Origin of the sequence: Streptomyces sp. CB02959 (assembly GCF_002803155.1) — a bacterium.
GTDB lineage: Bacteria > Actinomycetota > Actinomycetes > Streptomycetales > Streptomycetaceae > Streptomyces.
Genome location: NZ_NNBP01000020.1, coordinates 1 through 55,910 on the forward strand (window position 1 = coordinate 1; position 55,910 = coordinate 55,910).

Annotated in this window: 51 protein-coding genes; 20 read left to right on the forward strand and 31 right to left on the reverse strand. The window is 72.5% G+C overall.

Annotated elements, in window-relative coordinates:
- The first annotated feature begins 284 nt into the window (after window positions 1-284).
- Window positions 285-1,322, forward strand: coding sequence for a tryptophan--tRNA ligase (trpS, locus tag CG747_RS28565; protein ID WP_100604731.1), 1,038 nt, complete (start codon window positions 285-287; stop codon window positions 1,320-1,322).
- Between the two features lie 173 nt (window positions 1,323-1,495).
- On the opposite strand, the gene proC is transcribed toward trpS, so the two are convergent.
- Window positions 1,496-2,308 (reverse strand): pyrroline-5-carboxylate reductase, encoded by an 813-nt coding sequence (proC, locus tag CG747_RS28570; protein WP_100604732.1) that lies wholly within the window; start codon window positions 2,306-2,308, stop codon window positions 1,496-1,498.
- Between the two features lie 239 nt (window positions 2,309-2,547).
- On the opposite strand from proC, the gene CG747_RS28575 reads away from it, so the two are divergent.
- Window positions 2,548-3,966 (forward strand): M1 family metallopeptidase, encoded by a 1,419-nt coding sequence (locus CG747_RS28575; RefSeq protein WP_100604733.1) that lies wholly within the window; start codon window positions 2,548-2,550, stop codon window positions 3,964-3,966.
- A 36-nt stretch (window positions 3,967-4,002) separates the two neighbouring features.
- Here CG747_RS28575 and sigJ read toward each other — a convergent pair whose 3' ends face one another.
- Window positions 4,003-4,968 carry an RNA polymerase sigma factor SigJ gene (gene sigJ / locus CG747_RS28580; RefSeq protein ID WP_100604734.1) on the reverse strand — a complete coding sequence of 322 codons (966 nt, stop codon included), beginning with the start codon at window positions 4,966-4,968 and terminating at the stop codon, window positions 4,003-4,005.
- A 118-nt stretch (window positions 4,969-5,086) separates the two neighbouring features.
- The gene (locus tag CG747_RS28585) at window positions 5,087-5,872 is read right to left on the reverse strand and encodes a class I SAM-dependent methyltransferase (protein ID WP_100604735.1); all 786 of its coding nucleotides are present in this window, start codon (window positions 5,870-5,872) and stop codon (window positions 5,087-5,089) included.
- Between the two features lie 159 nt (window positions 5,873-6,031).
- Between CG747_RS28585 and CG747_RS28590 the strand changes: the two genes are divergently transcribed.
- Window positions 6,032-7,033, forward strand: a complete 1,002-nt coding sequence (locus CG747_RS28590; RefSeq protein WP_100604736.1) for a hypothetical protein — start codon at window positions 6,032-6,034, stop codon at window positions 7,031-7,033.
- Window positions 7,034-7,087: 54 nt separating this feature from the next.
- On the opposite strand, the gene CG747_RS28595 is transcribed toward CG747_RS28590, so the two are convergent.
- Window positions 7,088-7,657 (reverse strand): hypothetical protein, encoded by a 570-nt coding sequence (locus CG747_RS28595; RefSeq protein WP_100604737.1) that lies wholly within the window; start codon window positions 7,655-7,657, stop codon window positions 7,088-7,090.
- Between the two features lie 56 nt (window positions 7,658-7,713).
- Window positions 7,714-8,076: an SH3 domain-containing protein gene (locus CG747_RS28600; protein ID WP_100604738.1), complete on the reverse strand. Its 363-nt coding sequence runs from the start codon at window positions 8,074-8,076 to the stop codon at window positions 7,714-7,716.
- A 255-nt stretch (window positions 8,077-8,331) separates the two neighbouring features.
- Here CG747_RS28600 and CG747_RS28605 point away from each other — a divergent pair, with 255 nt between their 5' ends.
- Entirely contained in the window at window positions 8,332-10,638 is a 2,307-nt protein-coding gene (locus CG747_RS28605; RefSeq protein WP_100604739.1) for a PQQ-binding-like beta-propeller repeat protein, read from the forward strand.
- A gap of 203 nt (window positions 10,639-10,841) precedes the next feature.
- On the opposite strand, the gene ilvD is transcribed toward CG747_RS28605, so the two are convergent.
- From ilvD to CG747_RS28620, 3 genes are all read right to left on the reverse strand, one after another.
- Window positions 10,842-12,692: a dihydroxy-acid dehydratase gene (gene ilvD / locus CG747_RS28610; protein WP_100604918.1), complete on the reverse strand. Its 1,851-nt coding sequence runs from the start codon at window positions 12,690-12,692 to the stop codon at window positions 10,842-10,844.
- A gap of 229 nt (window positions 12,693-12,921) precedes the next feature.
- Window positions 12,922-13,746 (reverse strand): sugar phosphate isomerase/epimerase family protein, encoded by an 825-nt coding sequence (locus CG747_RS28615; protein ID WP_374701828.1) that lies wholly within the window; start codon window positions 13,744-13,746, stop codon window positions 12,922-12,924.
- 255 nt (window positions 13,747-14,001) lie between these two features.
- Window positions 14,002-14,952, reverse strand: a complete 951-nt coding sequence (locus CG747_RS28620; RefSeq protein ID WP_100604741.1) for a Ppx/GppA phosphatase family protein — start codon at window positions 14,950-14,952, stop codon at window positions 14,002-14,004.
- Between the two features lie 57 nt (window positions 14,953-15,009).
- Between CG747_RS28620 and CG747_RS28625 the strand changes: the two genes are divergently transcribed.
- On the forward strand, window positions 15,010-15,876 hold the full coding sequence (locus CG747_RS28625; protein ID WP_100604742.1) for a hypothetical protein: 867 nt from the start codon (window positions 15,010-15,012) through the stop codon (window positions 15,874-15,876).
- Between the two features lie 24 nt (window positions 15,877-15,900).
- Here the strand turns inward: CG747_RS28625 and CG747_RS28630 are convergent, their stop codons facing one another.
- Window positions 15,901-17,649: an RNA polymerase sigma factor gene (locus CG747_RS28630; protein WP_100604743.1), complete on the reverse strand. Its 1,749-nt coding sequence runs from the start codon at window positions 17,647-17,649 to the stop codon at window positions 15,901-15,903.
- A gap of 231 nt (window positions 17,650-17,880) precedes the next feature.
- Between CG747_RS28630 and radA the strand changes: the two genes are divergently transcribed.
- Window positions 17,881-19,293: a DNA repair protein RadA gene (gene radA, locus CG747_RS28635; RefSeq protein WP_100604744.1), complete on the forward strand. Its 1,413-nt coding sequence runs from the start codon at window positions 17,881-17,883 to the stop codon at window positions 19,291-19,293.
- Between the two features lie 132 nt (window positions 19,294-19,425).
- Window positions 19,426-20,550 carry a DNA integrity scanning diadenylate cyclase DisA gene (gene disA / locus CG747_RS28640; RefSeq protein ID WP_100604745.1) on the forward strand — a complete coding sequence of 375 codons (1,125 nt, stop codon included), beginning with the start codon at window positions 19,426-19,428 and terminating at the stop codon, window positions 20,548-20,550.
- A 315-nt stretch (window positions 20,551-20,865) separates the two neighbouring features.
- Here disA and CG747_RS28645 read toward each other — a convergent pair whose 3' ends face one another.
- The gene (locus CG747_RS28645; protein WP_100604746.1) at window positions 20,866-21,858 is read right to left on the reverse strand and encodes an NAD-dependent epimerase/dehydratase family protein; all 993 of its coding nucleotides are present in this window, start codon (window positions 21,856-21,858) and stop codon (window positions 20,866-20,868) included.
- A gap of 196 nt (window positions 21,859-22,054) precedes the next feature.
- Entirely contained in the window at window positions 22,055-22,882 is an 828-nt protein-coding gene (locus CG747_RS28650) for a hypothetical protein (protein ID WP_100604747.1), read from the reverse strand.
- A 196-nt stretch (window positions 22,883-23,078) separates the two neighbouring features.
- On the opposite strand from CG747_RS28650, the gene CG747_RS28655 reads away from it, so the two are divergent.
- Entirely contained in the window at window positions 23,079-23,663 is a 585-nt protein-coding gene (locus CG747_RS28655; protein WP_100604748.1) for a phosphatase PAP2 family protein, read from the forward strand.
- Window positions 23,664-23,741: 78 nt separating this feature from the next.
- On the opposite strand, the gene CG747_RS28660 is transcribed toward CG747_RS28655, so the two are convergent.
- Window positions 23,742-24,350, reverse strand: coding sequence for a pyridoxamine 5'-phosphate oxidase family protein (locus tag CG747_RS28660; protein WP_257980805.1), 609 nt, complete (start codon window positions 24,348-24,350; stop codon window positions 23,742-23,744).
- A 180-nt stretch (window positions 24,351-24,530) separates the two neighbouring features.
- Here CG747_RS28660 and CG747_RS28665 point away from each other — a divergent pair, with 180 nt between their 5' ends.
- Together CG747_RS28665 and CG747_RS28670 are read left to right on the forward strand one after the other, a co-directional pair.
- Window positions 24,531-25,490, forward strand: coding sequence for an A/G-specific adenine glycosylase (locus tag CG747_RS28665; RefSeq protein ID WP_100604750.1), 960 nt, complete (start codon window positions 24,531-24,533; stop codon window positions 25,488-25,490).
- A 616-nt stretch (window positions 25,491-26,106) separates the two neighbouring features.
- On the forward strand, window positions 26,107-26,658 hold the full coding sequence (locus CG747_RS28670) for a SigE family RNA polymerase sigma factor (RefSeq protein WP_018540435.1): 552 nt from the start codon (window positions 26,107-26,109) through the stop codon (window positions 26,656-26,658).
- Window positions 26,659-26,868: 210 nt separating this feature from the next.
- On the opposite strand, the gene CG747_RS48245 is transcribed toward CG747_RS28670, so the two are convergent.
- Window positions 26,869-27,033: a hypothetical protein gene (locus CG747_RS48245; RefSeq protein ID WP_180985753.1), complete on the reverse strand. Its 165-nt coding sequence runs from the start codon at window positions 27,031-27,033 to the stop codon at window positions 26,869-26,871.
- A gap of 106 nt (window positions 27,034-27,139) precedes the next feature.
- On the opposite strand from CG747_RS48245, the gene CG747_RS28675 reads away from it, so the two are divergent.
- Genes CG747_RS28675 through cseC form a run of 3 tightly spaced genes read left to right on the forward strand, consistent with a single transcriptional unit; the run spans window position 27,140 to window position 29,703 of the window.
- Window positions 27,140-27,667, forward strand: coding sequence for a hypothetical protein (locus CG747_RS28675; RefSeq protein WP_308303808.1), 528 nt, complete (start codon window positions 27,140-27,142; stop codon window positions 27,665-27,667).
- Window positions 27,668-27,676: 9 nt separating this feature from the next.
- Entirely contained in the window at window positions 27,677-28,390 is a 714-nt protein-coding gene (cseB, locus tag CG747_RS28680; protein ID WP_100604752.1) for a two-component system response regulator CseB, read from the forward strand.
- A gap of 8 nt (window positions 28,391-28,398) precedes the next feature.
- Window positions 28,399-29,703, forward strand: coding sequence for a two-component system sensor histidine kinase CseC (cseC, locus tag CG747_RS28685; protein ID WP_100604753.1), 1,305 nt, complete (start codon window positions 28,399-28,401; stop codon window positions 29,701-29,703).
- A 21-nt stretch (window positions 29,704-29,724) separates the two neighbouring features.
- Here cseC and CG747_RS28690 read toward each other — a convergent pair whose 3' ends face one another.
- Together CG747_RS28690 and CG747_RS48250 are read right to left on the reverse strand one after the other, a co-directional pair.
- Window positions 29,725-30,099: an ATP-binding protein gene (locus tag CG747_RS28690; RefSeq protein ID WP_180985734.1), complete on the reverse strand. Its 375-nt coding sequence runs from the start codon at window positions 30,097-30,099 to the stop codon at window positions 29,725-29,727.
- Window positions 30,099-30,293: a hypothetical protein gene (locus CG747_RS48250; RefSeq protein ID WP_180985735.1), complete on the reverse strand. Its 195-nt coding sequence runs from the start codon at window positions 30,291-30,293 to the stop codon at window positions 30,099-30,101. The genes CG747_RS28690 and CG747_RS48250 overlap by 1 nt, the downstream gene beginning before the upstream one ends.
- Window positions 30,294-30,411: 118 nt before the next feature.
- Between CG747_RS48250 and CG747_RS28695 the strand changes: the two genes are divergently transcribed.
- Both CG747_RS28695 and CG747_RS28700 read left to right on the forward strand, forming a co-directional pair.
- Complete coding sequence (locus CG747_RS28695) at window positions 30,412-31,269, forward strand: helix-turn-helix transcriptional regulator (protein ID WP_100604754.1); 858 nt, start codon at window positions 30,412-30,414, stop codon at window positions 31,267-31,269.
- Window positions 31,247-31,468 (forward strand): DUF397 domain-containing protein, encoded by a 222-nt coding sequence (locus CG747_RS28700; RefSeq protein ID WP_100604755.1) that lies wholly within the window; start codon window positions 31,247-31,249, stop codon window positions 31,466-31,468. The genes CG747_RS28695 and CG747_RS28700 overlap by 23 nt, the downstream gene beginning before the upstream one ends.
- 74 nt (window positions 31,469-31,542) lie before the next feature.
- Here CG747_RS28700 and CG747_RS28705 read toward each other — a convergent pair whose 3' ends face one another.
- Window positions 31,543-33,153, reverse strand: coding sequence for an MDR family MFS transporter (locus CG747_RS28705; protein WP_374701830.1), 1,611 nt, complete (start codon window positions 33,151-33,153; stop codon window positions 31,543-31,545).
- Between the two features lie 202 nt (window positions 33,154-33,355).
- Here CG747_RS28705 and CG747_RS28710 point away from each other — a divergent pair, with 202 nt between their 5' ends.
- Window positions 33,356-33,973 (forward strand): TetR/AcrR family transcriptional regulator, encoded by a 618-nt coding sequence (locus CG747_RS28710; RefSeq protein WP_100604757.1) that lies wholly within the window; start codon window positions 33,356-33,358, stop codon window positions 33,971-33,973.
- Here CG747_RS28710 and CG747_RS28715 read toward each other — a convergent pair.
- On the reverse strand, window positions 33,955-34,644 hold the full coding sequence (locus CG747_RS28715) for a M23 family metallopeptidase (RefSeq protein ID WP_100604758.1): 690 nt from the start codon (window positions 34,642-34,644) through the stop codon (window positions 33,955-33,957). The two genes, CG747_RS28710 and CG747_RS28715, sit on opposite strands and share 19 nt — an antisense overlap.
- 500 nt (window positions 34,645-35,144) lie before the next feature.
- On the opposite strand from CG747_RS28715, the gene CG747_RS28720 reads away from it, so the two are divergent.
- Window positions 35,145-38,354: an NACHT domain-containing NTPase gene (locus CG747_RS28720; RefSeq protein WP_100604759.1), complete on the forward strand. Its 3,210-nt coding sequence runs from the start codon at window positions 35,145-35,147 to the stop codon at window positions 38,352-38,354.
- Window positions 38,355-38,429: 75 nt separating this feature from the next.
- On the opposite strand, the gene CG747_RS28725 is transcribed toward CG747_RS28720, so the two are convergent.
- Window positions 38,430-40,955, reverse strand: coding sequence for an ATP-dependent Clp protease ATP-binding subunit (locus tag CG747_RS28725; RefSeq protein ID WP_100604760.1), 2,526 nt, complete (start codon window positions 40,953-40,955; stop codon window positions 38,430-38,432).
- A 497-nt stretch (window positions 40,956-41,452) separates the two neighbouring features.
- Here CG747_RS28725 and CG747_RS48855 point away from each other — a divergent pair, with 497 nt between their 5' ends.
- On the forward strand, window positions 41,453-42,133 hold the full coding sequence (locus tag CG747_RS48855; protein WP_100604761.1) for an SCO3374 family protein: 681 nt from the start codon (window positions 41,453-41,455) through the stop codon (window positions 42,131-42,133).
- On the opposite strand, the gene CG747_RS28740 is transcribed toward CG747_RS48855, so the two are convergent.
- The 10 genes from CG747_RS28740 to CG747_RS28785 form a co-directional block, all read right to left on the reverse strand.
- On the reverse strand, window positions 42,064-42,396 hold the full coding sequence (locus tag CG747_RS28740) for an Lsr2 family protein (protein ID WP_100604762.1): 333 nt from the start codon (window positions 42,394-42,396) through the stop codon (window positions 42,064-42,066). The genes CG747_RS48855 and CG747_RS28740 overlap by 70 nt on opposite strands.
- Window positions 42,397-42,554: 158 nt before the next feature.
- Complete coding sequence (locus CG747_RS28745) at window positions 42,555-43,073, reverse strand: amino-acid N-acetyltransferase (RefSeq protein ID WP_100604763.1); 519 nt, start codon at window positions 43,071-43,073, stop codon at window positions 42,555-42,557.
- A 9-nt stretch (window positions 43,074-43,082) separates the two neighbouring features.
- Entirely contained in the window at window positions 43,083-43,553 is a 471-nt protein-coding gene (locus tag CG747_RS28750; protein WP_374701834.1) for a BlaI/MecI/CopY family transcriptional regulator, read from the reverse strand.
- Window positions 43,554-43,722: 169 nt separating this feature from the next.
- Window positions 43,723-43,902, reverse strand: coding sequence for a hypothetical protein (locus CG747_RS28755; RefSeq protein ID WP_016576533.1), 180 nt, complete (start codon window positions 43,900-43,902; stop codon window positions 43,723-43,725).
- A 59-nt stretch (window positions 43,903-43,961) separates the two neighbouring features.
- On the reverse strand, window positions 43,962-44,663 hold the full coding sequence (locus CG747_RS28760) for a hypothetical protein (RefSeq protein ID WP_100604765.1): 702 nt from the start codon (window positions 44,661-44,663) through the stop codon (window positions 43,962-43,964).
- A gap of 157 nt (window positions 44,664-44,820) precedes the next feature.
- On the reverse strand, window positions 44,821-45,618 hold the full coding sequence (locus CG747_RS28765; RefSeq protein ID WP_018540416.1) for a type III pantothenate kinase: 798 nt from the start codon (window positions 45,616-45,618) through the stop codon (window positions 44,821-44,823).
- 5 nt (window positions 45,619-45,623) lie between these two features.
- Window positions 45,624-46,700 carry a carboxylating nicotinate-nucleotide diphosphorylase gene (gene nadC, locus CG747_RS28770; RefSeq protein WP_100604766.1) on the reverse strand — a complete coding sequence of 359 codons (1,077 nt, stop codon included), beginning with the start codon at window positions 46,698-46,700 and terminating at the stop codon, window positions 45,624-45,626.
- Window positions 46,697-48,460: an L-aspartate oxidase gene (locus CG747_RS28775; RefSeq protein WP_100604767.1), complete on the reverse strand. Its 1,764-nt coding sequence runs from the start codon at window positions 48,458-48,460 to the stop codon at window positions 46,697-46,699. The genes nadC and CG747_RS28775 overlap by 4 nt, the downstream gene beginning before the upstream one ends.
- Complete coding sequence (gene panC, locus CG747_RS28780; protein WP_100604768.1) at window positions 48,457-49,641, reverse strand: pantoate--beta-alanine ligase; 1,185 nt, start codon at window positions 49,639-49,641, stop codon at window positions 48,457-48,459. The genes CG747_RS28775 and panC overlap by 4 nt, the downstream gene beginning before the upstream one ends.
- A complete protein-coding gene (locus CG747_RS28785; RefSeq protein ID WP_100604769.1) occupies window positions 49,638-50,756 on the reverse strand; it encodes a Rossmann-like and DUF2520 domain-containing protein in 1,119 nt (372 codons plus the stop codon). The genes panC and CG747_RS28785 overlap by 4 nt, the downstream gene beginning before the upstream one ends.
- Before the next feature lie 260 nt (window positions 50,757-51,016).
- Between CG747_RS28785 and CG747_RS28790 the strand changes: the two genes are divergently transcribed.
- Window positions 51,017-52,390, forward strand: a complete 1,374-nt coding sequence (locus CG747_RS28790) for a low specificity L-threonine aldolase (protein ID WP_257980812.1) — start codon at window positions 51,017-51,019, stop codon at window positions 52,388-52,390.
- 5 nt (window positions 52,391-52,395) lie between these two features.
- Here the strand turns inward: CG747_RS28790 and CG747_RS28795 are convergent, their stop codons facing one another.
- Window positions 52,396-52,758, reverse strand: a complete 363-nt coding sequence (locus tag CG747_RS28795; protein ID WP_100604770.1) for a hypothetical protein — start codon at window positions 52,756-52,758, stop codon at window positions 52,396-52,398.
- Between the two features lie 100 nt (window positions 52,759-52,858).
- On the opposite strand from CG747_RS28795, the gene CG747_RS28800 reads away from it, so the two are divergent.
- Window positions 52,859-53,968 carry a DUF5937 family protein gene (locus CG747_RS28800; protein WP_100604771.1) on the forward strand — a complete coding sequence of 370 codons (1,110 nt, stop codon included), beginning with the start codon at window positions 52,859-52,861 and terminating at the stop codon, window positions 53,966-53,968.
- A 38-nt stretch (window positions 53,969-54,006) separates the two neighbouring features.
- Here CG747_RS28800 and CG747_RS28805 read toward each other — a convergent pair whose 3' ends face one another.
- Together CG747_RS28805 and CG747_RS28810 are read right to left on the reverse strand one after the other, a co-directional pair.
- Window positions 54,007-54,702 (reverse strand): glycoside hydrolase family 75 protein, encoded by a 696-nt coding sequence (locus tag CG747_RS28805; protein ID WP_100604772.1) that lies wholly within the window; start codon window positions 54,700-54,702, stop codon window positions 54,007-54,009.
- Between the two features lie 248 nt (window positions 54,703-54,950).
- Entirely contained in the window at window positions 54,951-55,634 is a 684-nt protein-coding gene (locus tag CG747_RS28810) for a response regulator transcription factor (RefSeq protein ID WP_100604773.1), read from the reverse strand.
- Window positions 55,635-55,910 lie beyond the last annotated feature (276 nt).

Sequence of the window (55,910 nt, forward strand, 5' to 3'; positions counted from 1 at the left end):
TGCCGCGAAGCGGCGGGATGGCTGTCAGAAGCCTGTCGGCTCCGTGACAACTCGGAGAACACTACACGAGCGGATGGGGTGCTTCAAACCCGTGCGGGGGACGGGCCCGGCGGGTACTTTGAGGGGCATGACCGCGCATGTGCTCGTACAGCTGTGGTGGCCCGCCTGACGGCGGCCGCATCAGCAGCGCATGCATGACCACGGCCGCCGCTTCGGCGGCCGTTCGCGTTTCCTCTTCGTCACCGGCCGGTGCAGGCGGCGGTCCCGGTGAGAGTGAGGGACGGATGAACGAGAAGGTCGGAACGGCGGAGACCGCGACGCGGGCGTTCAGCGGGGTGCAGCCGACGGGGCACCTGACGCTGGGGAACTATCTCGGGGCGGTACGGCGGTGGGTCGTGGAGGACCAGCACCGGACCGATGCGCTGTTCTGCGTGGTGGATCTGCACTCGCTGACCGTGGAGCACGATCCGGCGCGGGTGCGCAGGCTCAGTCGGCAGGCGGCGACCTTGTTGTTGGCGGCGGGGCTGGATCCGGAGCGGTGCACGGTGTTCGTGCAGAGCCATGTGGATGAGCATGCGCGGCTGGCGTATCTGATGGAGTGCACCGCCGGCGTCGGCGAGATGCAGCGGATGGTGCAGTACAAGGAGAAGGCCGCGCGGCAGGAGGCGGCCGGGGTGCGGCTGTCGTTGCTGACGTATCCGGCGCTGATGGCGGCGGACATCCTGGCGTACGGGACGCAGGAGGTGCCCGTGGGTGAGGACCAGGCGCAGCATGTGGAGCTGACCCGGGATCTGGCGGTGCGGTTCAACCGGCGGTACGGGCGGGTGTTCGTGGTGCCGCGGGCGACGCTTCCGACGGTGGCGGCTCGGGTGATGGACTTTCAGGATCCCCGGTCGAAGATGGGCAAGGGGTCGGCCGGGCGGAACGGCGGCGCCGGGGTGGTCCATCTGCTGGACGAGCCGGACGTGGTGCGGCGGAAGGTCATGCGGGCCGTGACGGACGGTGGGACGGACGTGGTCTACGACCGGGACGAGCGGCCGGGGGTCGCGAATCTGCTGGAGGTGCTGGCGTCGTGCCGGGAGGATGCCGATCCGGCCGGGCTGGCGGCGGGGTACGGGTCGTACGGGGCGCTGAAGCGGGACGCCGCGGAGGCCGTGGTGGAGCTGTTGCGGCCGGTGCGGGAGCGGCACGCGGAGCTGGCCGCCGATCCGGGTTACGTCGACGGCGTGCTGCGGGCCGGGGCGGAGCGGGCGCGGGCGATGGCCAGGCCGCGGGTGGATGCGGCGTATGAGGCGGTGGGGTTGTTGCCCGTAGGCCCGTAGGCCCGTAGGGGCCAGGGGAACAGATCCCGTAGGGGGTGGGAGGGCCCCCTACGGGATCCACAACGGGGTGGGGCGGGGTGGTTATTCCCGGCGTGTGGTGTGCGCGTGCGCGTGGGTGTGCGCGTGGGTGTGCGTGGGTGTGCGCGTGCGCTTGGAGGTGCGCGGGTGCGGGGTCAGTTGCTGTTGCCGGTGGCCAGTTCGCGGCTGCGGTCGCGGGCGGCTTCCAGGGCGGCGATCAGGGCGGCGCGGACGCCGTGGTTCTCCAGTTCGCGGATGGCGTTGATGGTGGTGCCCGCGGGGGAGGTGACGTTCTCGCGGAGCTTGACGGGGTGTTCGCCGCTGTCGCGGAGCATCACCGCGGCGCCGATGGCGGCCTGGACGATCAGGTCGTGGGCCTTGTCGCGGGGCAGCCCGAGCAGGATGCCGGCGTCGGTCATCGCCTCGACGAGGAAGTAGAAGTAGGCCGGGCCGGAGCCGGAGAGGGCGGTGGCGGCGTCCTGCTGGGACTCCGGGACGCGCAGGGTCTTGCCGACCGTGGAGAAGATCTCCTCGGTGAGGGTGAGGTGCGCGGCGCTGGCGTGGGTGCCGGCGGAGATGACGGACATCGCCTCGTCGACGAGGGCCGGGGTGTTCGTCATGACCCGGACGACCGGGGTGTCGGGGGCCAGCCGCTCCTCGAAGTAGGAGGTCGGGATGCCGGCGGCGCCGCTGATCACCAGGCGGTCTGCGGGGACGTGCGGGGCCAGCTCGGTGAGCAGGGTGCCCATGTCCTGGGGCTTGACGGTGAGGATCAGGGTGTCGGCGGCCTTGGCGGCCTCGGCGTTGCTGACCGCTTCGACGCCGTAGCGGGTGCGGAGCTGTTCGGCGCGCTCCGGGCGGCGGGCGGTGACCAGCAGGTCGGAGGGCGCCCAGCCGCCGCGGATCATGCCGCTGAGCAGGGCCTCGCCGATTTTTCCGGTGCCGAGTACGGCGACCTTCTGGGTCATGCGTTCACCTCGCCGGTGGTGCGTGGTCGGGTCGGTGCCATCCTCGCACCGGTGGGCGGCGGTGCGCCGGGGTGTCCACGGAGCGGGCAGCAGGGGGGCGGGCGTTCCGGGGCCGGTGCGGGGTGCGGGGCAGTCCGGTGCAGCGCGGTCGGCACCGGAACGGGACGGTCGAAGCGGCAGAAATACCCGTATGGTCGGGGAACTTGCGTTCGCCGTCCGTCCCCGGCCCGAGGAGTGCCGTGCCACGCCGTCCCGTCCGTAGATGCGGTGCCGTCGCCGCGCTGTCCGTCGCCCTGCTGCTGTCCTCCTGTACGTCCGGGGGTACGGCCGTCAAGGGGGCCGCGGGCGGCGGTGGGCTGGGCGACCCGCTCTTCCCGGCGCTCGGCAACGGCGGCTACCGCGTCAGCCACTACGGGCTCGACCTCGACTACGACGTGGCCGGGCGGCGGCTGGACGGCACCGCCGCGATCACCGCCGAGGCCGGTGCGGACCTGCGGTCCTTCCAGCTCGACCTGCAGGGGATGACGGTGACCGGCGTGCGGGTCGAGGGCCGGGACGCGGAGTTCAGCCGGAAGGGGCACAAGCTGGTGGTCCGGCCGGCGGCCGGAATAGACAAGGGCGACACGTTCCGGACGACCGTCAGCTACCGCGGGACGCCGCAGGAGATGCGGGACGCGGACGGGGCCGTGGAGGGCTGGGTCAAGACCGCCGACGGCGCGTTCGTCGCCGGGCAGCCGGCCGGGTCGATGACGTGGTTCCCCGGCAACAACCACCCCAGCGACAAGGCGAGCTACGACTTCCGGATCACCGTGCCGCAGCGCTACACCGCGGTCGCCAACGGGGAGCTGAAGTCGAAGCGGACCGCCGGCGGGCGGACCACCTACGAGTGGCACAGCGCGGAGCCGATGGCCAGTTACCTGGCGACCGCGACGATCGGGACGTTCGACGTGCAGGAGTCCCGTACGCCGCAGGGCCTGCCGGTCTACGTCGCGGTGGACCCGCGGGAGGCCGCGGCCAGCCGGAAGCCGTTGTCGCGGCTGCCGGAGATCCTGGCGTGGGGGGCCGAGCTGTTCGGCCCGTACCCGTTCTCGTCGGCCGGCGCGATCGTGGACCACACGCCGGACCGGGTCGACTGGGGGGCGCTGGAGACCCAGACCAAGCCGGTCTACGCCGGGGCGCCGGACACCGCGACGGTGGTGCACGAGACCGCCCACCAGTGGTTCGGCGACTCGGTGACGCCGAAGAGCTGGCAGGACACCTGGCTCAACGAGGGCTTCGCGACGTACGCCGAGTGGCTGTGGGAGGAGCGCGAGGGCGGCCGGACCCCGCAGGAGCAGTTCGACGCGCTCTACGACGGGGACGAGGACGACGCGCGCTGGGACTTCCCGCCCGGCGAGCCGGCGACCGCCGCGGACGTGACCGGGACGCCGGTCTACGAGCGCGGTGCGATGGTGCTCCAGCAGCTGCGGAACGCGGTCGGCGACAAGACGTTCTTCGCGATCCTCAAGGAGTGGCCCGCCGAGCACCGGCACGCCAACGCCGACACCGAGGACTTCATCTCCTTCTGCCAGGACCGCACGGACGAGGACCTGACCGACCTGTTCGACGACTGGCTCTACGGCGAGGGGCAGCCGGACTGGGAGTACGACGCCGCCTGAGCCCGGCGGGACGGGCGCCCGCCGGGCTCGCGGCGTTCACAGGTCCGCGAAGTCCAGGTGCCCGAGCTTGTCCGGATTGATCACCGCGTCCACTCCGGTGATCAGCCCGTCGTGCACCGTGAAGGCGAAGACCCCGTCCGGGTACTCCCCCGACGCGTCGGCGAAGACCAACCCCAGGGCGCCGTTGACGTCCCGGACCGCCAGCCGCATCGTCGCCGGGGTGAACTTGCGGGTGACCAGGCCCCAGACGTAGCGGGCGACCTTGTCCCGGCCCAGTACCGGCCGGCGGGCCGCGGAAACCTTCCCGCCGCCGTCCGAACGCCACACCACCTCGGGGTCGAGCACCGTCAGCAGCGCCTCGAAGTCCCCGCCCGTGACGGCCGCCAGGAACGCCTCGACGGTGCGCCGGTGCTCGACCCGGTCGACGGTCCGGCGCGGCGCCTCGGCCCGGACCCGGCGCCGGGCGCGCGAGGCCAGCTGCCGCACCGATTCCGGGGTGCGGCCGACCGCCTCCGCGATCTCCGGGAACGGCACCGCGAAGACGTCGTGGAGGACGAACGCGGTGCGTTCGGCCGGGGTGAGCCGCTCCAGGACGGTGAGCAGCGCCATGCCCACCGACTCGTCGAGGGTCACCCGGTCCTCGGGGCCGTCCGGGACGCCGGAGCGGGCGGCGCCGACGGGCCCGCCGGTGGCCGCGTCGAGCACCGGCTCCGGCAGCCACGGCCCCACGTACATCTCGCGCCGGGCCCGGGCCGACCCCAGCAGGTCGTAGCAGATCCGGCTGACCACGGTGGTGAGGAAGGCGCGCGGGCTCTCCACCGGCGGCTCGTCGGGGAGTGCCTGCCAGCGCAGCCAGGTCTCCTGCACCGCGTCGTCGGCGTCGCTGACCGTCCCCATGATCCGGTACGCCACGCCCCACAGCCGGCCCCGCAACTCCTCGAACTGCGCCAGCCGTTCGGCCCGGACCGGCCCGGCCGCCGCCCCGTCTCCCCGCTCCGCCATCGTCTGCTCCCGCCTCCCTGGTCCCGGCCGCGGCTCGTGCACCGGCGGTCACCGGGACGGGGACGACGCTACGGGGTGGAACGTGACGGGGCGGGGTACGGGGCGGGGTGACGGGGCCTCAGGGGGCGGGGCGGCGGGCGACCGTGAGGTCGAGGGCGTACGCCTCCTCGACCTGGCCGTCCGGGAAGACCTCCAGGAGGGCGGCGCGTTCGTCCGCGAGGACGGGGGCGGCGGCGGCCGGGCCGAGGGCGGCGAAGTACGAGCGGCTGCCGAGCATCGCGAGGTGGGTGGCGAGCGGCACGGTGCGGGTCCAGCGGAGCACCCGGCTCTCCGGGCGCAGGCCCAGTCCCAGGCCGCGGATCAGGTCGGCGGCCTCCGGCGCGACGCTGTGGGCGTGGTAGCCGGGCAGCCTGCCGGCGAGCCGGGCCTCTTGGGCGGCGGCCCACGGGGTGTCCGGGTCGGGCACGTTCCACCAGAGCGCCAGCGCGCCGCCCGGCCGCAGCACCCGCAGCGCCTCGGGGACCGAGCGGGCCGGGTCGGTCCAGTGCCACGCCTGCGCGTAGCCGACGAGGTCGAAGGCGGCCCGGTCGGCGAACGGCAGGGCGTCGCCGTCGGCCCGGACGAGCGGGATGCCGGGGTGTGCGGCGCGGAGTTGGGCGGCCATCGCCGCGCCCGGCTCCACGGCCGTGACCCGCGCGCCGCGCGCCCGCAGCAGCCCGCTGGCGATGCCGGTGCCGGCGCCGACGTCCAGCACCCGCGCCCCGGCCAGCGGCCGCCCGGCCAGCTCCTCGACGGCGTCGAACAGCGCCGGCGGATAGCCGGGCCGGGCGGCCGCGTACTGGGCGGCGACCGCGTCGAAGGCCCGCGCGAGGGTGGTGTGGTCCGGTGGCTGCGGTGACGTCATGGCAGGCATCCTTCCCCGGGCCCGCCGAAGCCGCGGCCTTCTCCTGAAGAAAGCCTCGGCGACCGCAAGAATGGCCCGGCGGCCGGCACGGAGCCGACCGCACGGCCGGAACCGCCCCGACCAGGGCCGCGGCCGGACGACGGGGGAAGAGAGGACGCCATGCGCGCACGCGGCATCAACTACGACACCGGATTCCTGCCCGGTGACGGGATCTCGCGCAAGGACTTCAGCGAGCCGGTGGTCCGCCGGGACATGGGCGTGATCGCCCGGGAGCTGCACTGCGACGCGGTGCGGATCTCCGGTGGGCGGCCCGAGCGGCTGAGCACCGCGGCGCGGTGCGCGGTGGAGGCCGGACTGGAGGTGTGGTTCGCGCCGTTCCCCGTCGACCTCACGCCCGAAGAGCTACTGCCGTTCTTCGCGGAGTGCGCGCGGCGGGCGGAGGAGGTCCGGCGGTCCGGGGCCGAGGTGGTCTTCGTCGCCGGGTGCGAGCTCAGCGCGTTCTGCAAGGGCTTCATCCCCGGGGAGGGCTACGGCGACCGGCTCTCGGCGATGGCCACCGCCGACCTGGACTGGTGGATGGCGCTCGGCCCGGTGACGGAGCGGCTGAACGCCTTCCTCGCCGAGGTGGCCGCGGTCGTCCGGACCCACTTCGGGGGCCGGGTCACCTACGCGGCCGGGCCCTGGGAGGCGATCGACTGGACGCCGTTCGACCTGGTCGGGGTGGACGCCTACCGGGCCGCGTACAACGCCGACACCTTCCGGGAGGAGCTGCGCGGGCACGCCGCGCACGGCAAGCCGGTCGCGGTGACCGAGTTCGGCACCTGCCCCTACAAGGGCGCGGGCGACCTGGGCGGCATGGCCTGGCAGCCGCCGGCCGGCGCGGTGCCGGACGAGGGCGAGCAGGTGCGGTACTTCACCGAACTCCTCGACGCCTTCGAGGCGGAGGGGGTGGACACCGCGCTGTGGTTCACCTTCGCCGGCTTCGGCAGGGTGACCCCGGACGCGGACCTCTCCTCGTACGGCGTGGTGCGGATGACCGACGCGGAGGCGCACTGGGAGCCGCGGGAGGTGTTCCGGGCGATGGCCGAACGGTATGCCGCCGGCCGGGACATCGGCCGCGCCACCGGCCAGGACGCCGACCGGGACGCCGACCGGGACTGACCGGGACCGACCGGAACCGACCAGACGGCGGGACGCGGTGGACCGGGCAACCGCCTAGCGGCGCTTCTTCCCCGGCCCTGGCCCTGTTCCCGGCCCCGACCCGTTCACCTTCCCGTTCACCTTCGGCTTCGCCGTGCGCGCCGCCGGGTTCCCGGCCCGGGATTCCCGGCGGCGGGTGTGGCGGTCGAGCGCCGCCTCGTACTCGGCGCGGTGGAGCGTCTCCCCGGGCGCCTCGATCAGGCTGCGGCAGAAGTAGGCGAGCAGCGAGCCGATGAAGCCGATGAGCATCAGGCTCTGCATCGACCGCTCGGCGCCGCTGTCGGCGGCCGGGCCCGGGCGGCGTACGAAGCCGTCCCAGGTGCGGCGGAAGGCCAGCGCGCTGCAGATCGCGAAGCCGGCCACCACCAGGACGTTGACCAGCGAGCCGACCGAGGCGATCTCCAGCCCCTGGACGGCGAACCGCATGACCAGCGCGCCGGCCGCGGCGAGCACCAGTGAGCCCACCGCGACACCGGCCCGGCGCAGCGCGTAGCCGCCGTCGTGCCCGACCCAGCTGGTGCCGAAGAACCGGATCTCCTCCGGCTCCGGGCCGCCCGGTGCCGCCGTTCGCTGCGCGTCGCTCATGGCGTCGATTATCCCCGGGGGCCCGCCGGCCGTGCCGTGCAGTGGGGCCGCACGGGTCAGCTCATGCAGCTGGGCGCGACCATGCCGCTGCTGCCCGTGTGGACGTAGGAGTCGGAGACGTACTCGCCGGGCGCGATGTTGTCCCAGAGGTTGGAGGTGCCGTAGGGGCCGACCACCCACTGGCCGCGCGTCTGGCAGCGGATCTGGACCTGGGCGCCCGCCGGGAGCTGGCGGACCAGCGGGGTGTTGGTGCCGGGGCCCTGGCGGACGTTGACGCGGTAGCCGGGCGCGACGGGGTAGGCCGTCCGGCCGGCGAGCGCCGCGCCGAGGGCCGCCGGTGCCGCGTCGGTCATCGCGTCCGCCGCCCCGCTCGCCTCCTGCTCCGGCCCGGCGCTCCCCTGAAAGTCCTGCGTGGTCATTTCCGTGTCCCCCCGTTTACTGGATGTACTGGATGTACTGGATGTACTGGGCGTGCTGCTGGACGTGCCGGACGGTTGCCCGCCGTTGTCGGGCGGTGCGCATTCCGGGCGTGCGTTCGACGCCCACGACGCGCACGCTAGCAAGCCTCACCCGTCCCGGACGTGCCATGGACTAGGCTCCGCGCGTCGCACCTGTGAGCGAATGGCAGGGCGCCTCGCACGGGGAAGACACGGGGAAGACACGGGGGTGGAACGATGCCGCCGCTGCGCGATTCCGGGCTCGGTCCGGAAGCGGAGCGTCCGGAGTACGCCGGGCAGTACCGCTTGGAAGCGCGGCTGGGCTCCGGGGGAATGGGCGTGGTCCATCTGGCCCGGTCCTCCTCCGGACTGGTGCTCGCGGTCAAGGTCATCCACGCCGAATTCGCCCAGGACCCGGAGTTCCGGGGGCGGTTCCGGCAGGAGGTGGCCGCCGCCCGGCGGGTCAGCGGCGCCTTCACGGCCCCCGTCGTCGATGCCGATCCGAACGCCGAGCGGCCCTGGATGGCGACCCTCCACATCGCCGGTCCGACCCTTTCCGAGCATGTGAAGCGGAACGGCCCGCTGACCCCCGCCGAGGTGCGCCGGCTCGGCGCGGGCCTGGCCGAGGCGCTGCGCGACATCCACCGGGCCGGTGTGGTGCACCGCGACCTCAAGCCCAGCAACGTGCTGCTCGCCGCCGACGGCCCGAAGGTCATCGACTTCGGCATCTCCCGGCCGTCCGACAGCGAGATGCGCACCGAGACCGGGAAGCTGATCGGCACCCCGCCGTTCATGGCCCCCGAGCAGTTCCAGCGGCCGCGCGAGGTCGGCCCGGCGGCGGACGTCTTCGCCCTGGGGTCGGTGCTGGTGCACGCCGCCACCGGCCGCGGCCCGTTCGACTCCGAGAGCCCCTACCTCGTCGCGTACCAGGTGGTGCACGACGAGGCGGACCTGTCGGGCGTGCCGGACGAGCTCGCGCCGCTCATCGAGAGCTGCCTGGCCAAGGACCCGGCGGACCGCCCGACGCCGGACCGGCTGCGGCAACTGCTGTGCACGGACGTGCCGATGACGCTGCCCGCCACGGGTCCGGCCCGCGGCGAGGCGCTGCCGGAGACCGTCCCCGGCGCCCGGATACCCGCCCAGCGGCAGCCGGTCCGCGCCGAGCCCGCGCCGCCGCGCGCCGAGACCACCCATGTCCGCGCCCGCACTCCGGATGTGTCCCGTACTCCGGACGTGCCCCGCTCCCCGGAGCTGTCCCGCGCGGCCGCCGACCCGCCGGCCCCGCCGTCCGCTCCCGAGGACGCCCCCGGAACCGCCCCCGCCCCTCGACGCCGCCGTCTCCTCTGGGCGGCCGCGGCCCTCGCCGTGGCCGCCGGTGCCGTCGGCGGCACCTGGGCGCTCACCGCGGACTCCGACGCCCCGGCCCTCCAGACCCACGCCCCGCGCACCCCGCGCGTCGCCTTCCACCCCTGGCGCACCACGATCATCGAGCGCCCCGCCGGTCACGACGCCGAGATGCCGTACTGCACGGCCGGGGCCGACGCCGTGTTCTGCGGCCAGTCCGGTCTCCCGGCCGCCCGCCTCACCTCCGACACCGGCAAGGTGGCATGGCGCCACACGGGCGCCCCCGCGGGCCGCGAGGCCGTCTCCCCCACCGCCCCCGTCCTCTCCGGCGGCCTCCTCTACGTCTTCACCGCCGACGGCAGGCGCTTGCAGGCCCTCGACCCGTCACCGCACGGCAATGGCGCCCTCCGCTGGAGCCTGGACGTCTCCGGCTACGAGGGCGGCGCCGCCGTGCTCGCCGACCGCATCCTCCTCACCGCCGCCGACGGCACGGTCACCGCCCTGGACACCACCACGCACCGAGAACGGTGGCGCAAGCGCTTCCCCGGCCACCGCCTCCCCCGCTTCACCGCCTACGGCGACCCGCGCACCGCCTACGCCGCCGAAACCCTCACCGCCGGCCCCGCCCCCGCCACCCGACTCACCGCCATCGACCCGTCCGACGGCTCGGTCCACTGGTCCCAGCAGCTCCCCGGCACCCTGAACCTGGCCGGTCCCACCAGCTCCGGCGCCCTCTTCCTCACCGTCGGCGAACCCACCTACGACGGCTTCGTCTCCGCCGTACTCCGCTACGACCCGGCCACCCACCGGACCCGGAAGTTCCCGCTGGCCGCGCCGCTGCCCGGGGTGGCCGCCACCGTCCAGGGCGAAACCGCCTACCTCCTCGCCGAGGGCGGCGCCCTCCAGGCCGTCGGCGCCCGCACCTGGGACACCGAGACCTCGGTCAGCCGCGGCTCGGCCCCCGTCGCCAGCGGCAACCGCCTCTACTTCACCGCCGCCGACGGCCGCCTCATCGCCGTCGACACCACCACCGGCGCCCTCCTCGGCCAGACCCCGCCCCGGCTGGCCGCCACCCGCCACAACGGCTTCCTCCAGGCCGTCCCCGCCCCCACCCTGGACACCGCCCACGGCCGCATCTACGCCGCCTCCCCCGACGGCACGGTCTTCGGCGTGGCGACCACCGACCCCGGCCGGTGGTGAGGGCGCCGCGCCCCGGACGCGCCGCCGTCGAGAACGCACAGCTGCCCGGCGCCTGACGCCCGCTCGCGCAACGCGACACAAGGCAACGCGACACAACGCGGCACAACGCGGCACAACGCGGCACAACGCGGCACAACGCGGCACAACGCACTGGCCGCCCCCGACGCGAGCGCGGGGGCGGCCAGTTGCCTGTCGGCCGGGGGTCAGCCCAGCTTGCTCACGTCGCGCACGGCGCCCTTGTCCGCGCTGGTCGCCATCGCGGCGTAGGCGCGCAGCGCGGCCGAGACCTTCCGCTCCCGCTGCTTCGGGGCGTAGACGCCGCCCAGGGCCTCCCGGCGGGCGGCCAACTCGTCGTCGCTCACCAGGAGTTCGATCGCGCGGCTGGGGATGTCGATGCGGATGCGGTCGCCGTCCTCGACGAGGGCGATGATGCCGCCGGAGGCCGCCTCGGGGGAGGCGTGGCCGATCGAGAGGCCCGAGGTGCCGCCGGAGAAGCGGCCGTCGGTGACCAGGGCGCACGCCTTGCCCAGGCCGCGGCCCTTCAGGAACGACGTCGGGTAGAGCATTTCCTGCATGCCGGGGCCGCCCTTGGGGCCCTCGTAGCGGATGACGACGACGTCGCCTTCCTTGATCTGCTTGTTCAGGATCTTGTCGACCGCTTCGTCCTGGGACTCGCAGACCACGGCCGGGCCCTCGAAGGTCCAGATGGACTCGTCGACGCCGGCGGTCTTCACCACGCAGCCGTCGACGGCCAGGTTGCCCTTGAGGACGGCCAGGCCGCCGTCCTTGGAGTAGGCGTGCTCGACGGAGTGGATGCAGCCGCCCTCGGCGTCCACGTCCAGGGTGTCCCAGCGCTCGGACTGGGAGAACGCGGTGGCCGAGCGCTTGCAGCCGGGGGCGGCGTGCCACAGCTCGACGGCCTCGGCGGACGGCGAACCGCCGCGCACGTCCCAGGTCTTGAGCCACTCGGCAAGGGTCGCGGAGTGGACCGAGTGCACGTCCTCGTTGAGCATGCCGCCGCGGTACAGCTCGCCGAGGATGGCGGGGATGCCGCCGGCGCGGTGCACGTCCTCCATGTAGTACGTGCCGCCGGGGGCGACGTTCGGGGCGACCTTGGCGAGGCAGGGGACGCGGCGGGAGACCTCGTCGATGTCCTTGAGGTCGTAGTCGAGGTCGGCTTCCTGGGCGGCGGCCAGCAGGTGCAGGATCGTGTTGGTCGAGCCGCCCATGGCGATGTCGAGGGCCATGGCGTTCTCGAAGGCGGCGCGGGTGGCGATGTTGCGCGGCAGGACGGACTCGTCGCCGTCCTCGTAGTAGCGCTTGGTGATCTCGACGACCGTGCGGCCGGCGTCCTCGTAGAGGGCGCGGCGGGCGGTGTGGGTGGCGAGGACCGTGCCGTTGCCGGGGAGGGAGAGGCCGATGGCTTCGGTCAGGCAGTTCATGGAGTTGGCGGTGAACATGCCGGAACAGGAGCCGCAGGTCGGGCAGGCGTTCTCCTCGATCCGCAGCACGTCCGCGTCGGAGACGTTCTCGTTGGAGGCGTCCACCATCGCGTCGATCAGGTCGAGCTTGCGGACGGTGCCGTCGACGAGGGTGGCCTGACCGGCCTCCATCGGGCCGCCGGAGACGAAGACCACCGGGATGTTGAGGCGCAGCGCGGCCATCAGCATGCCGGGGGTGATCTTGTCGCAGTTGGAGATGCAGATCAGCGCGTCGGCGCAGTGCGCCTCGACCATGTACTCGACCGAGTCCGCGATCAGGTCGCGGGACGGGAGGGAGTACAGCATGCCGCCGTGGCCCATCGCGATGCCGTCGTCGACGGCGATGGTGTTGAACTCGCGGGGGACGGCGCCCGCGGCGCGGATGGCGTCGGAGACGATCCGGCCGACCGGGGCGAGGTGGGTGTGGCCGGGCACGAACTCGGTGAAGGAGTTGGCGACCGCGACGATCGGCTTGCCGATGTCCTCGCTCGCTACGCCCGAGGCCCGCATAAGGGCGCGGGCGCCCGCCATGTTGCGGCCATGGGTAACGGTGCGGGACCTCAGCTCGGGCACGATGGTCACTCCCTCGGGAAACGGACGTACGGCGCGACGCCGTACGGCGGTACGGCGGGCCATACAGCAGCTGATCCCGAGATTACGCTCTTGATCCAAGATCCGGACACTGTCTCCGGTATGTGAGATGGATGACCGGAGTGCGGACGGGCGGGGAGCGGTGCGGCGCCGGGGTGCCGCGGGGATCGAGGCGGCTACCGGGTCGGGTACCGCGTCGGGACCGGGTCGGCTACTTGCCGGGGACCCAGGTCGGGGACGCCAGGTGGAGGCGGGTGAAGGCCAGTGCCTCGGCCAGGTCGGCCTCGCGTTCGGCGGCGGACATCGCCCGGCGGGTGTTGACCTCGACGACCACGTGTCCGTCGAAGCCGGTGGCGGCCAGCCGCTCCAGCAGTTCGCCGCAGGGCTGGCTGCCGCGGCCCGGCACCAGGTGCTCGTCCTTGGCGGAGCCGTTGCCGTCGGCGAGGTGGATGTGGGCGAGGCGGTCGCCCATCCGCTCGACCATCGCCATGGCGTCGTGGCGGGCGGTGGCGGTGTGCGAGAGGTCGACGGTGAAGTGCCGGTAGTCGTCGTTGGTGGGGTCCCAGTCGGGGGCGTAGGCGAGCATCTCGCGGTCGCGGTAGCGCCAGGGGTACATGTTCTCCACCGCGAACCGGACGTCGGTCTCGCTCTCCATCCGCCAGATGCCGCGGACGAAGTCCCGGGCGTAGCCGCGCTGCCAGCGGAACGGCGGGTGGACCACGACCGTGGAGGCGCCCAGCTTCTCGGCCGCGGTGCGGGCGCGCTGGAGCTTGACCCACGGGTCGGTGGACCAGACCCGCTGGGTGATCAGGAGGCAGGGCGCGTGGATGGCCAGCACCGGCACGCCGTGGTAGTCGGAGAGCCTGCGCAGTGCCTCTATGTCCTGGCTGACCGGATCGGTCCACACCATGACCTCGACGCCGTCGTAGCCCAGGCGCGCGGCGATCTCGAAGGCCGTCGCCGTCGACTCCGGATACACCGAAGCCGTGGACAGCGCGACCTTCGCATCGGGGATGCGCACCACTGGCTCTGTCACGAAGGACAGCGTACGGGCCGGGGCACCGCACGGGGCAGGAGGTCGGGGCCGCCGCGGCCGCCCGATGGGGCGGCTGTGACGAGGGAGGACCGGCAGGACCTGTGGGGTGCGGCCGTTCCCGGCGGCGCGGTGTGATCTCCACCGCATTCCGGGAACGGGCCGCGGAGCGGGCCCCGGGGCCGCGCTCCGAGCGCCGGCCGCGGCCCGCCCCGCGGCGGGGCCTGCGCGGTGCCGCGACCCGCCCCGCGACAGGGCCTACGCGGTGCCGCCGCCCTCCCGTACCGGCAGGTGGTCCAGCCGCCGCAGGATGACGCCCTCGCGCAGCGCCCACGGGCAGATCTCCAGGGTCTCCACCCCGAACAGGTCCATCGCCGCCTCGGCCACCAGCGCCCCGGCCAGCAGCTGCCGCGAGCGCCCCTCGGACACACCGGGCAGCGCGGCCCGCTCCCGGGCGCTCATCTGGGCCAGCCGCGGCACCCACTCCTCCAGCTTCTTGCGGTCCAGCTCGCGCTGGACGTACAGCCCCTCGGCGGAGCGCGCCGCGCCCGCGATCCGGGCCAGCGCCTTGAAGGTCTTGGAGGTCCCGACGATCTGGTCGGGGGTGCCGTAGCGGGCGAAGTCGCTCACCACGCGGGCGATCCCGGCGCGCACCTGGCGGCGCAGCGCCCGGACGTCCTCCGGGGCCGGCGGGTCGGTCCGCAGCCCGCTGCCGGTCAGCCGGCCCGCGCCGTACGGCAGGGAGACCCCCACGTCCGGGTCCTCGTCCAGGCCGTAGGCGATCTCCAGCGAGCCGCCGCCGATGTCCAGGACCAGCAGCCGGCCGGCCGACCAGCCCAGCCAGCGGCGGGCGGCGAGGAACGTCAGCCGCGCCTCGTCCTCGCCGGAGAGCACCTGGAGGGTGACCCCGGTCTCCTCGGTGAGGTGGCGCAGCACCTCCTCGCCGTTGGTGGCCTCGCGGATCGCGGAGGTGGCGAACGGGACCACGTCCTCGACGCCCTTGTCCTCGGCGACCTGCATCGCTTCCTGGATGGTGGCGACGAGGCGGTGGACACCGGCCTCGCTTATGGCGCCGCCTTCGTCGAGGAGTTCGGCCAGGCGCAGTTCCGCCTTGTGCGAGTAGGCGGGCAGGGGGCGCGCGCCGGGGTGTGCGTCCATCACCAGAAGGTGGACGGTATTCGAACCCACATCGAGGACACCGAGTCTCATACGTGGAAACCTACTGCCGCGACGGGAGACACTCGGTGCCGGCCGTACGCTGGACCCGTGGCAAAGACGAAACAGGCGAAGCACGAAAAAGCCCTGAAGAAGGAAGAAAAGCGGCGCGCCAAGGCCGCCGCGGCCGCGCAGTCCGGCGACGGGGCCACGGCCGACGAGGTCGGCCTCGACTTCGCCCGCGCCTGGGTCACCTTCCCCGACCCCGGCGACGACGAGCAGCTCTTCCGCTGCGACCTGACCTGGCTGACCTCCCGTTGGACGTGCATCTTCGGCAGCGGCTGCCAGGGCATCCAGGCCGGCCGCGCCGACGACGGCTGCTGCACGCTCGGCGCGCACTTCTCCGACGAGGAGGACGAGGAGCGGGTCGCCGAGCATGTGGAGCGGCTCACCCCCGACGTGTGGCAGTTCCACGACGTCGGCACCAACACCGGGTGGATCGAGGAGGACGAGGACGGCGAGCGGCAGACCCGCCGCTGGCAGGGCTCCTGCATCTTCCAGAACCGCCCCGGCTTCGAGGGCGGCGCCGGCTGCTCGCTGCACATCCTCGCGCTGCGCGAGGGCCGCGAGCCGCTGGAGACCAAGCCGGACGTCTGCTGGCAGCTGCCGGTCCGGCGCACCTACGACTGGGTCGACCGGCCGGACGACACCCAGATCCTCCAGGTCACCATCGGCGAGTACGACCGCCGCGGCTGGGGCTCCGGCGGTCACGACCTGCACTGGTGGTGCACCTCCGCGACCTCCGCGCACGGCGCCGGCGACCCGGTCTACGTCACGTACAAGCCCGAGCTGACCGAGCTGATGGGCAAGGCCGGCTACGCCAAGCTCGCCGAGCTGTGCGAGCAGCGGCTGGCGTCGCTGCTGCCGCTGGCGCCGCACCCGGCCGACCCGAAGCCGCCGGCCGCCGGCACGAAGTAGCCGGCGGTGGCCCCGCCCGGCGGCTCAGTGCGGCGGGCGGGTGGTGTGCGACGGCGTCGGCGGCGGGGTGGGCTCCGTGGTCGGCGCCGGGCTCCCGGTGGGGCCGGTGGAAGTGGGCGTCGGGGACGGCGCCGGATGCGTCGGGGCGGGCCGGGTCGGGCGCGGCGACGGATGCGGGGGCGCCGGGCTCGGGCTGTGGGACGACGGGGCGCCGGGCCCCGGGGCGGGCGCGGCCGCACCGTGCCCCTTCAGGGCGACGACGGTGCCGCCGGGCTCGATGGCGATCTTGGACCGCCAGCGGCCCTCGGGTTCCCGGTCGTGGTCCACGTAGACCGTGATCCGCGCGGTCTGGCCTGGTTGCAGCTCGCCCGCGGTGTGGCTCATCTGGAGCCAGGGCGCGCCGGTCGACGCCCGCCAGCGCACCGGCGTGCCGCCGGAGGCGCGGATCGTGATGACGGTGGTGTCCTCGGCCGGCCGCGCGTCGACCGTCAGCCGGCCCGGCCCCTTCTGCTCCCGGCCGCCGGGCGGCGTCGGACCGTCCTGCGGGCCCTGCACCGCGACCGAGACGTCCGACGTTCCGTCACCGATCGGGGTGTCGGGGCGGGGGGACGTCGGCCGGGCGTTGCCCGCGTTCTCGTACGGGCGGCCGTCGAGCCGGTCACCGGTCAGCGCCCCCTCGGCCTCGTGGGCCGCCACCATCGGCAGGACGTCGGCCTCGCCGGTCTCCGGGGCGTTGCGGTACGCCGCCCACAGGGCGAGCACCGGGGCCACCAGCACGGTCGCCACGACGGTGGTGGTCAGCACCCGGTGGCGCCGCCGCCGGCGGCGCGCGGACCGGTCGGTGGGGGCGACCGGGAATCCGCTGCGGTCATAGCGTGGAGAACCGTTTGCTCCACCGCTCCGGCCGGCCGGCGCGGGAGTGGCCCCCGGCATCCCCGCAGCCCGCCCCGACCGGGACGTCCGGGCCGCCGCAAACGCCGCGCACACCGCCGCCCGGTCCGCGGTGACCAGCGGCAGCGTGCCCTGGTCGGCCGGTGCGGTGCCCGGCCACGGGCCGACGGCGGTGGCCCGCTCGGCGGTCCGCCGGCACTCGGCGCAGTCGTCGACGTGCCGGACCAGTTCCCGGCGGAGCGCCGCGCCCAGCAGCATCTGGCTGTCCCCGGCCAGCCGGGCGACGTCCGGACATCGCCCGAACTCGACCACCGCCAGGGCCGCCCGGGTCCGCTCCACCTCGCAGGACGCGACGGCCAGCAGCGTACGGGTGGCGGCCGGCTCGGCGCCGGTCACCGCGGCGATCTCCTCCGGCGCGAGCCGGTGGCGCACCGACAGCTCCAGCACCTCGCGCTGCTCGGGAGTGGTGCCGGCCGCCTCCGGCCAGGCCAGCGCGGCCAGTTCGCGCTGCCGGGCCGGGGTCCGCCCGGGGTCGGGCGGGGCGACGGCGTCCGGGGCGGCCTGCTCGGCGAGCCGGCGCAGGCACGCCCAGCGGACCAGGGCGTAGAGCCAGGGGCGGAAGAGGTCGGGGTCGCCGGGGCGGCGGCCGTGCTGGCGCTCGGCGAGCGCGAGGGTCTCGCCCAGGACCACGGCCGCCGCATCGTGCTCGCACAGCACGGACAGGGAGTAGGTGAACAACCCGTCCAGATGGGGCTCGTAGCGGTCCTGGTGGTCGGGGCGGGCGGGCCGCCCGTCGGTCTGCGGCCGGTGCCCACGCGGCGCGGCGGTGCGCGACCGGAGTGCGCCGGTGGTGTGCCTAGGGTGCTCGGGCCTGCTGCTCATCACCCCGGCGACGGTAGGCGGATGATGCAGCCGCTCCTGTGCAGCAGGGTCACTTTTAACCCTTACGGGTGACCATCTCCCTCAAAAGGGGACACAAATCCGCTAGATGCCCGGCGTTTGCGCGCGGCGTACGCCACCCGGTCGGCGCAACTGCCGCCGCGGAGGTCCCGCCGCCCCGTCGGGCCCCCCGCGGGAGGCCCGGCTGTCACACCCCGCCGCTACGGTGGCGTCATGGCAACTCGTAAAACGTCGGCCAAGGAGCGCCCCTCGTACCGCTGCACGGAGTGCGGCTGGACCACGGCCAAGTGGCTCGGCCGCTGCCCGGAGTGCCAGGCGTGGGGCACGGTCGAGGAGTTCGGCGGCACCCCCGCGGTGCGCACCACCGCGCCCGGCCGGGTCACCACCGCCGCGCTGCCCATCGGCCAGGTCGACGGCAGGCAGGCCACCGCCCGCACCACCGGCGTGCCGGAGCTGGACCGCGTCCTGGGCGGCGGGCTGGTCCCCGGCGCGGTGGTGCTGCTGGCCGGCGAGCCCGGCGTCGGCAAGTCCACCCTCCTCCTGGACGTCGCCGCCAAGGCCGCCTCCGCCGAGCACCGCACCCTCTACGTGACCGGTGAGGAGTCCGCCAGCCAGGTCCGGCTGCGCGCCGACCGCATCGGCGCCCTCGACGAGGACCTCTATCTGGCCGCCGAGACCGACCTGTCCGCCGTCCTCGGCCATCTGGACAGCGTCAAGCCCTCGCTGCTGGTCCTGGACTCCGTGCAGACCGTCGCCTCCCCCGAGATCGACGGCGCCCCCGGCGGCATGGCCCAGGTCCGCGAGGTCGCCGGCGCGCTGATCCGGGCCTCGAAGGAGCGCGGCATGTCCACGCTCCTGGTCGGCCACGTCACCAAGGACGGCGCCATCGCCGGCCCCCGCCTGCTGGAGCACCTGGTCGACGTGGTCCTCCAGTTCGAGGGCGACCGGCACGCCCGGCTCCGCCTGGTCCGCGGCGTGAAGAACCGCTACGGCACCACCGACGAGGTCGGCTGCTTCGAGCTGCACGACGAGGGCATCACCGGCCTCGCCGACCCCTCCGGCCTGTTCCTGACCCGCCGCGCCGAGCCGGTGCCCGGGACGTGCCTGACGGTCACCCTGGAGGGCCGCCGCCCCCTGGTCGCCGAGGTCCAGGCGCTGACCGTCGACTCCCAGATCCCCTCCCCCCGGCGCACCACCTCCGGCCTGGAGACCTCCCGGGTCTCGATGATGCTCGCCGTCCTGGAGCAGCGCGGCCGGATCAGCGCCCTCGGCAAGCGCGACATCTACAGCGCCACGGTCGGCGGCGTGAAGCTCACCGAGCCGGCCGCCGACCTCGCGGTCGCCCTCGCCCTGGCCAGCGCCGCCAGCGACACCCCGCTGCCCAAGAACCTCGTCGCCATCGGCGAGGTCGGGCTGGCCGGCGAGGTCCGGCGGGTCACCGGCGTCCAGCGCCGCCTGTCGGAGGCCGCCCGGCTCGGCTTCACGCACGCCCTGGTCCCCGCCGACCCCGGCAAGATCCCCGACGGGATGCGGGTCCTGGAGGTCGCCGACGTCGGCGAGGCCCTCTCCGTGCTGCCCAAGCGGGTCCGCCGGGAGGCCCCGCGGGAGGAGGAGGCGCGCCGGTAGACTTTGCCCCGGTCTCGCCCGTCACCGCCGTCCCACCGCCAGGCTGCGTAGCTCCCGGATACCCTCCTCTGATACGCACCGCGGCACCGGCCGGGCGGCCCGGACCGACAGACCATGCGACGGAGGAGTGCAGTGGCAGCGAACGACCGGGCGTCGTCTCCCGGCAGGTCCGGAGGAAGCTCCGGCACCGACAGCCTGATGCGCGCCACGCTGAGCGCCGTCGCGCCCGGTACGGCCCTGCGCGACGGTCTGGAGCGCATCCTCCGGGGCAACACGGGCGGCCTGATCGTCCTCGGCTTCGACAAGACCGTCGAGTCGATGTGCACCGGCGGCTTCGTGCTGGACGTCGAGTTCACCGCCACCCGCCTGCGCGAGCTGTGCAAGCTCGACGGCGCGCTGGTCCTCGACAAGGACATCACCAAGATCCTGCGGGCCGGTGTCCAGCTGGTGCCGGACGCCTCCATTCCCACCGAGGAGACCGGCACCCGCCACCGCACGGCCCAGCGGGTCTCCATCCAGACCAACTTCCCGGTGGTCTCGGTCAGCCAGTCCATGCGCCTGATCGCGCTCTACGTGGACGGCGAGCGGCGCGTGCTGGAGGAGTCCGCGGCGATCCTCTCCCGCGCCAACCAGGCGCTGGCCACCCTGGAGCGCTACAAGCTCCGCCTCGACGAGGTCGCCGGCACCCTCTCCGCCCTGGAGATCGAGGACCTGGTCACGGTCCGCGACGTGTCCGCGGTCGCCCAGCGCCTGGAGATGGTCCGCCGGATCGCCACCGAGATCGCCGAGTACGTCGTCGAACTGGGCACCGACGGCCGCCTGCTGGCCCTCCAGCTCGAAGAGCTGATCGCCGGCGTGGAGCCGGAGCGCGAGCTGGTCGCCCGGGACTACGTCCCCGAGCCCACCGCCAAGCGCTCCCGCACGGTCGCCGAGGCGCTGGCCGAGCTGGACGCCCTCAGCCACACCGAGCTGCTCGAACTCCCCATAGTGGCCCGCGCGTTGGGCTACAGCGGCGCCCCCGAGACGCTGGACTCCGCGGTCTCGCCGCGCGGCTTCCGCCTGCTGGCCAAGGTGCCCCGCCTCCCCGGCGCGGTCATCGACCGCCTGGTCGACCACTTCGGCGGCCTCCAGAAGCTCCTCGCGGCCAGCGTCGACGACCTCCAGGCCGTCGAGGGCGTCGGCGAGACCCGCGCCCGCTCGGTCCGCGAGGGCCTCTCCCGCCTGGCGGAGTCGTCGATCTTGGAACGGTACGTCTAGCGGGGATCGGGACTGCGGGGCGGAGGCCGCCGAGGCGTGCGTCCGAAGGCCGGGCGCGCGTCCGAAGGCGGGGCGCGCGTCCGGGGTGATGCCCCCCGGGGCCGGTTCGTCCCAGCGGCGGGAATACCGCCGGCCACCGGCCCGTTGAGGCCCCGCAGGGGGCGCTCCCATCCCCTACGGGATGTGTTCGCACCCCCCTTAGGGCCCCACGCCCCCACCCGCGGCCGACCCGCACCGCCACTCCCGCCGCACCCCCGCCACCAGCCCCGCCCGCACCACCAGCCTCGCCGCCTGGCGGCCGGGCCGCCAGGCCACCTACCGCCGCAGCGCCGCCGCCTCCTTCTCCGCCGGCAGCCCCAGCACCGGCCGGTCCGGGCGCTGCGGGGCCGCCCCGCCGATGCGGCCGAGCCACGCCCAGGTGTCCGCCACCGTCTCGCCGACCGGCCGGCAGCGCAGCCCGGCCGCCACCGCCTTGGCGACGTCGGCGCCGTGCATCACGTCGTGGACCTCGCCCGGCGGCAGCCAGATCGGCAGCTCCATCCACGGTTCGATGTCCGCCGCGAGCACGTCCTCCGGCGCCGTCCACCGCAGCTCCGCCGACGAACCGGTGACGCGCGTACAGCTCTCCAGCAGCTCGCCCATCGTGGTGTGCCCCGACTCGCTCACCAGGTTGTACGCGCCGGACCGCCCGTCCCGCAGGGCGTCCAGGGTCCACTCCGCGAGGTCGCGGGCGTCGATGTACTGCAACGGCAGGTCGCGCGGCCCCGGCGCGAGTACCGGTCCGCCGCGGGCGATCCGGGTCAGCCACCACGGCAGCCGCCCGATGTTCTCGTGCGGGCCGAGGATCAGCCCGGGGCGGATCAGCAGCGTCCGGTCGTCCCCGAACGCGTCGAGCGCGGCGAGCTCGCCGCCCCGTTTGGCCCGCGCGTAGTCGTCGGCGTCGGTGGCGGCCGGGTCGGCGCCCGTCACCAGCGGCGCCGTCTCGCTGATCCGCTGGGTGGGCGGGTAGGCGTACACCGAAACGGTGGAGACGTACGCGTACGTCCGCACCCGGTCGGCCAGCAGCCGGGCCGCGTCCCCGACCGCGACCGGCGCGGCGCTCCAGGTGTCCACGACGGCGTCCCACGTGCCGTCCTCCAGGGCGGCCGATCCGCCCGCCGCCAGCCGGTCGCCGTGCAGCACGGTGACCCCCTCGGGTGCCTCGTGCCGTCCCCGGTGGAAGACCGTGACGTCCCAGTCCCGGGCCAGCGCCGCCTCGGCCACCGCCCGTCCCACGAACTCCGTACCGCCCAGAATCAGAAGCTTCATGGCGGGGACTGTGCCCGAGCGGCCCGGCCGCCACCACCGGTGCATGCTCTGAGCAGATCCCCTACGGGCGGAACTTCCGGAGGCGGATCTTCCGGACGCGCCTCCCGCGGGGCCCACAGGGCACCGTCACCACCGACGCACCATCACCACCAGCGATCCACTGCCCGGCCGACCACAGCCCCCGGCCGCCCCGGCCTCAGTCCTTGGCCAGCACGAACGACGTGTGGACCGCCGCCAGCCCCGGCACCTTCGCCTCGATCAGATACGTGCCGGCCGGCACCGCCGCAGCGCTCGGCGTGGCGCACTGGGGGCCGCTGGCCCGCCGGTCCCACTCGACGGTGCGGGTCACCGCGCCCTTGGCGGGGACCTGGAGCAGCGCCGGGCCGGCGCCGGTCGCGCAGTCGTCGGAGGCCCACACCCGGTCGTCGCCTGCGGTGTCGGTGATGGAGAGCACCGTCGCCTTGCGCCCGAGGTCCACCTTGCACGCCGTGCCACCGGAGTTCTGCACGGTCAGCTCGAACTTCGGCTTGTCATCGGGCGCGTAGGAGTTCTTGCCGCTCTTGAGCGCCAACTTCACGGTGCCGGGACCGCAGTTGGGGAGCGACGGGCCCGCCGCGACGGTGTCGCCGCCCGCGGCCTGGCCGATCGGCGTCCCGCCGGAGCCGGCACCGCCCGCCCCGGAACCGCCGCCGGAACCCCCGCTGCCGCCGCCCGAGCCGGTGCCGCCCGCGGCCCCGGACCCCGAACCGCCGCCCGACGCCCCGCCGGCATCCGACTCGTCGCGGCCACCGGGCTTTTGGCTGATCACCGGGCCACTGGGCGTGGGCCCGGGCGTGATGGAGGCCGCGGGTCCGGATCCCTGCGCGCCCTTGCCCTCGTTGGCCGTCTTCTCGTCGCTTCCGCCCATCGTGAGCGCCCACACCACCAGGGCGGCGAGGAGGACGAAGACGGCCAGCGCAATGGCCCTCCGCCGCCAGTAGATGGAGGAGGGAAGCGGCCCGATCGGATTGCGCAGTGATCCCACGCGAAAACTCTACGAGAGATCCGGACCGGCACCGGCCAGTACCCGCCGCATCGGGCCGCAACTTTTCCCATCATCAGCCCGGTGACGGTCCGCAGTCGCCCACACCAGTACTTTCCGACCTTCCTGACCCTTCGTCAGAAGCGGAGAACGGCAGCCGATTCCGCACCGCCCTCAAAATTCCGTACCGTCATCGGCCATGAACAGCACCGCTCTCTATCTCGACGTGACCGGCCTCGCCCACCGGTCCCCGGACTGGCTCCGCTCACTGGCCGACATCGGCACCTCCGGCGGGCTGCTGCTCCTGATGGCCGTCGCCGTGCTGGGGTGGTGGCGGGCCCGCGGCATCGACGCGCACCGGGTGGCCCGGGCGCTGCTGGTGCCGGTGGCCACCCTGCTCGCCTACGTACTGAGCGAGGTCGTCAAGAGCCTGGTGACGGAGGAACGGCCGTGCCGCGCGGTGGCCGGCGCGCCCGCCCCGATCGTGCCTTGCCCGCCGCACGGCGACTGGTCCTTCCCCAGCAACCACTCGACGCTCGCCGCGGCGCTGGCCGTCGGCATCGTCCTGGCCTGGCGGGCCGCCCTCTGGCTGGCGCTGCCGGTCGCCCTGCTCACCGGCTTCTCCCGGATCTTCGTCGGCGTCCACTACCCGCACGACGTCCTGGTCGGCCTCGGCCTGGGCACCCTGGTCGCGGCCCTGAGCGCGGCGCTCCTCACCGGTCCGGTGACCCGCCTGGTCCTCCGGCTACGGGACGGCCGCTGGCGCGTCCTGGTGGCGGTGTAACCGGCACCCGTCCTGGTGGCGACGTAACCGGCACCCGTCCCGGAGGCGGTGAAACCGGCGCCCGTCCCGGAGGAAGCGCTACGCCCGCCACTCCTCCTTGTGGCCGAAACCCCGCGCGTTGTCGATCAGCCGCAGCCAGTCGGGGCGCAGTTCCCACAGCGCGGTCCGCTCCAGGGCCGCGCGCAGCCGGTCGTCGGTCGCCACGAAGGGGAAGCGCGCGGTGTAGGCGCGCCATCCGGCGTCCCGCTCGGCCCCGCTCAACGGGCGGCAGCCGCCGCGCCCCTGGATCCCGGTCAGCCCGCTCCATTCCTGGCCGTCCCGCTGCACCGTGAACGCCACCCGCGCACCGGGCTCGCCCAGGGTCCGGCCGTGCCGGGTGCGCGCCGCGGTGACGAAGTACAGCACCGGCGCCCCGTCGGCGGCCGCCCCGGCCGCGTAGAGCACCGCGCACGCCTGCGGCCCGTCCTCGTCCGCGTACGCCAGCGTCACCGTGGTGTGCCCGGCCAGCGCCCGCCGGATACCGGCCGGGCAGGCCGCTCCACCGACCGCCTCCCCGACCGTTTCTCCGACCGCTCCACCCTTCACTTCCCCAGTCACTTCCCCGGCCGTTTCGCTGCCCGCTTCCCCGGCCGCCTCCGCCCGGCCCTCGACACCCTCTGTACCGCTCGTACCGCTCTTCTCCTCCATATCTGCATCCTCGTACGCCCCCGCCGCCCCTCGCGCACCGGCCCGCGGCCCGGTGGCCGGTGCGCCCCCGGTGGCCCGCGCCCAGCGCCGGCCGCCCTTCCTGCGAGTGGGTGGGCGCACGGCGGGGCGGGGCCGGTGCGTTTCTCGGGGGCGGGCGGGCGTGCCAGGATCGGCAGTGCCATGACTTCCACGCATGCCATTCCCAGTGCCCTGACTTCCGCCGCCGAGAACGCCTCCGCCGCCGCTTCGGCCGCGGAGGCCACGGACGGGACCGGGCTGCACGGCCCGGTCACCGACTGGTTCGCCGAGCACGCCCGCGACCTGCCCTGGCGCCGCCCCGAGGCGGGCGCCTGGGGCGTGATGGTGAGCGAGTTCATGCTGCAGCAGACGCCGGTCAGCCGCGTGCTGCCGGTGTACGAGCAGTGGCTGGCCCGCTGGCCGCGGCCGGCCGACCTCGCCGCGGAGCCGCCCGGTGAGGCGGTGCGCGCCTGGGGCCGGCTCGGCTATCCGCGGCGCGCCCTGCGGCTGCACGCCGCGGCCTCCGCCATACAGGAGCGCCACGGCGGCGACGTCCCCCGTGAGCACGCCCAGCTGCTGGCGCTGCCCGGCGTCGGCGAGTACACCGCGGCGGCCGTCGCCTCGTTCGCCTACGGGCAGCGGCACGCGGTGCTGGACACCAACGTGCGGCGGGTCTTCGCCCGTGCCGTCACCGGCCGCCAGTACCCGCCGAACGCCACCACCGCCGCCGAGCGCAAGCTCGCCCGCGCGCTGCTCCCCGAGGACGAGAACCTCGCGGCGCGCTGGGCGGCGGCCACGATGGAGCTGGGCGCCCTGGTGTGCACCGCGCGCAGCCCGGAGTGCCACCGCTGCCCGGTCGCCGCGCAGTGCGCATGGCGGCAGGCCGGGTCGCCGGCCCACGAGGGTCCGCCGCGCCGCACCCAGGCGTACGCCGGGACCGACCGCCAGGTCCGCGGCAAGCTGCTCGCCGTCCTGCGCGAGGCGGTCACGCCGGTGCCGCAGGGCGCCCTGGACGCGGTGTGGGACGAGCCGGTGCAGCGCGCCCGCGCGCTGGACGGCCTGGTGTCGGACGGCCTGGTGGAGCCGCTGGGCGGCGGCCGCTACCGGTTGCCGCACTCCTGACCGACGGACCCGACGGCCCAATGGCCTCCCGACCCGACGGGTCTGACAGGTCTGACGGCCGCAGGGACCCGACGGATCCCACCGGCCGGCGTCGGCTTCGTCACGAGCCCGTCATGTAACGCCATCGCCGATCTCCACGTCTTATACGGGCGCGGTCCCTCCTCGGGGCCGCGCCCGTAGACGTACGTCCACCGGGACACCGGAAGCCGGAAGCCGAAACCGAGGAAGCGAGGAAGTGAGGAAGCGGGAGCAAGGCACTGGGAGCAGACCGTCCGCCGTCGAAACCGCACATCCGAGGAAGCGACCGAAAAGCGCCCCGATAAGGCGCGTTTTGCCCCTCGGCAGCCGTCACAGGCGCCCCACGCGGCTCCCGCGGGACCTTCGTCCCTCTTCTCGGGGGCCTCTCATCCGTCGCGAGTATGACGCCGCTGAGGCCCTTGTCCGTCCGAGGTATGACCCCCGGCGGGCTGTTACACAACCGACGGTCTTCCGTGCACTCGCTGAGGGTCCGACGCACATTACGTCGCAACACCCCCTCCGTAGCGTCATTCCCGTGCTGGAGATGACCGCCGGCACGGACAACGCGGGGAAACGAAAGCGGATCGGAGGCGTCGGGATGGCGACCAGCGGCGGCAAGGTACTGGACTTCGAAGAGTACGTGCGGACCCGGCAGGATGCCCTGCTGCGCAGCGCCCGGCGCCTGGTGCCGGACCCCGTCGACGCCCAGGACCTCCTGCAGACGGCCCTCGTCCGCACCTACGGCCGCTGGGACGGCATCGCGGACAAGTCGCTGGCGGACGCCTACCTCCGCCGCGTCATGATCAACACCCGCACCGAGTGGTGGCGCGCCCGCAAGCTGGAGGAGGTGCCCACCGAGCAGCTCCCGGACGCCAGCGTCGACGACGGCACCGAGCAGCGCGCCGACCGGGCCCTGCTGATGGACATCCTCGGCGTGCTCGCCCCGAAGCAGCGCAGCGTCGTCGTGCTGCGCCACTGGGAGCAGATGAGCACCGAGGAGACCGCGGCCGCGCTCGGCATGTCCACCGGCACCGTCAAGAGCACCCTGCACCGGGCCCTCGCCCGGCTCCGCCAGGAGCTGGAGAACCGCGACATAGACGCCCGGATCCTGGAGCGCGGCGAGCAGGAGCGGGAGCGTTGCGCGGCCTGACCGCCGACGCGACGGGAACCACCACCGACGACACGCCGCGGAGCGCGATCCGTCCCACGACGGGGACCGCGCCACACGGCACCACGCGGAACGCGCGGCACGGCACGACGGGCACCACGTCACAGGGCACGGCGGGGACCGCGCCGCCGGACACGACGGGCACCACGGCCGGCAGTCCGGCCGGCGACGTAACCAAGCCCACAGCCCGGCTCACAGCTTGGCGCGCGACAATCTCAGGAAGAGCAGCGGCCGGAAACCCGGCGGCAGCAAGATCGGCGGCTGTGCGGGCGGCACGGTGAGCAGGAGCGGATTGTCCAGAAACAGGCTGACCAGGAGCCTGACCAGAAGCGGCTTGACCAAGGGCGGCGCGGCCACAGCAGGTGTGGCCGCCGTCGGCCTTTTGCTTGCCGGGTGCAATCCCGGGGGCGAGGGGATCCGCAAGGAGGGCTCCGCCAGCAACACTCCCGCGCCCCGGGGCGCGGTGAGCTCCACGCCGGCGCCCGCGCCCAGCACGCACTTCAAGAAGGTCAACGCGGTCAAGCTGCTCGCCGCCGACCCGAAGGTCGGCGCGGACGTGAAGCGGGCGGTCGCCAAGCCGTGCGCGGCGAACGAGTACCCGATAGAGGTGACCTACGCCTCGCTGACCGGCAGCAAGTCCCCCGACGTCATCGTCAACGTCATGACCTGCGCGGATTCCGTCGGTCTCGGCGCGTACGTCTTCCGCGAGCAGGCCGGCTCGCCGGATGGGTATGACAACGTGTACGCGAACGAGCAGCCGTCGGTCTACGCCGGCGTGGACAAGGGTGAGCTGGAGGTCTCCCGGCAGACGTACGCCGCGGGTGACAAGGTGTGCTGCCCCTCGGGGGAAGATGTGATGACGTACCGCTGGGCGAACGACCACTTCACCGAGTACGACCGCTATCACACCGACTACAGCAAGACCGCCGTCGACGACACCCCGGACGACATCGCCGGCACCACCGTCGACACCACGGGATCGGAGGGCTGAGACAACCGCATGGCCGACACCCACGTTCTCTTCGTCGAGGACGACGACGTCATCCGCGAAGCCACCCAACTCGCCCTGGAGCGCGACGGCTTCGTCGTCACCGCCATGCCCGACGGCCTGGCGGGCCTGGAGGCGTTCCGCGCCAATCGCCCCGATATCGCCCTGCTCGACGTCATGGTCCCCGGGCTCGACGGCGTCAGCCTCTGCCGCCGCATCCGCGACGAGTCCACGGTCCCCGTGATCATGCTGTCCGCCCGCGCCGACTCGATCGACGTGGTGCTCGGCCTGGAGGCCGGCGCCGACGACTACGTCACCAAGCCGTTCGACGGCGCGGTGCTGGTCGCCCGGATCCGCGCCGTGCTCCGCCGCTTCGGCCACGCCAGCGGCCCGGACGACCGCGCGGGGGGCGGCGCGGACACGGACGACCTCGTCGCCGAGACCGTGCTGCGCTTCGGCGACCTGGAGGTCGACACCGAGGGCATGGAGGTCCGCAAGGGCGGCGAGACGGTCGCGCTGACGCCGACCGAGATGCGGCTGCTGCTGGAGTTCTCCACCGCACCGAACACCGTCCTCTCCCGCGACCGGCTGCTGGAGCGGGTGTGGGACTACGGCTGGGGCGGTGACACCCGCGTCGTGGACGTCCACGTCCAACGCCTGCGCGGCAAGATCGGCCAGGACCGGATCGAGACGGTCCGCGGCTTCGGATACAAGCTGAGAGGCTGACACCTCCGGTGGTCAGACTGGCCCTGCGAACGGGCCTGAGATGGAAACTCAGCGCCGCGATCGCGCTCGTCGGGGCGCTGGTCGCGGTGGCGTTGAGCCTTGTCGTGCACAACGCCGCGCGGGTCTCCATGCTCGACAACAGCCGCGACGTGCAGATAGAGCGCCTCAACTTCACCCAGAAGATCTTCGAGTCAACCAACCGCCTCCAGTTCGGCGCGAAGATCGACGACCCGGCGCTGCCCAAGGCCCTCCGCAAGGAGGTCAGCGAGGGCGAACGGGCCACCTACCTGGAGGACACCGGCCAGACCGCCCCCGAGGTCTGGGCCGCCTCCCCCCTCGGCAACGGCCGCGTGCTGTCCCTCCACGACCGTTTCCCCGACCGCTTCGCCGTCCTCGACGACCTCGACCAGGCGCTGCTGATCGGCTCCACGGCCGTGGTGGTCGGCGGCTGCGCGCTGGGTGTCCTGGTGGGCGGCCGGCTCTCCAAGCGGCTCCGGAAGGCGGCCGCGGCCGCCGGGAAGCTCGCCGACGGCGACACCTCCGTCCGGATCCGGGACGAGGTCGGCGGCGGCCGGGTCCGCGACGAGACGGACGACCTGGCCTGGGCCGTGGACGCCATGTCCGACGCGCTCCAGCAGCGCATCGAGGCCGAGCGCCGGGTGACCGCCGACATCGCGCACGAGCTGCGCACCCCGGTGACGGGCCTGCTGACCGCCGCCGAGCTCCTGCCGCCCGGCCGCCCCTCGGAGCTGGTCCGCGACCGGGCGCAGGCCATGCGCACCCTCGTCGAGGACGTGCTGGAGGTGGCCCGTCTCGACGGCCACGCCGAGCGCGCCGAGCTCCAGGACGTCGCCCTGGGCGAGTTCGTCACCCGCCGGGTCCGCTCCCTCGACTCCGGCGTCACCGTCGAGGTGCTCCGCGACGCCGAGGTCTCCACCGACCCCCGCCGCCTCGAACGCATCCTGGGCAACCTGATCGCCAACGCCTCCCGGCACGGCAAGCCGCCCATCGAGGTCACCGTCGAGGGCCGCGTCATCCGGGTCCGCGACCACGGCACCGGCTTCCCCGAAGCCCTGCTCCGCGAGGGCCCCAGCCGCTTCCGCACCGGCAGCAGCGACCGGGCCGGCGTCGGCCACGGCCTGGGCCTGACCATCGCCGTCGGTCAGGCCCGCGTCCTGGGCGCCCGCCTCACCTTCCGCAACGCCGACGAGCTGACGGACGGCTCGACGGGCGCGGTCTCGGTCCTGTGGCTCCCGGAGAACGCGCCGACCGCCACCGGCAGCTTCCCGGTGATCCAACTGCCGGACCGCTGACGGGCCGGCGCGGCCCCCGACCTACGTCGTCGCCGGCTCCGCCGCCACCTCGCACCAGACCGTCTTGCTGGCCTCCTCCTGCCGTACACCCCACCGCAGCGCTACGGCGTCCAGCAGCGCTATGCCACGCCCGGTCTCGTCGTCCACGGTGGCCCGGAGCAGGACGGGCAGGGCGCGCGGGTCGGGGTCGATGACTTCGATCCGCGTCCGCCCGTCCCCGATCCTGCGAACGTGCACGGTGACCGGCGTCCCCTCCCCCACGTGCCGGATGACGTTGCCCACCAACTCGCTGACGCACAGCTCCACTTCGCAGGAAGCCGACGCGCCGAGATGTGCCCGCACCGCCTGCCGCAGCAGCGGCACCTCTTTCGGCACAGCGAGCAGCCGGACCGTCATCACCGCGCCGCCGCCTTGTGCAGCACCTCGGCCAGCTTCCGGGCGGTGGCCATGTTGCAGTTGCCGAGCGCGACGAGCGGGGGCGGGTACGTCCCCGCGAACGAGGGCAGATCGACGCCGAGCGAGGGCAGCGTGATCCCGTTGGCCTTCAGCGCGGACCGCAGCCCTTCGACGCAGTCGTGCACGTCGTCCATGGTCGTTCACCTTCCTGTGCGCATTGTGACGAACTGCTCACAGCGTGACGTCACGCCCCCGTACTTTGGAAGGGAAACGCGTTGCACGCGGGCAACCAGGAAGTAGTGGCGGTGAGTTATGCCCCCTCGGAAAGACCCCGACCCCTCAGCGAACGTTCAGAGCTTCTACGGCGCCGAGTTGCGCTACCACAGGGAGAAAGCCGGCCTCACGCTGGAGCAGTTGGCCGAAGGTGCCTTCCGCGGCATCTCGCTGCTCAGCCAGATCGAACGCGGCGAACGCGGCATGCCGATGGATCTGGCGATCCACGTCGACCAGAAGCTCAACACGGACGGTTTCTTCCAGCGCCGTTGTGAAGATGCGGCCAAGGCACGGCGCTCCGGGCATCCCTCGTACTTCGCGGACATCCCTGACCTGGAGAAGCAGGCGACGACGATCGAGGAGTGGGCACCTTGCGTAATCCCCGGCCTGCTCCAGACCGAGCCGTACATGCGCGAGCTCATTCGGGTCGCGAAGCCATGGGAGGACCCGAAAGCAGCTGACAAGACCGTCAGCGCCCGCAGAGCGCGCGCGAAGCTCTGGACGCAGGAGGAACGCCCGTCGTACTGGGTGATCCTCCGCGAAGGACTGATCCGTAAGCCGATGCTGCCTCCTGAGCAAATGGCCCACCAGCTCGACCACATCGTCAAGGTGATCCGGTCCACTCGGAGCGTTGCACAGATCCTCCCGGAGAAGACTGTCGGACACCCACTCATGATGGGTGACGAAGTGCGCGTCATGACGTTCTCGGACGCCCCGCCGGTGGTCTGGGTTGAAGGCACGTTCTACGGTCAATCCATCGACTTTCCACCGCTCGTGACGGCCCATCGGAAGTCGTACGATCTGCTCAGGGCCGCCGCACTGCCGCCTGAGGCGTCCCTGGCCATGATCGAGGAAGCGGCAAGGGGCTACAAACATGACGTGCAGCAACAGGATTGACCTGAGCACTGCCACTTGGCGCAAGAGCAGCTACAGCAACCCCGATGGCGCCAACTGCATCGAGGTCGTGGACACCCTCCCCGACCTCGTCCCCGTCCGTGACAGCAAGGACCCGCACGGCCCGGCGCTGGTCTTCCCGGCCGCCGGCTGGTCGGCGTTCGTCGGGGCCGTCAAGAACGGTGAACTGCCCGGCGCCTGAGCACGAGAACGGCCCCTGGTGTACGTAACGCACGTACACCAGGGGCCGTTCGCTGTGCGCGGGCCGTCAGGCCGTCAGACGGCCTCGACGACCATCGGCCGCTCGGCGGCTGCGGCGTCGGCGTCGTCCGACTTCGCCGACGGGCCGCCCCGCAGCGGGACCTCCTTGAGGAACCACGCCGCGACGAAACCGATGACGCTGATGATCGCGCCCCACAGGAACACCTGGTGCGCACCGGACGCCACCGCGTGCGCGTACGCGTCCTTCACCGGCGCCGGCAGGCTCGGCAGCGTCTTCGGGTCCATCTGGGCCCCGCCGCCGGTCATCTTCGCGCCGGCCGCGGCACCGAGCTTCTCGATCATCGTGTTCTTCACCTGGGTGGTGAAGAGCGCGCCCATGATCGCGACGCCGAACGAGCCGCCGATCGTCCGGAACAGGGTCGCGGACGAGGAGCCGACGCCCATGTCCTTCATCTCGACGCTGTTCTGCGCGATCAGCATCGTGGTCTGCATCAGGAAGCCCATACCGGCGCCGAGCACGGCCATGTAGAGGCCGGACGTGAAGCGCGTGGTGCCGACGTCCATCAGGGACAGCAGGGCCATGCCGATGGTGATCAGCGCACCGCCGCCGGTGACGAAGATCTTGTACTTGCCGGACTGGGTGGTGACCCGGCCCGCGATCAGCGAGACCGCCATCATCGCCAGCAGCATCGGCAGGAGCAGCAGACCGGAGTTGGTCGCCGAGGCGCCCTGCACGGTCTGCTGGAACAGCGGCAGGAAGGTCATCGAGCCGAACATCACGAAGCCGACCAGGAAGCCGACGATCGTGACGAGCGAGAAGTTGGCGTTCCGGAAGATCCGGAGCGGGATGATCGGGTCGCTGACCTTGGTCTCGACGAAGACGAAGGCGGCGAGCGCGACGACGGCCAGGATGCCCAGGCCCACGATCTGCTTCGACAGCCAGTCGTACTCGGTGCCGCCCCAGGTGGTGAGCAGCACCAGCGAGGTGATGCCGATGGTCAGCAGGGCCGCGCCCGCGTAGTCGATCCGGGTCTGCGACCGCTTCTTCGGCAGGTGCAGCACGGCGGTGACCATGATCAGGGCGATCGCGCCGAGCGGCAGGTTGATGTAGAAGCTCCAGCGCCAGCCGAGGTGGTCGGTGATGGTGCCGCCGACCAGCGGTCCGCCGATCATCGCGACGGCCATGACGCCGGCCATCATGCCCTGGAACTTGCCGCGCTCCCGCGGCGGGACCAGGTCGCCGATGATGGCCATGACGCCCACCATCAGACCGCCCGCGCCCAGGCCCTGCACGGCGCGGAAGCCGATCAGCTGGCCCATGTCCTGCGCCATGCCGGACAGCGCGGAGCCGATCAGGAAGATCACGATGGACGTCAGGAAGACGCCCTTCCGGCCGTACATGTCGCCGAGCTTGCCCCAGATCGGCGTGGACGCCGCGGTGGCCAGTGTGTAGGCCGTGACGACCCAGGACAGGTGCGACAGCCCGCCCAGTTCACCGACGATGGTCGGCATCGCGGTGCCGACGATCATGTTGTCGAGCATCGCGAGGAGCATCGCGATCATGAGTGCGAAGACCACCATGCGCACGCTGGCGGGCCGTTTGCCCGTGCCCTGCGCCGGCTCCTGTATTTCCCCCGTCGGGGTCGCTGTTCGCGACATCCCCATCACTTCCCCATCGCTTCTTACTTACTTGCCGCCCGGCTAGTTCTGTACAGTGCAGAAGGTAGAAGGGTTACTAGCCGGGCGTCAAGTAAGTTTTTTGATGCCGGGGTGGGTACGTCCGTGACCAGCGGGGCAGCAGATGATTGCTGGGGAAGCGGGCCGCGCCCGGCCTCGCACCGACACCGCCGTCACGCAGGAGAGCAGTATGAGCAGCGCATCGCAGCCGCGCCGCGGGAACACCCGCCAGCGCATCCAGGACGTAGCCCTGGAGCTGTTCTCCGAACACGGCTACGAGAAGACCTCGCTGCGCGAGATCGCCGAGCGGCTGGACGTCACCAAGGCCGCGCTCTACTACCACTTCAAGACCAAGGAAGACATCGTCATCAGCCTCTTCGAGGACCTGTGCAGGCCCATCGACGAGCTGATCGCCTGGGCGCAGGAGCAGCCGCGCACCTTGGAGACCAAGCAGGAAGTGATCCGGCGGTACCACCAATCGCTGCGCTCCTCCGAGGACCTCTTCCGCTTCATGCAGGAAAACCAGGCCACGGTCCGTGACCTGACCATCGGCCTGCGCTTCAAGGAGCGGATGCTGACCCTCTACGACCTGCTCAAGGACGACGACGCCGAGCTGGTCGACCAGGTGCGCTGCATCACGGCGCTGTTCGCCATGCACGCGGGGATGTTCGCGATGCAGAACGTGACGGGCGACCCCGAGGAGAAGCGCGAAGCCATCCTCAGGGTCGCCACGGAACTGGTCACGGCGGCGAACCCGCCGGGCCGCCGGCCAGCCCGGCCGGATTCAGCTCAGACGGCGTCGCCGTGAGCCCGCAGGAATCCGGTCGGCTCGATGCCCGACCCGTAGTTGGGGCCGGTGCGGACCTCGAAGTGCAGGTGCGGGCCGGTGGAGTTGCCGGTGCTGCCGGACAGACCGATCTGCTGGCCGGTGGAGACCTGCTGCCCGACCTGGACCTGGATCTGTGACAGGTGCGCGTACTGGGTGTACATGCCGTCGGCGTGCTTGATCACGATCGCGTTGCCGTAGGCCGGACCGTCACCGCCGCCGTTCGGACCGGCCTTGACGACCGTGCCCGTGTGGACGGCGTGGACCTGGGTGCCGGTCGGCACGACGAAGTCCTGACCGCTGTGCTTGTGCGCCCAGTGGCTGCCGGGGATGCCGAAGGGCTCGCCGAGGACGTAGTTCTTGACCGGCTTCACCCAGGCGTTGGCCTTCTTGGCCGCGTCCACCTTGGCCTTCGCCGCGGCCGTCTTGGCGTCCGTGGCCGCCTTGGCCTGCGCGTCGGCCTGCGCCGCGACGGCCTTGCCGACGCCCGAGGTCAGGTGCAGCAGCCCGGTGTCGGCGGCGGTGGCGACACCGGCGCCCAGCGCGGCGGTGATACCGGCACCGGCGGCCACGACGGCCACCCGGTGCCGCAGCGCGAACTTGCCGTTCTTCGCGGACTTCTTGGAATTACGTATCGCGGCAAACTTCGACATGCGGGTTTTTCCTCCGGGGAGAAGTGAATGGGTTTTCCCGGCTGCGGTCCGGGATTGCCATTCCTTGGTAACCCGCCTCCGCCCTGGCGCCAAGGCCCCCTTTCTACTACCGGGACCCGTAATAGCAAGGACGCCCGGAAGCGGACTCACACCCACCCACAGGCACCCACCAAACCCCCTCCCACCTGCGGCCCCACCCTCCCCGACACCCTTCCCCCCACTCCCTCGAATTCCCCTACCCCCGCTAGTAGGACCAAAATTCCTGTGCGCCATGTCACGAGAATCCAGAGCCTTCGAGTGACCCGCATTACACAATCCCGGAAGGCAATGTGACCCGCGTTACGAGAAAAGCTGTGACCCGCGTTACGCAATTCCTCTTCCCCGGCCACCGGGAAATCCCGAAACGCCTGACCGGCCCCCGCCCACCCCTCTAACCTGATCCGGACAACACCACGGGCAGCAGCCGGCAGGCAGTACCGGCCAGGGGGAACGGACCGCACATGGACCCGTCAGCACTGGGCGCGCGGCTCGCGTCCGCCGTCGTCGCACCACTCGTCAAGAAACTCTTCGTCCAGGACGGACCGGGCGCCGGCCTCGTCGACGCCCCCGTCCGCCTCTCCGCCCTCGTCTCCTTCAAGGGCGAGCGGCGCACCCTCACCGACAAGGAGCTGCGCAAACTGGCGGCGGAGCTGGTGCGGCGGGCCGTACGGTCCGCCGGCCCCGGCGAGCGCCCGGTCCCCGAGGACGAGGAGACGGCCGTCGCCGAAGCCCTGGCCGCCACCCTCGCCGGCCTCGGCACCCTCGACATGGACGACGTACAGGCCGTCGCCCTCGGCCCCACCGCGCTGGCGGAGCGCCTGACCGCCGCCGTCCCGCACGCGGTCCGCGGACTGTCGCAGGACGCCACGCTCCTCCATCAGACCCTCGTGGACACCGCCTGCCTGCACGTCGTCCACTTCTTCAGCCAGCGCTCGACGTTCGTCGCCCGCACGCTGGTGCAGCAGAGCCGCAGCCTGGACGCCCTGATCGCGCGCGTCGACGAGTTCGTCGAACGGCACCCGTCGCCCCTCACCGGCGACGTCACCTTCGAGCGGACTTACCTCTCCCACCTCGCCCGCAAGCACGGCCGCCTCACCATCTACGGCATCGACCTGCACAACTCCCCGGACCGCTGGCCGCTGGACGCCGCGTACATGAGCCTGCAGGCCACCGGCCCGAGCCGGGCGGAAAGCCCCTTCGAGGAGCTGCCGCCCCGCGCCCCCGTCCCCGCCGACCAGGCCCTGACCGGCCGTGACCGGGTCCTGCTCCGCGGCGTCGCCGGCTCCGGCAAGAGCACTCTGGTCCAGTGGCTGGCCGTCTCCTGCACCAAACCCCTCGGCGAAACCGGCCTCCCCCACCTCTACGGCCGCGTCCCCTTCGTCCTCCCCCTCCGCACCCTCACCCGCACCGGCGCCGCGCTCCCCACCCCGGACCGCTTCCTGGCCGCCGTCGCCTGCCCGGTGTCCGGCGCCCAGCCCGACGGCTGGGCCCACCGCGTGCTCACCTCCGGCCGCGCCCTCCTCCTCGTCGACGGCCTCGACGAGATCCCCGCACCCGAACGCGAGGCCACCCGCCGCTGGCTCCGCGACCTCCTCGACGCCTTCCCCGGCAACCTCTGGCTGGTCACCACCCGCCCCTCCGCCGTCCGCGACGACTGGCTCACCCCCGACGGCTTCGACGAACTGACCCTCTCCCCCATGAGCCGCGCCGAGGTCGCCACCTTCATCGCCCGCTGGCACCGCGCCGCCCCCTCCCCCGACCCCGACGCGCCCGACCTCCTCGCCGCCTACGAGCAGTCGCTGCTGACCGCCGTCCGCACCAAACCCGACCTCGGCCGCCTCGCCACCAACCCCCTGATGTGCGGCCTGATCTGCGCCCTCCACCGCGACCGCCGCGGCTACCTCCCGCACGGCCGCAAGGAGCTCTACGACGCCGCCCTCGGCATGCTGCTCTCCCGCCGCGACCGGGAACGCGACATGCGCGGCCCGGACGGCGTCGAACTCGCCGACGAGCCCCAGATCCAGCTCCTCCAGCGCCTCGCCTACTGGCTGATCCGCAACGGCCGCACCGAACTCGACCGCGACCGCGCCGAACGCCTCGTCGCCGACGCCCTCCCCGCCGTCCCCGTCGCCGCCTCCCAGGGCGACGCCCCGACCGTCTTCCGCCACCTCCTCCACCGCAGCGGCCTCCTGCGCGAACCGGCCCCCGGCACCGTCGACTTCGTGCACCGCACCTTCCAGGACTACCTGGGCGCCAAGGCCGCCGTGGAGGAGGGCGACTTCGGCCTGCTCGTCCAACACGCCGCGGACTCCCAGTGGGAGGACGTGATCCGCATGGCGGTCGCCCACGCCCGGCCGCGCGAACGGGCGGAATTCTTACGGGAGTTGATTGCCAAGGGTGACGGAATCAAAGAACCAGGTGCGCGCCTGCGCGTCCATGTGCTGGCCATGGCGTGCCTGGAGCATGCGACGGAGCTGGACCCTGGCGTGCGTGAGGAGGTCAACGTCCGCGTACGAGAGATCTTGCCGCCTCGCACCCATGGCGAGTCGACTCTGCTCGCACAGGTTGGGCCGATCGTCCTGGAACTCCTCCCCGGCCCGGACGGCCTGGAGAACGACGAGGCGCAAGAGGTGGTGGCCACCGCCGCAGCCATCGGTTCCGACGCGGCACTGGAATGCATCAAGCTCTTTCGCAGCCACCCCGACTTCAATGTCCGGAATCGTCTGGGCACTCACTGGTCCGCATTCGAAGCCAGCCGCTATGCCGAGGAGATCATCCAGCACATCGGTACAGACGTGACCGTCACCGTCAGCAGCACTACCGAACTACGTGCCCTGAAAGCCCTCGGCGGCCGTCCCCGCACGACCGTGAACGGCTCTTTCCCGGCCCAGGAACTTCGCGACGGCCTGCACCTGGCCCAGCTCACCCATCTCACGCTCACCAACAACCCGGAGATCAGCGATCTCGCGTTCCTCAGGGACTTCCCCGCGCTGAAATCACTCTTCCTCCGGGACTGCCCCTCTGTGGAAAGCCTCGTCCCGCTCAGGGACCTACGCCTGGACTCGCTAGGCATCAGCGGGGACGTCAGCGTCGTACGCACCCCACGCGGACTCGACGGCCTCACTCACCTGCATTCCCTGTCCCTCCTCGTGCCGCCCCCACCGGAGGGCTTGAACGCTTTCCCCCTGCATGCCCCGTTGCGGTTCCTCACCCTGGGTCAACGCATTCGCCCAGACTTCGCTCGCCTCGCGTCCTGGCCACTGCGCAACCTGCAACTACAACGCCTCACGAACGAATTCACCGAGGAGAAATGGCGCACCCTCGCCAGCCTCCCCGACCTGAAGTTCTTCTCCTTCGGCCTGGCAGAGGGGGAGACCGCCCTTCGCATCGCTCCTGACCAGGAGCTTCCCCAGGTGGAAACCCTCAGTCTCCTCAACATGGGACGCCGCCCCGCCGCGGAATTCGGCGCACTGCTGCGCACCGCTCTCCCGGCTTTCCCCGGCGTCCGCAAGCTCCAGCTCTACGGCCTGATCGGCGGCCAGGTCGACCTCTCCCCCATAGCCGCCCTCCCCGCCCTCCGGGACCTTGACCTCTCCTACGTCGCCCCAAGCCCCGGCTTCGCCATCCCCCCACACATCAACCTCACCCTCTTTCCCCGCCCCCGCGCATAAGCGAGCCCCCACACAAAACCGCCCCGGAACCGTCGATCGAACGGTTCCGGGGCGGCTGCGTATCTCGGATACGGACTACGCGTCCTTGCTCAGGTTGGGACCCGAGCCACCCGTCGCGGACTCCACCGGCGGGGCGCTGGGCACCGCCGACTTCTCCTCGCCGCGGAAGGTGAACTTGGCGGACTCGCCCTCGCCCTCCACGTCGACGACCACGATGTGGCCCGGACGCAGCTCGTTGAAGAGGATCTTCTCCGAGAGGGCGTCCTCGATCTCGCGCTGGATCGTGCGGCGCAGCGGACGGGCGCCGAGCACCGGGTCGTACCCGCGCTTGGCCAGCATCGACTTGGCCTCGCTGCTGAGCTCGATGCCCATGTCGCGGTCCTTGAGCCGCTCGTCCACCTTGTCGATCATGAGGTCGACGATCTGGATGATGTCTTCCTCGGTGAGCTGGTGGAAGACGACGGTGTCGTCGACACGGTTGAGGAACTCGGGCCGGAAGTGCTGCTTGAGCTCTTCGTTGACCTTCGCCTTCATCCGCTCGTAGCCGGACTTGACGTCGCCCTGGGCGGCGAAGCCCAGGTTGAAGCCCTTGGAGATGTCCCGGGTGCCGAGGTTGGTGGTCATGATGATGACCGTGTTCTTGAAGTCCACGACCCGGCCCTGGGAGTCGGTCAGGCGACCGTCCTCCAGGATCTGCAGCAGCGAGTTGAAGATGTCCGGGTGGGCCTTCTCGACCTCGTCGAAGAGGACGACGGAGAACGGCTTGCGGCGGACCTTCTCGGTCAGCTGGCCGCCCTCTTCGTAGCCCACGTAGCCGGGGGGCGAACCGAAGAGCCGCGAGACCGTGTGCTTCTCGCTGAACTCCGACATGTCGAGGGAGATCAGCGCGTCCTCGTCGCCGAAGAGGAACTCGGCGAGCGTCTTGGACAGCTCGGTCTTACCGACACCGGACGGACCGGCGAAGATGAACGAGCCACCGGGACGCTTGGGGTCCTTCAGGCCGGCACGGGTACGGCGGATCGCCTGGGAGAGCGCCTTGATGGCGTCCTTCTGGCCGATGACGCGCTTGTGCAGCTCGTCTTCCATCCGCAGGAGCCGCGAGGACTCCTCCTCGGTGAGCTTGAAGACCGGGATGCCCGTGGCCGTGGCCAGGACCTCGGCGATCAGCTCCTCGTCCACCTCGGCGACGACGTCCATGTCGCCGGCCTTCCACTCCTTCTCCCGCTTCGCCTTCGCGGCCAGGAGCTGCTTCTCCTTGTCGCGCAGGCCGGCGGCCATCTCGAAGTCCTGCGAGTCGATCGCGGACTCCTTCTCGCGGCGCACGTCGGCGATCTTCTCGTCGAACTCGCGCAGGTCCGGCGGCGCGGTCATCCGGCGGATGCGCATCCGGGAGCCGGCCTCGTCGATCAGGTCGATCGCCTTGTCCGGCAGGAAGCGGTCGGAGATGTAGCGGTCGGCGAGGGTGGCCGCGGCGACCAGGGCGGCGTCCGTGATGGACACGCGGTGGTGCGCCTCGTAGCGGTCCCGCAGGCCCTTGAGGATCTCGATGGTGTGCGGCAGCGACGGCTCCGCGACCTGGATGGGCTGGAAGCGGCGCTCCAGGGCCGCGTCCTTCTCCAGGTGCTTGCGGTACTCGTCGAGCGTCGTCGCACCGATGGTCTGGAGCTCACCGCGCGCCAGCATGGGCTTGAGGATGCTCGCCGCGTCGATGGCACCCTCGGCGGCGCCCGCGCCGACCAGGGTGTGCAGCTCGTCGATGAACAGGATGATGTCGCCGCGGGTGCGGATCTCCTTGAGGACCTTCTTCAGGCGCTCTTCGAAGTCACCGCGGTACCGGGAGCCGGCGACCAGGGCACCCAGGTCGAGGGTGTAGAGGTGCTTGTCCTTGAGGGTCTCGGGCACCTCGCCCTTGACGATGGCCTGCGCCAGGCCCTCGACGACCGCCGTCTTGCCGACGCCGGGCTCGCCGATGAGGACCGGGTTGTTCTTGGTGCGGCGGGACAGCACCTGCATGACCCGCTCGATTTCCTTCTCGCGCCCGATGACCGGGTCGAGCTTGGTCTCCCGGGCGGCCTGCGTGAGGTTGCGGCCGAACTGGTCCAGGACGAGGGAGGTCGAGGGCGTGCCCTCGGCGGGACCACCGGCGGTGGCGGCCTCCTTGCCCTGATAGCCGGAGAGCAGCTGGATGACCTGCTGCCGCACCCGGTTCAGGTCGGCGCCCAGCTTCACGAGGACCTGGGCGGCGACGCCCTCGCCCTCGCGGATCAGGCCGAGCAGGATGTGCTCGGTGCCGATGTAGTTGTGGCCGAGCTGGAGGGCCTCGCGGAGCGACAGCTCCAGGACCTTCTTGGCACGGGGCGTGAAGGGGATGTGGCCGGACGGGGCCTGCTGGCCCTGACCGATGATCTCCTCCACCTGCTGGCGGACCGCCTCGAGCGAAATGCCGAGGCTCTCCAGGGCCTTAGCGGCGACACCCTCACCCTCGTGGATCAGACCCAGGAGGATGTGTTCGGTGCCGATGTAGTTGTGGTTGAGCATCCGGGCTTCTTCCTGAGCCAGGACGACAACCCGCCGCGCACGGTCGGTGAACCTCTCGAACATCGTTAATCGCTCCTCAGAGCGGTCAGGCAGTTAGGGGTCGGTCCCCTCCCTGTCCTTCCGCATGCTAGTCCCGCAGGGCGGGACAGCTCATTCCAACTGCCGACACCCGTCCGGATCACCCCGCTCCGACGGGGAAATTTACTGCCGAACAGCTGACATCTGCTCCAACTCGATGGTGCGAGACGATGTTCCCGCAGGCCAGGCATATACGCATGCCGCCACTACGCCCGTGGCGAACGCGGCCTTCGCCGACACACCGTCCGCCGCCGGCCAAAAGCGGCGACAAACTGCCGAGCCCGCCGGTCACAGCGTCTCTTCCCACTGAGACTTTCTTACCCGCTGCCACTGACACTCCATGCGGCGTGGGTGTTTTCCCTCCGCTACGGGCGAACACCCACACACCCCACCGTGCTTCCACGCCCCCCTCCGCAACACACGGAGCGCAACTGGCTATATACGCAACGTAACCTTCGCCGATGCCGGTAGTTGCACCGGACATGGCCCGCGCGCTTCCGCGACCCCACTCCCCCCGCTCCACCGTCTGCCGGTGGTACGAGGAGGAGCTGGGCTGGCCGACGACCGGCACGGAGCCGCTGGAGCTGCTCACGGGGGTGCGCTTCGACGTCCTGGAGATGCCCGCCGACGCGGGCGGCGCCGTACTGAAGCGGGTGGCGCACACCGGCCCGGTCGCGCTGCTGCGGCCCGGACGGGGCGGGAAGACGGCGCAGGATCGACCGAAACTGCTCCTGCTCATCGCGCCCGGCGGCGCGGAGGAGCTGCCGGAAATCCTGGAATGGCTGGAGTGGGGCACCCTTGCGGCGGATCTCACCGCGCGTGGGGCCGGGGGGCGGATGCCCGCGCCGGCGCTCCCCTCACAGGGCCGCGCATCAGGCGGCTGCGGCGCGCGGGAGGCCGCGGGGTGGGTGCGGCCTCCCCGGCCCGGGTACGAGGCGGAGGATTCCCTGCCCACCACGGGGATCGGGACAGGAATCGGGGACGTTGGGGGCGCCCCCGACCTCGTACGGCTCGTGAGCACGGCGGCAACGGAGTGCCACCGGGCCCGGTTGGTGCGTGCTCGTAATGGCCAATCGGATCGCGCGTACGGCGATCAGCCGTTGGCCTTCTCGAATGCCTCACGAATGTCGGCGGGGACACGGCCACGGTCATTCACGTTGTAGCCGTTCTCCTTCGCCCAGGCGCGGATCTTCGCGGTGTCCGGAGAGCCGGCAGCCGCCGCACGGGTCTTGCCGCGACCACCGGAACGGCCACCGGTCTTGCGGCCGGCCTTCACGAAGTCGGCCAGCGACTCGCGCAGCTTGTCCGCGTTGGCGTCGGAGAGGTCGATCTCGTAGGACTTACCGTCGAGAGCGAACGTCACGGTCTCGTTGGCCTCGCCGCCGTCGAGGTCGTCGACAAGAAGAACCTGAACCTTCTGTGCCACCAGGATTCCCTTTCATCGAATGTGGATTACGACGGAAAGCAAACCGCTTTTCCGGGAAAAACACAAACCCTTGGGTAGGGTTCACTTGCCCACCGGCCGGGGAACGCATGCTTCCGTAGCCATGAGATAGGGGAGCGATTCGGACATAGAACGCTGGATCACAGGTGCAGAAGCATGCGACTGTTGCCCAGGGTGTTGGGCTTCACTCGTTCGAGGCCGAGGAACTCCGCAACGCCCTCGTCATAGGAACGCAGCAGTTCGCTGTAGACATCGCCGTCTACGGGAGTCTCGCCGATCTCCACGAAGCCGTGCTTGGCGAAGAAGTCGACTTCGAAGGTGAGGCAGAAAATTCGCCGCACTCCCAGCCACCGGGCAGTGGCCAGCAACTTGTCCAGGACTTGGTGGCCGACACCGGTACCCCGCTGCGTCCGGTCCACCGCCAGGGTGCGGACCTCCGCCAGGTCTTCCCACATGACGTGCAGTGCGCCGCAGCCGACGACCTCGGCGTCTTCGTCCCGCTCGGCCACCCAGAACTCCTGGATGTCCTCGTAAAGCGTGACGGTGGCTTTGTCGAGCAGGATCCCGTCGCGCGAGTAGGCGTCGATGAGGCGGCGCACGGCCGGTACATCGCTGGTCCGGGCACGGCGGACGGTGAGCCCTTTTGAATGCGCTGGCATGCCCGGACGCTATCGCCCCTTGCCGCCGCGCCCCGCTCCGGGTTCATCTCCTTCGCCGGCCGGCGCTTCATCCGCGGCTTGCGGCTCTTCTTCCCGGGCCTGTTCCCCCGAGTGTTCCGGGGCCGCCACCCGTTCTTGCTCGGCTTCGGGCCGATCGTCGACCTGCACCATCCGTACGGCATCGCGGAGTGCATGCCGTTGTTCCGGCGACATCATGCCGAAGAACGCCACTAGTGCGGCCGCGGGGTTGTCACTGGCGGACCACGCTTCGTTCATCAGTGCGGCCGAGTAGGCGGCGCGAGTGGAGACCGCCTCATATCGATAGGCGCGACCTTCGGCTTCGCGGCGCACCCAGCCCTTCTGATGCAGGTTGTCCAATACGGTCATGACCGTGGTGTAGGCGATCGACCGTTCCTTCTGGAGATCCTCCAGAACTTCTCGAACGGTGACTGGGCGGTTCCACTCCCAGACCCGCGTCATCACCGCGTCTTCCAGATCACCCAAGCGTCTCGGCACACAAGAAGAATAGTGGGAGATGTCGCGAATGCCGGTTGATCTCGTTGCGTTTGGTCCGGAAAAAGGAAGTACGGCCCGGGACGGTCAATCCGGGGCCGTACTGAGCGGGCGATCCGCAGGAAATGGCGGCGGTTCAGGCGCCGAACGCCTTGGGCTCCTGCCCGGCGGCCTCGGCACGGGCGAACGCCTCGTCGACGGCCGCGTCCTCCTTCGACTTGTTCTGACCGCCCTGACTCTTGATCATCGTGACGATCAGGCAGGTGAAGGCGACGGCCATCACTACGGGCGGGAGCAGCGCGGCGACGTAATCCATGGCATGGGCCTCCTTCAAGGCGTTAGCCCGCGACAGTACCCAGCCAGAGTACGCAGCGCTCAAGCGGTGCGGGTCTCCGGGGGCGGGGCGGGCTTCCGTCGGGGCGGAAACACCTCACCGGGAGTCGGGATGGGGCGGTCGGGCCGCGGCTCCTTGGGACCCGGCGCGGGCTTGGGCGGCTCCCGTCGGGGCGCCGGGCGCGGGTCCTGCCGGGGGTCCTGCTGCGGTTCCACCCCGGAGGCCGCCCCGCTCCGGGCCGCCAGACCGGAAGGGCGCGGACGCCCGCCGGCGCGACCGCCCGGCAGAACGTCCGGGGAGGCGCCTGAGCGCCCGCCTGGCAGCGCGCGCAGCCGCGCCCGTACGGATTGCTCGGCCAGCCGCTCGCAGTGCCGGAGCAGGGCGGTGCGGCGTTTGCGCTCGGCCTCGACGGCGGGCCGGACGAGCAGCGAGCGCAGTGCGGCGAGGTCGTCGGGGCCGGGGATGTGGCCGGCCGTCAACGCCTCCTGGAGCCGCGTGAGGTAGCCGGTGGCGGCACCGGGCAGGGCGTCGCGGTAGCGGGCGAGGTCGGCGAGCAGGAAGGCGCGCAGGCGGGCACCTTCGCGGACCGCTTCGTCCACCGCCTCGGCCAGCCGGAGGTATTCCTGGACGTCCTGCGACCGGTCCGGGCCCGGGGCGCCCAGGGGCACGGCGGGAGAGGTCGTCTGGAGGGCATGGGCGAGGGCGCGACGGAGTACACGCAACTCATCGGCGCCGAAGGCCATGCCGCCGCGGGATCCGTATGGCATTGGCATGCAGTGACTTTACGACTAATTCGGACAAAAGCCTCTTAATTTGCATTCGGTGGCGCGGCAGCGGGGCGCGCGTCACACGGGCGCGCCAGTGCGGAACCGGCCGCGCCCCTGCCGCCCGCCGTCCCCGTTACAGGCGCCCGACGTTGCGCTCGTACACCAGCCGCAGACCGATGAGGGTCAGCCAGGGCTCGTGCTCGTCGATCACCGAGGACTCGCCGAGCACCATCGGTGCCAGCCCGCCGGTGGCGATCACCGTCACGTCGTCCGGGTCGTCGGCCAGCTCCCGGGCCATCCGCTGCACCACGCCGTCCACCTGGCCCGCGAAGCCGTAGAGGATGCCGGACTGCATCGCCTCGACGGTGTTCTTCCCGATCACGCTGCGCGGCCGGGCCAGCTCGATCTTGCGGAGCTGGGCGCCCTTGACGCCCAGCGCGTCCACGGAGATCTCGATACCCGGCGCGATCACACCGCCCACGTACTCGCCGCGTGCGCTGACCGCGTCGAAGGTGGTGGCCGTGCCGAAGTCGACGACCACCGCGGGGCCGCCGTACAGCTCGACGGCGGCCAGCGCGTTGATGATCCGGTCGGCGCCGACCTCCTTGGGGTTGTCCATGAGGATCGGCACGCCCGTCTTGACGCCCGGTTCCACCAGGACGGCGGGGACGTCCCCGTAATAGCGGCGGGTCACCTCGCGCAGCTCGTGGAGCACCGAGGGGACCGTGGAGCAGATGGAGATGCCCTCGATGTTGTCGCCCAGGTCCTCCCCGAGCAGCGGGTGCATGCCCATCAGGCCCTGGAGGAGCACCGCCAGTTCGTCGGCGGTGCGCCGGGCGTCCGTGGAGATCCGCCAGTGCTCGACGATCTCCTCGCCGTCGAACAGGCCCAGCACGGTGTGGGTGTTGCCCACGTCGATGGTCAGCAGCATGGCGGTCAGCGGCTCTCGTCGTCGTGCACAGCGGCGGTCGCGGCCCCGGTCGCGTCGTCGCTCTCACGCAGGTCCAGGCCGATGTCGAGGACCCGGGCGGAGTGGGTGAGCGCCCCCACCGCCAGGTAGTCGACGCCGGTCTCCGCGTACCCGCGGGCGTTGTCGAGGGTGAGCCGGCCCGAGGACTCCAGGATCGCGCGGCCGGCCACCAGCTCCACCGCCTCCCGGGTCTGCTCCGGCGTGAAGTTGTCCAGCAGGATCAGGTCGGCGCCCTCGGCGAGGATCGGCGGGATCTGGTCGAGCCGGTCGACCTCCACCTCGATCGGCACCCCGGGGAACTCGTCCCGCACGGCCGTGAACGCCGCCGCGACACCGCCCGCCGCCACGACGTGGTTGTCCTTGATGAGCGCCGCGTCGGACAGCGACATCCGGTGGTTGACGCCGCCGCCGCAGCGCACCGCGTACTTCTCCAGGGCGCGCAGGCCCGGCGTCGTCTTACGGGTGTCGCGGACCTTGGCCTTGGTGCCTTCGAGGGCGTCCGCCCAGGCGCCGGTCAGGGTGGCGATACCGGACAGCCGGCCCAGGAGGTTCAGCGCGCTGCGCTCGGCGGTGAGCAGGTCACGGGTGCGCGTGGTGACGGACAGCAGCTTCTGCCCGGCCACGACCCGCGCGCCGTCCTCCACGTGCCGCTCGACCGCGAACTCGTCGGTGCACACCACGGACAGCACCGCCTCGGCGATCCGCAGCCCGGCGATCGTGCCGTCCTCACGGGCCGTGAAGTCCCCGGTGGCGACGGCGTCTTCGGGGACGGTCGCCACGGTGGTCACGTCCACGCCCTGGTCGAGGTCCTCCTCGATGGCCATGTGCGCGATGTCCTCCACCTGGACGGGGTCGAGCCCGGCGTCCACCAGGAGCGCGGCCAGGTCCGGGTCCAGCCCGCAGGTCAGCGGGTCCAGCTCGTAGGCGTCGTCACCGACGGCGCACCCGCAGGCGTCGCCGCAGCCGCCGCCGGCGGGGGCGGCGCCGGGCCGGCCGATCTGGAGGAGGGGGAGGTCGCCGGGGGTGCCGGGGGTGCTGCTCACGGGGTGGGCTCCGTATCGGAAGTGAGGGCGGGCTGAGGGGCGGGACCGACGGTCGACGGGAAGCCGGCGGTCTGTGTCGTATGGATGCTCAGGGTGCGGTCGGCATCGAGGGTGATGCGGAAGTGCCGCCGCCAGGAGGCATCGTCGCGGTCCGGGTGGTCCTCGCGCCAATGGCAGCCGCGGGTCTCCTCGCGGCGCCGCGCGGCGGCGACCAGGACCCTGGCGACGCACAGCAGGTTGGTGGCCTCCCAGGCTTCCACACTGGGCTCGGGGGCCTTGACGGAGGCGGCGACGGGCTCCACAGCCGCCTCGGCGGCCTCCCGCTGCAGGCGGTCGAGGTCGTCGGCGGCCTGAGCGAGGCTGGCCGCGCTGCGCAGCACACCGGCGCCGGCGGCCATGATCCGCTGGACGCCGCTACGGGCCTCGGGCACCAGGAGGGGCAGCGGGGCGCGGGCCTCCACGGGGGCGGCGGCCGGTGCCGTCGTCCCGTCGGCGGCGATGTCCGCGGCGATCCGCTCGGCGAACACCAGGCCCTCCAGGAGGGAGTTGGAGGCCAGCCGGTTGGCGCCGTGCACGCCGGTGCAGGCCACCTCGCCGCACGCGTACAGGCCGGGCACGGTGGTCCGGCCGTACAGGTCGGTGCGGACGCCGCCGGAGGCGTAGTGGGCGGCCGGGGCGACCGGGATCGGCTCGGTGACCGGGTCGATGCCGTGCGCGCGGCAGGCGGCCAGGATGGTCGGGAAGCGGTGCTCCCACATCTCGGCGCCGAAGTGGCGGGCGTCCAGGTACATGTGCTCGGCGCCCTGCTCCTGGGCCCGGCGCATGATCGCCTTGGCCACGATGTCGCGCGGGGCCAGCTCGGCGAGTTCGTGCTGCCCGACCATGAAGCGGGTGCCGTCCGCGTCGACCAGATGGGCGCCCTCGCCCCGTACCGCCTCGGAGATCAGCGGCTGTTGGCCCTCCGCGTCCGGCCCCAGATAGAGCACGGTCGGGTGGAACTGGACGAATTCGAGGTCCGAGACCTCGGCGCCGGCGCGCAGTGCCAGGGCCACCCCGTCGCCGGTGGAGACGGGCGGGTTGGTGGTCGCGGAGAACACCTGGCCCATGCCCCCGGTAGCGAGCACCACCGCCGGCGCGTGTACGGCACCGACACCGTCGTGCTGCCCCTCCCCCATGACGTGCAGGGTGACGCCGGCCGTCCGGCCCTCGGCGTCCGTGAGGAGGTCCAGGACCAGCGCGTTCTCGATGGTGCGCAGTCCCGCGGCGCGGACCGCGGTGACCAGCGCGCGGGAGATCTCCGCCCCGGTGGCGTCGCCGCCGGCGTGCGCGATCCGGCGGCGGTGGTGGCCGCCCTCCCTGGTGAGCGCGATCTCGTCGCTCCCGGGGGCGGTGTCGAAGCGGGCGCCGGTCGCGATCAGCCGGTGGACGGCGTCCGGGCCCTCGGTCACCAGGAGCCGCACGGCCTCCTCGTCGCACAGGCCGGCGCCCGCGACGAGGGTGTCGGCCAGGTGCTGCTCGGGGCTGTCGCCGTCCCCCAGGGCCGCGGCGATCCCGCCCTGCGCCCAACGGGTGGAGCCGTCGTCGAGCTGGGCTTTGGTGACGACGACGGTCCGGCGGCCGGCGGCGGCGCAGCGCAGCGCGGCGGTCAGCCCGGCGACGCCGGAGCCCACCACGACGACGTCCGCCGTGATGGACCACCCGGGGGCGGGGGCGGTGAGACGTATGCCGGTGGGGCCGGTGGCGGTTCCGGTAGCGGTCATCGGGTCGCTCCGAGGGGGCCTTGGGGTGGGGTGGACTTCCTGGACTTCCTCCGGGCTCCGGAGGCCGGCCCGGGGGCGGGCTCCTCCTGGGAGCCGGCGTACCGCTCCGGGGCGGCGGGCGGACACGGGGCCCCGCTCGCGGTGAACACGAGCCGGATGTTGTCGATGAGCCGGGTGGTGCCCACCTTGGCGGCCACCGCGAGGATCGCCTCGCCCTCGTACCCGTCGGGGACCTCGGTGAAGTCCCGGGGGTCGATCAGGGCCAGGTAGTCCAGGTGGAGCGGCGGGTCCAGGTGGGCGGCGTCCTCCAGCACCGTGCCGGCCGCGGCGCGGGCCACGGACGGGCCGTGCAGCGGGCCGGCGGCGTAGGCGACGGCGTGCGCGTCGGCGGCCGCCCGGTCTTCCCCGAGGGCGGCCAGCGCCGCGGAGCGGTCCTGCACGGGGTGCCCGGCGGAGGCGGCGCGGGCGCGCAGTGCCTCCTCGGCGGTGAGCCGGTCGCGGGCGGCGAAGAGCGCCGCGGACAGCGCGAGCGCGGTGCGCCGTTCCGGGCCGGACAGGTAGCGGTTGCGGCTGGAGCGGGCCAGCCCGTCGGCCTCCCGGACCGTCGGGACGCCGACGATCTCGACCGGGAAATTCAGGTCGGCGGCCATCCGCCGGATGACGGCGAGCTGCTGGGCGTCCTTCTCCCCGAAGAACGCCAGGTCCGGCGCGGTCAGATGGAGCAGCTTGGCGACGACGGTGAGCACACCGTCGAAGTGCCCGGGGCGGCTGGCGCCCTCCAGGACGGTGCCCATGGGACCGGCGGAGATACGGATCTGCGGTTCCCCGCCCGGGTAGACCTCGTCGGCCGACGGCGCGAAGACGGCGTCCGCGCCCGCCCCGGCGGCCAGCAGCACGTCCTCGTCCAGGGTCCGCGGGTAGCGGTCGAGGTCTTCGCCCGCCCCGAACTGCAGCGGGTTGACGAACACGGTGACCACGACCTGGCCCTGCGGCCCCACCCGCTCCCGGGCGGCCCTGATCAGGGCGGCGTGCCCCTCGTGCAGCGCGCCCATGGTCATGACAACGGCCCGTACGCCGCTGCGGCGCGGCAGCGCGCGCAGCGCCGCGGCGGTGTGCACGAGCTGGAGGCCCGGCACCGGTCGGGCGGCGTCCGGGGTCGGGCTGACGGGCGAGGAGGTCATGCGTCGCCTCCGTGGGGGCCGGGCTCGGGGGAATCGGAATCAGGGGAGTCGGGGCGGGGCGGCCCGGTGTCGGTCGGTTCGGGGCCGGTCGGTTCGGGGCTGCCGGGTCCGTCGGCGTCGGTGCCCGTGGGCTCGTCGCCGTCGTGGCCGGGGCCGCCGGAGGGCGCCTGTCCTCCCGCGGACGCGGCCGGGCCGGCGGCGCCACCGTCGGCGGCCGGCCCCGCGAGCACGTCCAGCAGCTCCTCGGCCAGCTCCGGCTTGAGCAGGCCGTGCGCCAGTGCCCGGTCGGCGGTCATGCGGGCCATGGCCAGATAGCCGCCGACGGCCTGTGGGGCGTGCTTGCGCAGCTCCGCCACATGGGCCGCCACGGTCCCGGCGTCCCCCCGGGCGACCGGGCCCGTCAGGGCGGCGTCACCGGACCGCAGCGCGTTGTCCAGGGCCGCGCCGAGCAGCGGGCCGAGCATCCGGTCCGGGGCTCGCACCCCGGCCTTCTCCAGCAGCTCCATGGCCTGTGCCACCAGGGTGACCAGGTAGTTCGCGCCGATGGCGAGCGCCGCATGGTAGAGCGGACGGGCGGATTCCGCGATCCACTCGGGCTCCCCGCCCATCTCGATGACCAGCGCCTCCGCGGCCATCCGCAGCTCCTCCGGCGCGGTCACCCCGAACGGGCAGCCGGCCAGGCGCTGCACGTCCACGGACGTCCCGGTGAACGTCATGGCCGGGTGCAGCGCCAGTGGCAGCGCACCGGCCCGGGTGGCCGGGTCCAGCACCGCCGTCCCGAAACGCCCGGAGGTGTGCACCAGCAGCTGGCCCGGCCGTACGGCACCGGTCTCGGCGAGGCCGCTCACCAGGTCGGCCAGGGCGTCGTCGGGGACGGTCAGCAGCACGAGGTCCGCACGGGCGAGCACCTCGGCCGGGGTGACCAGCGGGACACCGGGCAGCAGTTCGGCGGCACGGCGCACGGAGGCGTCGGAGACCCCCGATACAGCCACCGGACGATGGCCCGCGAGCTGGAGCGAGGCGGCGAGCGCGGGCCCGACGCGACCCGCCCCGACGACTCCGACGGTGAGCCGGGCGGGTCTGTCCTGGGCCTCGATGGATGGGTATGGGTTCACGGGGCGGCGGCCTTCCGTTCCAGTCCGCGAGGGGTACCGGACGATTCGTCGCCATGCTACGCGAGAGCCTCCCGCCGGCCTGAGAGTCGTACAGAGGGTGAGACGAGGGTCTCGGAGCACCGTCGGAGCGGAACCGGAATGCCCTGCTCCGCGCTGGTTCGGAGAGTTGTCCACAGGGCTCGCGGGACCGGCGGCGGCTGCGCGATGATCGGTTTCGACACCACGCGCGGACGGCGCGGGACGAAGCAGAGGCGGGGGCCATGACCGAGGGCGGGAAGCACACGACGGAGACCGGGAAACCGCCGGCCGAGGACGGGAAGCACAGCGGCGGGGCCGGCGAGCGGACGGCGGCCGGGAGCGCGGGAGCCGCCGCGGTGAGCAGGGCCCGGGCCGCGACGGAGGCAGCCGTCGGCGGCAGGGGGAGCGGCCCCGCAGCGGGCCCGGCGGCGGACGGCCCGGTGGGGACCGCCGCGGATGACGGCCCGGACGACGCGGTGGACGACCGGGCCCGGCGGTTCGCGGCGTACCGCGGCTCGGCGCGGACGCTGTCCGGCGAGCGTCCACCGGAGACGATCGCCGAGCGGCTGGCCCGCCTGACGGCCGACGCCCGCGACGTGTACGACCTCGACGACTGGCCGGACTTCTACGGCGACGCCGACAGCGTCGTCGGCGAGCTGGAGCGCCGGACCGCCGACGCCCTGGGCACCGCGGCCGCCGTGTTCTTCCCGACCGGCACGATGGCGCAGCAGGTGGCGCTCCGCTGCTGGGCCGGCCGCACGGGCAACGCGACGGTCGCCGGCCACCCGCTGTCCCACCTGGAGGTCCATGAGCGCGACGCCTATGCGGTGGTCAGCGGGTTGCGCATGGTGCATCCGACGAGCGCCCCGCGCCTGGCGACGGCCGACGAGATCTACGACCTCCAGGAGCCGTTCGGCACCCTCGCCATCGAACTCCCGCTGCGGGACGCCGGATACGTCCTCCCCAGCTGGGAGGAGCTGGAGTCGGCGGTCGCCGCGGCGCGGGACCTGGACGCGGTGGTGCACTTCGACGGCGCCCGGCTGTGGGAGAGCGCTCCGCACTTCGGCCGGTCGCTCCCGGAGATCGCCGCCCTGGCGGACAGCGTCTACGTCTCCTTCTACAAGTCGCTGGACGGTATAGCGGGCGCCGCCCTGGCGGGCACCGAGGAGTTCGTCGCGGAGGCCCGCGCCTGGCGGCACCGCTACGGCGGCCAGTTGTTCCAGCAGTGGCCGACCGCACTCGCCGCCCTGGCCGGACTGGACCGCGAACTGCCCCGGCTTCCGGAGTACGTCGCCCATGCCAAGGTCGTCGCGCGGGCCTTGCGGGAGGGCCTGGCCGAGGCCGGCGTGCCCTGGTTCCGGGTGCACCCCGAGGAGCCGCACACCCATGAATTCCAGGTATGGCTGCCGCACCCACCGGAGGTCCTGACCGAAGCCGGCACCCGCCAGGCGGAGGAAACCCGGACGACGCTGTTCCGCAAGTGGTACGAGCCCGGTTCGGCCGGACCGCCCGGCGTGGCAATGACGGAGGTGACGGTCGCGTCCCCCGCACTGGAGTGGACAGCGGAGGAGATACGCACGGCGGTGGGCGACTTCGTCCGACGCATCGACGGGTGACCCGCTCAGGCGTCGACCGGACCCGCGTTGCACGCTTCCGCGACGGCGGTTGCGGCACGGTTCGAGCCCGCGCGGTGGCTGCCCCGGCTCTCGGCGGGCGGCTGTCCGGGGCCCGGCCAGGTCGCTACGGCAGTGCGGCCGTCCAGGGGCCGGGCGCGGCGGGCCAGCAGTGCCGCGGCCCCTCGTAGGAGCCGCCCGTCGCGTCCCCACCAGCGCTCCGCGGGATCCGTGACCACGGCCTGGAAGCGGCGCCACTGCTGGATCTCGCGAGCGGTACGGACGGTGGCCTCACCCGGTGCGGGCGGGGCGGCCTCGCCTCGCTGGGCGGCGCGGTAGCTGTCGAGGAGGTGTTGCTGCGTGGTGTCCATGGCCCTCACTGTGGGGCGGCCCAACGGCCCCTGGCGCGTCGATTGACGAGAGCCGTCAATCGACGACGCTGCAGGTCACGGCCTCACGCATGATGGACACATGGCCAACGTCATCGACATCACCGGGCTGCCGCTGGAACGCGTCGTCTTCGCGCCCTCTCCGCTGGCCGAGTTGGGCGCGGCGCTGCACGCGCTGTCCGAGCCGGGTCACCACCCCGGGCTGCACGGCTGGGTCACCGCGACCAACGCCGGGCTGAAGACCGACCTCGCGGACCGGCTGTGCGAGGCGGACTTCCTGTGGCGGTCCGCCCGCTCGGACATCCTGCTGCCCACCCGCCCCGGAGCGACGCTGGCCGAGGAACTGGACGAGCTGGACAAGATCGACGACGAGCGGTTCGTGGCCGCCGCCTTCGAGATCACCTGCTCGCCCAAGTACACCCGTCCGACGCCGTCGCCCCTGGTCAACGAGGGCGAGCGGGCGCGCGTACGGGAGATGGCGGCGGCCCGCGGCCCGCGGCAGGCGGCGTTCACGGACCGGATGCTGACCGACCCCGACGGCCTGCGGGTGTGGCTGCGCCGCCTCTTCGAGGACTGCGAGGAAGCGTTCTTCGGGGACATCTGGCGGCGGGTGAGCATCCAACTCGCCGCCGACGCCCGGCACAAGACCGAGCTGCTGCGTCGCAGGGGCCTGGCCGAAACGCTGACCGCGACCTCGTTGGCGCTGACGCTGGACGAGGCCCAGGACGGCAGCGGCACCACCCGCATCCTGGTCGACAAGCTGGCCAGCGGCCATACGACTGGGTTCGCCGACCCCGCCGATCCCGGTGTCACCTTCCTCCCGACGTCCTTCGGCTGGCCGCATCTGCTGTTCAGCCACGCCCCCGGCTGGCGCCCGGTGCTCCAATACCCGGTGGCCAGCCCGGAGTTGCCGGCCCCCGCCGCGCTGGATCTCGTCCAGCAGCGGCTGGAGGCGCTCGGCCACCCGATGCGGATGCGACTGTGCCGCAGCCTGTCGCGGGGTCCGCACACGACGGGGGAGCTGGCGACCGCGTTCGGCATCACGGCCCCGGAGGTGTCACGGCACATCGCGGTACTGAAGAAGGCGGGGCTGGTGCAGACCCGGCGCCGCGGGCGCTACGTCCTGCACCAGCTGGACCTCCAGGTGGTGGCCCGGCTGGGCAGCGACTTCCTTGAGGGCGTACTGCGCTGAGGGGCGTACCGCGCCGAGGGGGCGTACCGCGCCCCCGGTCAGTTCTCCTGTAAGAACTTCTTGGCCAGGGCGTCTCCGCGGCTGACCGCGTCGGCGTGGTTCTCGATGGGCGATGCCTGCGAGTTCTTGAACAGCACGTAGGTGACGCCCGAATCCGCGCCGCCGGTCTCCGGGTTCGGGTCGATGCCCAGCCCCTTGGCGGCCGCGTAGGACGCCTCCCCGATGATCTTGTTGGGGCCGGTGTCACCGACGACGGCGTACTCGACCTGGTTGTTGTAGATGATGGCGACCACACCGCCGCCCTTGATGCCCGCGGACTGGTAGTTCCAGATGCCGCTGGCGCTGGGCACCACGACGTAGGGCAGCTTCGCGGCGTTCAGGGGCTTGCCGTCGGACTGGGGGAACGCGGTGTCGTCCTGGAACCAGGGGTCGGTGTCGGCGTTGCACTGCGCGGTGATCTGCCCGTCGCAGTCGACGTCCATGTCGGCCTTCCAGAAGACGGCGCCGTTCTTGCCGCAGACCGGGACGGTGGCCGGGGTCCCCTCGTCGGTGCTGTATTTGCCGTTCGACAGCTGCGTACAGTCCTTGAGCTTGGCGAGCAGTTGGGCCGCGGAGACCGAGCCTTCCTGGAGCGCGGCGTGCGGGGCGGCGCGGTGGGCGGCCGGCTGGGCGGTGGCGGGAAGCGCCGCGGCGGCGAGGAGTGCGGCGCCGGAGGCGGTGGCGAAGGCAAGCATGCTTCTGCGCACGGGAAATCCTTCTGTTAGGAAAGTTTCCTTACCGCGCGCCAATCTGCTCTTGTTTACGTGTACGCGTCAACATGCGTATCGGCCACCCTCGCCCCCCGCCGCACGGACCGGCCGAAACCCGTGGCAGGGCCGGGCCGTTCCCGTGGCAGCACCGGGCCGAACCCACGGCAAGGCCACACCAATTCCGTGGCAGGACCAGGCCGATCCGTGGCAGGACCGGCCCCCGGTCGGCCCCGCTACGCTCCGGCGCCCCCGGCCCGGACCAGCCCCGTCTCGTACGCCAGCACCACCGCCTGCACCCGGTCCCGCAGGCTCAACTTCGTCAGGATCCGGCCCACATGGGTCTTGACCGTGGCCTCGGACAGCACCAGCCGCGCCGCGATCTCACCGTTCGACAGCCCCTGCGCGACCAACAGCAGCACCTCCCGCTCACGGTCGGTCAGCCGCCCCAGCTCGGGCCGCGCGGGCTCACCGGAGGTGGCGGGCAGCATCGGCGTGAAGCGGTCCAGGAGGCGGCGGGTGGTGGACGGCGCGACGACCGCGTCCCCGCTGTGCACCGCCCGGATCGCGGCGAGGAGCTCGTTCGGCGGCACGTCCTTGAGCATGAAGCCGCTGGCTCCGGCCTTCAGCGCGGAGAAGGCGTACTCGTCCAGGTCGAAGGTGGTCAGGATGAGGACCTTCGGGGCGCCCTCCTGCTGTCCGCCCCCGCAGATCCGGCGGGTGGCCTCGACACCGTCGAGGTTCGGCATCCGGACGTCCATGAGGATCACGTCCACCTCGGCGGTCCGCAGCACCTCCAGGGCCTGCGCCCCGTCGCCCGCCTCGGCGACGACCTCCATGTCGGGTTGTGCGGCCAGCACCATCCGGAAGCCGGTGCGCAGCAGCACCTGGTCGTCGACGAGCATCACGCGGATGGTCATGGCAGGGAGATCCCTTCACGGGTCGGCTGGGGCGGACGAGGCGGAAGCGCAGGGGGCCGCGACAGCGAACAAGGTGGAGACGAGCCGGTCGGAGACGAACCGGCCGGAGACGGACGAGGCCGGAGCGCCTGGCGTGCCACCGTACGGGACCGCGGCGAACAGCATCGGTCCGCGCGTCGCCGAGCCGCCCGGAAGCGCCGACCCGCAGGGCACCGCGAAATGACGAAACCGGCCGCGCGACAACCAGCCGTACGACAACCAGCCGCCCGCCGGCCG

Bases quoted from the DNA above. Each gene is read 5' to 3' on its own strand.
- cseB (WP_100604752.1), top strand. From the start codon at position 27,677: ATGGCCGACACCCACGTTCTCTTCGTCGAGGACGACGACGTCATCCGC.
- CG747_RS28660 (WP_257980805.1), bottom strand. From the start codon at position 24,350: ATGGAGGAGAAGAGCGGTACGAGCGGTACAGAGGGTGTCGAGGGCCGG.
- CG747_RS28605 (WP_100604739.1), top strand. From the start codon at position 8,332: ATGCCGCCGCTGCGCGATTCCGGGCTCGGTCCGGAAGCGGAGCGTCCG.
- CG747_RS28775 (WP_100604767.1), bottom strand. From the start codon at position 48,460: ATGACCGCTACCGGAACCGCCACCGGCCCCACCGGCATACGTCTCACC.
- radA (WP_100604744.1), top strand. From the start codon at position 17,881: ATGGCAACTCGTAAAACGTCGGCCAAGGAGCGCCCCTCGTACCGCTGC.
- CG747_RS28755 (WP_016576533.1), bottom strand. From the start codon at position 43,902: ATGGATTACGTCGCCGCGCTGCTCCCGCCCGTAGTGATGGCCGTCGCC.
- CG747_RS28585 (WP_100604735.1), bottom strand. From the start codon at position 5,872: ATGACGTCACCGCAGCCACCGGACCACACCACCCTCGCGCGGGCCTTC.
- CG747_RS28700 (WP_100604755.1), top strand. From the start codon at position 31,247: ATGACGTGCAGCAACAGGATTGACCTGAGCACTGCCACTTGGCGCAAG.
- CG747_RS28725 (WP_100604760.1), bottom strand. From the start codon at position 40,955: ATGTTCGAGAGGTTCACCGACCGTGCGCGGCGGGTTGTCGTCCTGGCT.
- panC (WP_100604768.1), bottom strand. From the start codon at position 49,641: ATGACCTCCTCGCCCGTCAGCCCGACCCCGGACGCCGCCCGACCGGTG.
- CG747_RS28665 (WP_100604750.1), top strand. From the start codon at position 24,531: ATGACTTCCACGCATGCCATTCCCAGTGCCCTGACTTCCGCCGCCGAG.
- CG747_RS28750 (WP_374701834.1), bottom strand. From the start codon at position 43,553: ATGACGCGGGTCTGGGAGTGGAACCGCCCAGTCACCGTTCGAGAAGTT.
- CG747_RS28805 (WP_100604772.1), bottom strand. From the start codon at position 54,702: ATGCTTGCCTTCGCCACCGCCTCCGGCGCCGCACTCCTCGCCGCCGCG.
- CG747_RS28710 (WP_100604757.1), top strand. From the start codon at position 33,356: ATGAGCAGCGCATCGCAGCCGCGCCGCGGGAACACCCGCCAGCGCATC.
- CG747_RS28620 (WP_100604741.1), bottom strand. From the start codon at position 14,952: ATGAGACTCGGTGTCCTCGATGTGGGTTCGAATACCGTCCACCTTCTG.
- CG747_RS28790 (WP_257980812.1), top strand. From the start codon at position 51,017: ATGACCGAGGGCGGGAAGCACACGACGGAGACCGGGAAACCGCCGGCC.
- CG747_RS28690 (WP_180985734.1), bottom strand. From the start codon at position 30,099: ATGACGGTCCGGCTGCTCGCTGTGCCGAAAGAGGTGCCGCTGCTGCGG.
- proC (WP_100604732.1), bottom strand. From the start codon at position 2,308: ATGACCCAGAAGGTCGCCGTACTCGGCACCGGAAAAATCGGCGAGGCC.
- CG747_RS28720 (WP_100604759.1), top strand. From the start codon at position 35,145: ATGGACCCGTCAGCACTGGGCGCGCGGCTCGCGTCCGCCGTCGTCGCA.
- CG747_RS28600 (WP_100604738.1), bottom strand. From the start codon at position 8,076: ATGACCACGCAGGACTTTCAGGGGAGCGCCGGGCCGGAGCAGGAGGCG.
- CG747_RS48855 (WP_100604761.1), top strand. From the start codon at position 41,453: ATGGCCCGCGCGCTTCCGCGACCCCACTCCCCCCGCTCCACCGTCTGC.
- CG747_RS28715 (WP_100604758.1), bottom strand. From the start codon at position 34,644: ATGTCGAAGTTTGCCGCGATACGTAATTCCAAGAAGTCCGCGAAGAAC.
- CG747_RS28630 (WP_100604743.1), bottom strand. From the start codon at position 17,649: ATGAGCAGCAGGCCCGAGCACCCTAGGCACACCACCGGCGCACTCCGG.
- CG747_RS28695 (WP_100604754.1), top strand. From the start codon at position 30,412: ATGCCCCCTCGGAAAGACCCCGACCCCTCAGCGAACGTTCAGAGCTTC.
- CG747_RS28705 (WP_374701830.1), bottom strand. From the start codon at position 33,153: ATGGGGATGTCGCGAACAGCGACCCCGACGGGGGAAATACAGGAGCCG.
- CG747_RS28810 (WP_100604773.1), bottom strand. From the start codon at position 55,634: ATGACCATCCGCGTGATGCTCGTCGACGACCAGGTGCTGCTGCGCACC.
- trpS (WP_100604731.1), top strand. From the start codon at position 285: ATGAACGAGAAGGTCGGAACGGCGGAGACCGCGACGCGGGCGTTCAGC.
- CG747_RS28760 (WP_100604765.1), bottom strand. From the start codon at position 44,663: ATGGCCTTCGGCGCCGATGAGTTGCGTGTACTCCGTCGCGCCCTCGCC.
- sigJ (WP_100604734.1), bottom strand. From the start codon at position 4,968: ATGGCGGAGCGGGGAGACGGGGCGGCGGCCGGGCCGGTCCGGGCCGAA.
- CG747_RS28655 (WP_100604748.1), top strand. From the start codon at position 23,079: ATGAACAGCACCGCTCTCTATCTCGACGTGACCGGCCTCGCCCACCGG.
- CG747_RS28645 (WP_100604746.1), bottom strand. From the start codon at position 21,858: ATGAAGCTTCTGATTCTGGGCGGTACGGAGTTCGTGGGACGGGCGGTG.
- CG747_RS28595 (WP_100604737.1), bottom strand. From the start codon at position 7,657: ATGAGCGACGCGCAGCGAACGGCGGCACCGGGCGGCCCGGAGCCGGAG.
- CG747_RS28765 (WP_018540416.1), bottom strand. From the start codon at position 45,618: ATGCTGCTGACCATCGACGTGGGCAACACCCACACCGTGCTGGGCCTG.
- CG747_RS28745 (WP_100604763.1), bottom strand. From the start codon at position 43,073: ATGCCAGCGCATTCAAAAGGGCTCACCGTCCGCCGTGCCCGGACCAGC.
- CG747_RS28590 (WP_100604736.1), top strand. From the start codon at position 6,032: ATGCGCGCACGCGGCATCAACTACGACACCGGATTCCTGCCCGGTGAC.
- CG747_RS48250 (WP_180985735.1), bottom strand. From the start codon at position 30,293: ATGGACGACGTGCACGACTGCGTCGAAGGGCTGCGGTCCGCGCTGAAG.
- CG747_RS28800 (WP_100604771.1), top strand. From the start codon at position 52,859: ATGGCCAACGTCATCGACATCACCGGGCTGCCGCTGGAACGCGTCGTC.
- CG747_RS28795 (WP_100604770.1), bottom strand. From the start codon at position 52,758: ATGGACACCACGCAGCAACACCTCCTCGACAGCTACCGCGCCGCCCAG.
- CG747_RS28670 (WP_018540435.1), top strand. From the start codon at position 26,107: ATGGCGACCAGCGGCGGCAAGGTACTGGACTTCGAAGAGTACGTGCGG.